We start from the raw sequence: 56498 nt of genomic DNA on the forward strand, positions 1-56498 counted from the left end.
CACCAGCGGGAAGAAACACTGGCCGCCTATGGGCAGAACTCAATGGCCCTTGACAGACGTGCAACCGGGACATGGCTCCCCGGATCTCAGCGGGTCCCTGGAGCCGTTCTCAGACACGCCCTAGGCCATCTCCAGCGCCGAGGCCCGCCTCACATCCGAGGAGGTCCTCCACGCTCAGGTGACGCGGCTCAGACACGATGCAACAGTCGATCGAGGGCCTCTCGCCCAGCGGCCCGCTCACGGACGTCGTCGGAGTCCATGAGGTCCAGCGCCACGACTGTTTCAGTGCGAAGCAGGGCGGAGGGATCCACGGGGGCAGGTACGTGGCGGATCACCACTTCCCCCGCCGCCGAGGCGTCGAGGCGGAGCCGCGACTGGAGAGCCTCCAGGTCGCCGAGCAGATAGCCCTCCTCCCGCTGGTTCCCTTCGACAGCGGCGAGCCCGAAGCGGCGGGCGAGATCCGACTGATCCAGGGCGGACACCCCCGAGGGCACGAGAACGTCGGCGAGCTTGGCTCGGGCTCGAGGCGAGGCGTGGAACCGGTGGGGCCGGGCCCTGTTCTCAGCCAGTCGGTGCATCTCGGCAGCGGTGAGCGTTCGCAGCCGGGAGCGCAGACGGGAGATCCGCGGCTGGTCGAGGAAGGCCCGTCCGTTTCCTCCGGCAAGGAGGTCGACGGCGGCCCAGGCGGTCCGCGGAGCCCAGGTGCGGCCGATACCCGGCGCCCTGCGGGCACGACGGGCCAGGGCACGCTCATCGATGAACCAGGATTCTCCGAGGCGGCGGGCCGGCACATCACCGTCCTCGACGAGGCGCCGCACATAGCGGTCGGAGACCTTGAGGCGCTCGGCGGCCTCCCCCACCGTCAGAAGAGTCATGCAAGAAGAGTACCGGAGCCGGACCTGTTCATGCATGCCCGGGGAGCCCTGACTTTGAGACCCTGTCATGCCATGCACCGAGAGCGCGTGGCCCTCTCACCAGAGCCGTACTCCACCAGAGCGGAGACGGAAGGGCCATCGACAGCAGCGCCTGGAAGGGGGCAACACACCCTGGGGCGATCCCTTCGGCCTGGCGCTCCTTGATCCTTCGACGCTCGAACTCAGCGAATGCGGCCTTGATGCCGAGCATGAGTCCGGCTACGGGGGAAGTGCCGGGCCTGGGCACCGTGATCTCACTCGGTCGAGACCCGCACGGTGCATCCCTTGTCGGTGAGGTCGTCCACGCTCGCGTACAGATTCCGGGTGACCCGGCCGAGCCGGGCCACGACGTCGTCGACCGCTGGGGAATCGACCGCCGACGCACTCTCGTCGTCTAGCGCCCGGCCAGAGACGTGGCCCAGGCCCTGCCCACGACGATCGAGCGCCTAGAGTGATCCACATCACTCTCGCCGTGGCCTCTCACCCTGAACAGGAGCCTCATGTCCGCCACGTCCACACGTCCGCCCACGCCCAGGCCCCCGGGCCGTACCGCCCGCGAGGGCACGTTCTTCAGCCGCGCCATGCGCCCGCTGAACACGACGATGGAGCGGTTCATCCCGTCCTCGCTCGTGTTCACCATCGTGCTCACGTTCGCGGTGGCGGCCCTGTGCCTGCTGCTCACTCCGGCCGGGCCGGCCGACGTCGTCGTGGGCTGGGGTGACGGCCTGTCCGGGCTGCTGGCGTTCATCACGCAGATGGCGCTCGTGCTCATGCTCGGCCACATCCTGGCGAACACCGGCCCGGTGCGCCGCCTGCTCGCCCGGCTGGCCAGCATTCCCCGCACGCCCCTGGCCGCCTACATCTTCGTGTTCGTGGTGGCGGCGGCGGCCTCCCTCATCACGTGGGGCCTGGGCCTGGTGGTCGGTGCGCTGCTGGCCAAGGAGGTCGCGGCGCAGGCTCGTGAGCGCGGGCTGGTCCTGCACTTCCCGATGCTGGTGGCCGCCGGGTTCTCCGGGTTCGTGGTGTGGCACATGGGGTACTCGGGCTCCGGCCCGCTGACGGCCGCCACCCCCGGTTCATTCCTCACGGAGAGCCTGGGCGGCCGGACGGTCCCGGTCTCGGAGACCACCTTCTCCTGGTGGAACATCACCGCCGCCGTGGTGACCGTGCTCGTCGTGGCCCTGGCCCTGTTCCTCGTCGCCCCGCGCGCCGGGGACCGGATCGTGGAGCTGGAGATCGACGCGCGGGACCAGGACGCGGTGTCCGCACCGGAGATCGAGACGCCGGCGGACCGTCTCGACGCCTCCCGTGTCCCCACGCTCCTCGTCGGCGCCATGCTCGTGATCTATCTGGTGATGCACTTCGTCGGCGGCGGCACCCTCACCCTGGACATCGTCAACTGGTCCTTCCTCGCGCTGATCCTGCTGCTGGTGCGCAGCCCGCACGAGCTGATCGGCCTCACCCAGTCGGCCGCGTCCAACGTGGGCGAGATCCTGCTGCAGTTCCCCCTCTACGCGGGCATCCTCGGCATGATGACGACCACCGGCCTGGTGGCGGTGCTCTCGGACGCCTTCGTGGCGATCTCGAACCCGGTGACGTTCGGCCTGCTGGCGTTCCTGGCCGCGGGCCTCGTGAACTTCTTCGTCCCCTCCGGCGGCGGACAGTTCGCCGTGCAGGGCCCGATCATGCTCCAGGCCGGCGACGCGCTCGGCGTGGACCCGGCCATCACCATCATGGCCGTCTCCTACGGCGACCAGTGGACCAACATGATCCAGCCGTTCTGGGCGATCCCCCTTCTGGCGATCGCCGGCCTGAAGATGCGCGACATCCTGGGGTACACCACGGTCGTGCTGCTCGCGTCGGGGCTCGTCTTCGGCGGCACACTCCTGCTCGTCTCGCTCTGAGCCGGCCGGCCGATGCGGGCCGGGTCCGGACAGACGAAGGACCCCGGGATCACCGGGGCCCTTCGCCTGTCATCACTCGCACCTTCATCACTCGCACCTCGATGAAGTGGTTCCACCGTACGAACCGAGCATGGGCGCAGCCGTCACGCAGCCTGGCAGTTGCCTGGCAATGGCCGCCTCAGCCCAGGGCACCGCCGGACTCGGCCAGGTAGCACGTGCCGCACAGAGACTCGTAAGTCACCTGAACACCGTCGATCGCCACCTGGTCCCCCTCGAACACGAAGTGCTCGGCGCCCGTGGTCGGGTCCACGACCTTGCGCGTGTTGAACACCGCCTTCCGGCCGCACCGGCAGATGGTCTTCAGCTCCTCGAGGGAGTGCGCCAGCTCCAGCAGCCGCGCGGAGCCAGGGAAGGAGCGGGTGCGGAAGTCGGTGCGCAGCCCGTAGGCGATCACGGGGACGCCGTCGAGCACGGCGATGCGCAGCAGGTCGTCCACCTGCGCCGGCTCGAGGAACTGTGCCTCGTCCACGAGCAGACACGCCACGGGCGGAGCCTCCACGTGCCCCACGAGGGCGTCCGGGTCGTCACCGGTGGCGTGCCGGCGGAACAGCTCCCGCACGTCCGCTCCCGCCGGGACGAGGAAGTCCACGGCGCGGGTCACACCGAGGCGGGACACGACGTCGCCCTCCCCCTTCACGTCCACCTCCGGCTTGGCCAGCAGCACCCGCTGGCCGCGCTCCTCGTAGTTGAAGGCGGCCTGCAGCAGGCCCGTGGACTTGCCGGAGTTCATGGCCCCGTAGCGGAAGTAGAGCTTGGCCACGGCTCCGCTCAGCCCTGGGCGCGGCCCTGGTCGGCCTCGATCTGCTCTGCGGCCGTGGGGTCCGAGTCCCGCAGGAAGGTGCGGATGCGCTCGACCTCCTCGGACTCCCCGATCCCGGCGGCCGCGCGGCCCAGCGCGTACAGGGCGCGCAGGAAGCCGCGGTTGGGCTCGTGGGCGTACGGCACCGGGCCGGCGCCGCGCCACCCCGCCCGGCGCAGCGCGTCCAGACCCCGGTGGTAGCCGACGCGGGCGTACGCATAGGAGTCCACGGTCCGGCCCTCGGCCCACGCGTCCTCCGCCATGAGCGCCCACACCAGGGAGGACTCGGGCGCCACCGGCACGATGTCCTCGGGCAGGTCACCTGCCTCGAGCCGGGCCAGCACCTCCGGCTCCTCCGGCAGGCGCGTGGCCGGCGGCTCCATCAGGTTCTTGCCGATCAGGGACTCGGACATGGGATGCCTCTTCTCCTCGCGGACGATGCGGTCGCGGCCGAGTCTATCGACGGCGCCGGACGCCGGACGGATCGCCGTCCCCGCGTCCAGGACGGTCCGGTACCGTAGGCGCAGCGTCCGTCCGCAGCCCCACGCTCCCGGGGCCGGGCCGCCGATGCCGTCGAAGGAGCCTCCATGACCCACCCCGCGCCCGCCCGCCGCCGTGCCCCGCTGGCCGTCGGCGTCGCCGCCCTCGCCCTCGCCCTGGCCGGCTGCGGCTCGGCCGGCCAGTCCGGTGAGCCCGCCTCGTCGACCGCCGCGGCGCCCAGCGGATCGGCGGCCTCGGCCGCGGCCGGCTCGGCCACGGAGAGCCCCACCGACCCCGCGTCCGCCGCGGCGTCCCGCGTCCGTGAGGCCCTCGCGTCGGAGTCCGCCGAGGGCACCCCGCGCGCCGAGCCGCGTCAGGCGTTCGAGACCGTCGGCCCGGGCATCAAGGACGGCGCCGCCACCGAGGCCTGGAAGAACACGGCGGCGGTCCGCAACGACACCGTCTCCGTGATGGACTGCACGCGCGACGTCCTGGACCAGCGCACCCTGGACGCCGTCGCCACGCACATCCCGGACAGCTCGAACATCGAGATCGTGCAGCTGTTCGCCTCGCAGGACGAGACCCACGAGTTCCTCACCTGTGTCTACAACGGCTACTTCGAGTACAGCCCCGGCATGCCCCTGGCGCAGGTCCACTACCAGCACAACCTCGACGGCTCCCGCCTGGAGTGGTGCCAGGAGGAGCCCGCCGCCGTGGCGGACGAGTACACGTTCGACCCGAAGACCGGCAAGGGGCTGCTCGCCCTGCTCCGTCCGGGCATGGTCGGCGGCCAGGACGGCGCCCCCCTGCTGCCCCAGCGCACCGCGTGGGCCTGCTCCGAGGACGGCAGCGAGATGGTCTCCGTGACCATGGGCTCCATGGAGGGCTTCGGGGACGCCAACGGCGGCCTCACCCAGGTGAAGAACTCGCCGGTCGCGCAGAGCACCACCCTCGTCACCGAGACCCGCGACCACCTCGCGGACACCGTGCTGAAGGACGCCGGTGAGTTCCAGGAGGTCATCAAGCTCAGCTCGCCGTTCTTCCTGAACGCGCAGATGGACGAGGAGACCCTGGCCCAGGCCCGGGAGATCCCCACCGGCCGCGTGCCCGACGAGCTGCTGAACAACCAGTCCACGATCGACCGCCCCGAGGGCGCCCCCGGCCCCGTGGCCCCGGGCCAGCCGCCGCGGCCGTTCCAGGGTGCCGCGCGGGAGGCCGCCGAATCCCAGCGGGCCGCGGAGGCGTCCGCCTCGGCGTCGGCCAGCCCGTCACCGACGAAGTCGGCCTCGGCCTCGGCCTCGCCGTCCCCCTCCACGTCCGGGGACTGACGTCCCGGCACGACGACGGCCGGTCACCTCGTGAGGTGACCGGCCGTCGTCGTGGGGCCCGGCGGATCAGGCCTTCGCCGCGGCGTCGTCCTGACTGGCGAAGTGCCGGCGGTACGCGCCCAGGGTGAGGAACGCCGGGTACTCCGGCGGCAGGGCCGACTCGCAGAACACGCGCACCGCGTCCTCGAACCTGTGGCCCTCGGGCAGCGGGCCGGCGAGGATCCGAGCGTGCTCCTCGCGGATCAGCTGCTCCATCCAGCCGCGGTTGGCGGTCCGCACGCCGCCCTCGGTCAGCTGCACACCGGTGCCGTTGTGGGCCCACTGCCAGATCTGGGACCGGGAGATCTCCGCCGTGGCGGCGTCCTCCATGAGTCCGTGGATCGCGGCGGCGCCGTTCCCCCGCAGCCAGGACTCGATGTAGCGGATCCCGACCTCGATGTTCATCCGCACGCCGGCCTCGGTCACCGAGCCCGTGGTCGCGGCGACGTCGAGCAGGGCGGCCTCGTCCGGCACCACGTCCTCGCGGCGGCGGGTGCGGATCTGGTTCGGGGCCTCGCCGAGCACGGCGTCGAACTCCTCCCGGGCGACCGGCACGAGGTCCGGGTGCGCCACCCACGAGCCGTCGAAGCCGTCGCCGGCCTCGCGGGCCTTGTCCGCGCGCACCTTCTCCAGCGCGGCGGCGTTGGCCTCCTCGTTCCGGCGGTCCGGGATCACGGCGGACATGCCGCCGATCGCCGAAGCGCCGCGCCGGTGGCAGGCCCGGACCAGCTGCTCCGTGTAGGCCCGCATCATCGGCTGCGTCATGGTCACCTCCGAGCGGTCCGGGAGGACGAACTCGGCCCCGCGGTCCCGGAAGTTCTTGATGATGGAGAAGATGTAGTCCCAGCGGCCGGCGTTCAGGCCAGCGGCGTGGTTGCGCAGCTGGTACAGGATCTCCTCCATCTGGAATGCCGCGGTGATCGTCTCGATCAGCACGGTGGCCCGGATGGTGCCCTGGGGGATGCCCAGCTCGTCCTGCGCCGCCACGAACACGCAGTTCCACAGCCGCGCCTCGAGATGGGACTCGAGCTTGGGCAGGTAGAAGTACGGGCCGTGGCCGCGGCGGATCAGCTCGTCGGCGTTGTGGAAGAAGTACAGGCCGAAGTCCACGAGGGCACCGGCCATCGGCTCGCCGTCCACGCGGATGTGGTCCTCGATGAGGTGCCAGCCGCGGGGGCGGACGATGATGGTCGGCCGGTCCGTGAGCTCGCGCTCGCGCAGCCGGTACTCCTTGCCCTCGGGGGAGGTGAAGTCGATCTGGTCGCGGATCGCGTCGAACAGGTTGACCTGCCCGTCCAGCATCCGGTCCCAGGACGGCGTCGAGGAGTCCTCGAAGTCGGCGAGCCAGCCCGAGGCGCCCGAGTTGAGGGCGTTGATCGTCATCTTCCGATCCACGGGGCCGGTGATCTCCACGCGGCGGTCCTGCAGGCCGGGGGCCAGCGGCGCCACCCGCCAGGAGTCGTCCTCGCGGACCCGGCGGGTGGACCGCAGGTAGTGCGGGTTCCAGCCGTCGGTGATGCGGCGCCGGGTGTACTCCCGCTCCTCGAGCAGCCGCCGGCGGCGGTCCTCGGCCAGCCGGTGCAGGCGGCCGAGGAACGCCAGCGCCTCGTCCGTGAGGATCTCGGCCTGCCGCCCGTCGACCGGCCCGTGGACGGTCACCACGGGGGCGGCGCCCTCGGGGATGACGACGGGGATGGCCTGGGTGCTCACGTCATGCGGCAGGGGCGTGTGCTCCCGAACGTCGTCGGCATGGATCTCGTGCAGGGTGGGGGTCGTGGTCTGCGGGCTCATGGGACTGCCTCCTCGCGGTCTCGGCTGAGCGGATCAGTGGAACTGGCCGGACTCCGTGGAGCCCGCCAGGGCCACCGTGGAGCTGTCCGGGTTGATGGCGGTGGACACGGCGTCGAAGTAGCCGGTGCCGACCTCGCGCTGGTGCTTGGTCGCGGTGTAGCCGCGGGCCTCGTCGGCGAACTCGCGCTCCTGCAGCTCGACGTACGCGGACATCTGGCGCTCGTTGTATCCCTTGGCCAGGTCGAACATCGAGTGGTTCAGGGCGTGGAAGCCGGCCAGCGTGATGAACTGGAAGGTGTAGCCCATGGCGCCCAGCTCGCGCTGGAACTTGGCGATGGTGTCGTCGTCGAGGTTCTTCTTCCAGTTGAAGGACGGCGAGCAGTTGTAGGCCAGCATCTGGTCCGGGAACTCGGCCTTGACGGCCTCGGCGAACTTCCGGGCCAGCTCGAGGTCCGGCGTGCCGGTCTCCATCCAGATCAGGTCCGCGTGGGGGGCGTAGGCCTTGGCGCGGGCGATGCAGGGCTCGACGCCGTTGCGGACCTTGTAGAAGCCCTCCGCGGTGCGCTCACCGGTGATGAACTCGGCGTCGCGCTCGTCCACGTCCGAGGTGATCAGGGTGGCCGCCTCGGCATCGGTGCGGGCGATGATCACGCTGGGCACGTCGGCGACGTCGGCGGCCAGGCGGGCGGCGTTGAGCGTGCGGATGTGCTGGCCGGTGGGGATGAGCACCTTGCCGCCGAGGTGGCCGCACTTCTTCTCGGAGGCCAGCTGGTCCTCCCAGTGCACACCGGAGGCGCCGGCGGTGATCATCGACTTCATGAGCTCGTAGGCGTTGAGCGGGCCGCCGAAGCCGGCCTCGGCGTCGGCCACGATCGGCACGAGCCAGTCCTCGACGCTGCTGACGCCCTCGGCGTGCTCGATCTGGTCCGCGCGCAGCAGGGCGTTGTTGATGCGGCGCACCACCTGCGGCACGGAGTTGGCCGGGTACAGGGACTGGTCCGGGTACGTGTGGCCAGAGAGGTTGGCGTCCGCGGCGACCTGCCAGCCGGAGAGGTAGATGGCGCGCAGCCCGGCCTTGACCTGCTGGACGGCCTGGTTGCCGGTGAGGGCGCCGAGGGCGTTGGTGAACTCACCGCGGGCGTTCTCGTCCTTCAGCTGGGTCCACAGCTTCTCGGCGCCGCGGCGGGCCAGCGTGTGCTCCTCCTGGATGCGGCCGCGGAGACGGACGACGTCCTCGGCGGTGAAGCTGCGCTCGACGCCGGCCCAGCGGGGGTTGTTGTCCCAGTCGTGCTGGAGCTGTTCGGCGGAGGCGGGAGTGGAGTGGTGGGGCTGGGTGGTCATGACGTCCTCCTGAGGATCGGTCCGGTTCGTGAAGGGTTCGGTGCGACGTGTCCGTCGCTGCCGTTGACATCCACCTTGGCCCCAGGCAAGGCCCTCTGGAGCACAAAATCGGTGGAAACTCCGGCCGTTCCTGCCACTGGGTCAGAACGTGACAGTCCTTGCGCCCCCATGTGGCCTGGATCACGGCAACGGCCCCCCGCTTGTCAAGAATGTGACTTTCTTTCCGAAACACGTGATCTCCTCCCCGGTTCCGTCTACAGTTCCGCGCATGATGACCCGCCCGCTTCCCGAGGACAGCGCGACCGTGGACGCCGTCGCGCTGGGCCGCCGCGTTCGGCACCTGCGCAAGCAGGCCGGCCTCACCCTGGACCAGCTCGCGGAGCGCACGGGAGTGAGCGGCTCGCACCTGTCCCTCGTGGAGAACGCCCGCCGCGAGCCGCGGCTCTCGCTGGTCCAGCGGATCGCCGAGGTCCTGGGCGTGCCGGTCGAGGACCTGCTCACCGGCCGGGCCCCCACCCGGCGGGCCGAACTGGAGATCGAGGTCGAACGGTTCGCGCGCTCGGAGCACTACGCCTCCCTCGGCCTGCCGCCGCTGCGCATCGGGCCCCGCACCCCCACCGAGGTCCTCGAGGTGATCGCGGGGCTGGAGGCCGAGCTGCGCCGTCGCCTGGAGGAGCAGGCCGCCACCCCCGAGGAGGCGCGCCGCGCCAACGCCCAGCTGCGCGCCCGGATGCGCGCGGTGGACAACCACTACCCCGACCTCGAGGCCGAGGCGCATCGGCTGCTCGACGCGATCGGCCACACGGGCGGGCCGCTGGGCCTGCACGCGGTCTCGGAGCTGGCCGAGCACCTCGGCTTCACCCTGCGCTTCGTCCCGGACCTGCCGCACTCCACGCGCTCCGTCACGGACCTCAAGCACGGGCGCATCCACATCAGCGGCTCCCGCTCCTCAGACCATGACCGCCGCACCGTGGTGCTCCAGGCCCTCGCCGCCGCCGTCCTGGGCCACGGCGAGCCGCGGGACTACGAGGACTTCCTCGCCCAGCGTGTGGCGGTGAACTACCTGGCGGGCGCGCTGCTCATGCCGCAGCGGGCGGCGTCGTCGCTGCTGCGGGCCGCCCAGAAGCGCCGGGACCTGTCCGTGGACGACCTGAAGGACGCGTTCGGCGTCTCCTACGAGGCCGCCGCGCACCGGTTCACCAACCTGGCCACCGTGGACCTGGGCATCCGCTGCCACTTCCAGAAGGTCCACGAGACCGGGGTGATCCACAAGGCCTACGAGAACGACGGGATCGTGTTCCCCGCCGACCACACCGGTGCGATCGAGGGCCAGCAGGCGTGCCGGAAGTGGGGCGCACGGCAGGCCTTCTCCCGCAACGACCGGTTCCGCGCCCACACGCAGTACACGGACTCGCCCAACGGGACGTTCTGGTGCACCTCGATGATCGAGAACGGCCCCGACGGGCTGTTCGCCCTCTCCGTGGGCACCCCGTTCGAGCATGCCCGGTACTTCCGCGGCGCGGACACCCGCCACCGGGTCACCTCCACGTGCCCCGATCCGCGCTGCTGCCGCCGCCCCGACCCCGAGCTCGAGGCCGCGTGGGGCGGGCACGTGTGGCCCGCGGCCCGCATGCACGCGCATCTGCTGGCGGCCATGCCCACGCAGACCTTCCCCGGTGTGGACGAGCGTGAGGTCTTCGAGTTCCTCCAGGCCCAGGAGGAGCGGGAGGGCTGAAACGACGCCGGCCCGCACCCTCACGCGAGGGTGCGGGCCGGCGCGGCGGACGGGGGGGTCAGCCGATGCTCTTGCCGGCCGAGTTCAGCTCGGTGCAGGCCTGGACCACGCGGGCGGCCATGGCCTCCTCGGCCTTGGCGCCCCACACGCGGGGGTCGTACTGCTTCTTGTCGCCGACCTCGCCGTCGACCTTCAGGACGCCGTCGTAGTTCTCGAACATGTGCCCGGCCACCGGGCGGGTGAACGCGTACTGGGTGTCCGTGTCCACGTTCATCTTCACGACGCCGTACTCCACCGAGTCGGCGATCTCCTGGGCGGCGGAGCCGGAGCCGCCGTGGAACACGAGGTCGAACGGGCGCTCCCTGCCGAACTTCTCGCCCACGGCCTGCTGGATCTCCTGCAGGATCTCCGGGCGCAGCTTCACGTTGCCCGGCTTGTAGACGCCGTGCACGTTGCCGAAGGTCAGCGCGGTGAGGTAGCGGCCGTGCTCGCCGAGCCCGAGGGCCTCCACGGTGGCGATGCCGTCCTGGACGGTGGTGTAGAGCTTCTCGTTGATCTCGTGGGCCACGCCGTCCTCCTCGCCGCCCACGACGCCGATCTCCACCTCGAGGATCTGCTTGTTGGCGTGGGTGCGCGCGAGCAGCTCGCGGCCGATCCGCAGGTTCTCCTCGAGGGTCTCGGCGGAGCCGTCCCACATGTGGGAGTTGAAGATCGGGTCGCGCCCGGCCTTCACCTCCGCCTCGGAGGCGTCCAGCAGGGGCAGGACGAAGCCCTCGAGCTTGTCCTGGGGGCAGTGGTCCGTGTGCAGGGCGATGTTCACGGAGTACTTCTTGGCGACCTCGCGCGCGAACGCGGCGAAGGCCAGCGAGCCGGCGACCATGTCCTTCACGGAGGAGCCGGAGAAGTAGGCGGCGCCGCCGGTGGAGACCTGGACGATGCCGTCCGAGCCGGCCTCGGCGAAGCCGCGGATGGCGGCGTTCAGGGTCTGGGAGCTGGTGACGTTGATCGCCGGGTAGGCGAAGGCGCCGTTCTTGGCGGCGTCGATCATCTCGGCGTACTTCTCCGGGGATGCGATGGGCATGCTGCAGCTCCTAGGCGTCGTCGACTCGGGCAGGCGGGGGGAGCGCGGCGAGCGCGACACCCTCGGGCTCATCCTATCCGCGCGGCCGGACCCGCCCCAGGGTCCCGGACCCGACGGCGACGCCGGCCTGGGCACGACCCCGCCGTTGGCCTAGGGTGAGCGGCGTCACATTCGCATCCGAGAGACCGGAGACCGCCATGGCCCCCGCACGCCGCCCCTCCCGCCCCCTCGCCCTGGCCGCCGCCCTGGCTGTCGTCGCCGGGTTCGGCGCGCCGCACGCTGCCCTGGCCCAGGAGTCCGCCCCTGCCCCGGACGCGCCGGAGGTGAGCTCCGCCGTCGAGGACCTCTCGCAGCCGGCCACGGCGGCCGAGGACGCCCGCTGGAACGCGGCCCGGGACGCCCTGGCGGCCGCCTCGGCCGACGACCCCTTCTACCTGCCGCCCACCGTCGTGCCCGCGACCCCCGGCGCCCTGATCCGCACCGAGCCCACCGCCTTCTACCTGGACCCGGTGCGGCTGGTGCAGGTGCCGGCGCACGCCACGCGCATCATGTACGCCTCGCAGGACGCCCAGGGCCGACCCATCGCCGTGACCGGCACCGTGCTGACCCCCACCGCCCCGTGGACGGGCGGCGGCGAGCGCCCCGTGATCAGCTACGCAGTGGGGACCCAGGGGGCGGCGGACCGCTGCGCCCCGTCCCGCACCCTCTCCACCGGCGTGCAGTACGAGGGCGTCGGGATCACGTCCCTGCTGAGCCGCGGCCACGCCGTGGTGGTCACCGACTACGAGGGCCTGGGCACCCCGGGCGCGCACACCTACATGGTCCGGGAGGCCCAGGCGCACGCCGTCCTCGACGCGGTGCGCGCGGCCGCCCAGGTGTCGGGGTCGGGCGTCACCGCGACCGCGCCGGTCGCGCTCGCGGGCTACTCACAGGGCGGCGGGGCGGCCGCGGCCGCCGCCGAGCTCGCGCCCGACTACGCCCCGGAGCTGGACCTCAAGGGCGCCTACGCGGGCGCCCCGCCGGCCGACCTCGTGCAGGTCGCGGGCCGGATCGACGGCGGTCTCTACGCGGCCTTCCTGCTCTACGCGATGGCCGGGCAGCTCGCCGCGTACGACGTGGACCCGGCCACGCATCTCAACGAGACCGGCCTGACGGCCCTCGCCGGCGCGGCCGAGACCTGCATGGTGGGCAGCCTCGCCTACGCGCACCTCGACTCCGCCACACTGACCCACACGGGGCAGGACTTCCCTGAGCTCGTCCGCTCCGATGCCGAGCTGGCCGGGATCCTCGCCGAGCAGCGGATCGGCGCACCGGGCCGCCGTCCGGATGTGCCGGTGATGATCGCGCACTCCGTCACGGACGACGTCATCCCGTACCGCACCGGCCGCGACCTGGGCCGCCGCTGGTGCGCGGAGGGCGCGCGGGTGCGTTTCGACCCGCTCCTCACCCCGACCCACGTGGGCGGCCACGTGGCCTCGCTGCCGCGGATGGGGGCGTTCCTGGACGCGACCCTCGCCGACCGCTGGACCGCCGACTCGTGCGGGTGGTTCTGAGCCTCGGCTAGCGTCGGGGCCAGGACCGTCCCGCCCACCGAAGGAGCAGTCATGCGCGCCGAGCAGGTCACCGATCCCATCGCCTACCACGGCGAGGGCCCCGTCTGGGCCGCCTCGTGGGGCACCGCCGCCGAGGGCGTGACCGCCGGCGGCGGTCTGCGCTGGGTGGACATGCTCGCCGGGGACGTCCTGTCCCTGCGCGCCGACGGCACGGTGGACCGCACGCACGTCGGCGACGTGGCCGCCGCGCTGCGCCCGCGTGCGGGGGGTGGCGCCGTCGTCGCGGTGGAGCGGGGCTTCGCCCTGATCTCGCCCGAGGGCGAGCTGACGACGCTGCCCGAGCTGTGGGGCGCGGACGCCGGGATCCGGATGAACGAGGGCGGCTGTGACCCAGACGGCCGGTTCCACTGCGGCACCATGGCGTACGCCAAGACCCCCGGCGCCGCGAACCTCTACCGGCTCGCCCCCGGACCCGACGGCGGCGCCGGCGAGGTGGACGTCGTGCTGACCGGCGCGACGACGTCCAACGGCCTGGAGTGGAGCCCCGACGGCACGCGGGCCTACTACAACGACACCCCCACACGGCAGGTGGCCGTGTTCGACTACTCCCGCGAGGAGGGCCTGACGAACCGCCGCGTGCTCGTGGACGTGCTCGACGGGGAGGGCAAGCCGGACGGACTCACCGTGGACGCCGAGGGCGGGATCTGGGTGGCCGTGATCAGCCACGGGCAGATCCACCGGTACACGCCCGAGGGGACGCTCGACGAGGTGGTCGAGGTGCCCGTGCAGAAGACGACGGCGTGCACCTTCGGCGGCGACGACCTCGGCACCCTCTACATCACCACCTCCTGGGAGAACCTGGAGCGCGGCGAGGACCCGCTGGCCGGGGCCCTGTTCGCCGTCCGCCCGGGGGTGACGGGCCTGCCGGCCCGGCCCTTCGCGGGCTGAGGCCGTCACGCCGCACGTCGTCGGCGCGGTCCTGCGTCTTGCTGCGTCGTCGTGCGCCATCCTGCGCCGTCCTGCGCCGCGAGCCAGACGAATCTGCGGTCCAGAGGCTCCTTTCAGCGCGGAATCGTCTGGCTCGCGCCGGACTCAGGGGACGGCCGCGTGCTGCCGGATCCACGCGTGCATCGCGATGCCGGCGGCCACGCCCGCGTTGATCGAACGGGTGGAGCCGTACTGCGCGATGGACAACACCGCGCTCGACGCCGCCCGCACCTCCGCCGAGAGCCCCGGCCCCTCCTGCCCGAAGACGAGCACGCAGGCACGCGGGAAGTCGAAGGTCTCCACCGGCACCGACTCGGGGAACAGGTCCACGCCGAGCACGGGCAGCCCCTCCCCCGCCGCCCACTCCGTGAACGCCGCCACCGTCTCGTGGTGGCGCACGTGCAGGTACCGGTCGGTGACCATGGCGCCGCGCCGGTTCCAGCGGCGCCGCCCGATGATGTGCACCCCGGCGGCGTTGAACGCGTTGGCGGTGCGCACGACGGTGCCGATGTTCAGGTCGTGCTGCCAGTTCTCGATGGCCACGTGGAACGGGTGGCGCCGCGCGTCGAGGTCCGCGACGATCGCCTCGAGGCTCCAGTAGCGGTAGCGGTCGAGCACGTTGCGGCGGTCGCCGTGCGCGAGCAGCTCCGGGTCGTAGCGGGGGTCCTCCGGCCACGGGCCGGTCCACGGCCCGACGCCGACCTCGCGGGGCACGGCGCCGTCCTCGGCCGGCGCGGGCTCTCTCAGCGGCCGGCCTCGGACCGGTCGACGGCGGCCCAGGCGGCCCCGGCGGACACCGCGGCCACGGAGAGCACGGCCGGCCACGCGCCGATCTTCTTGGCCAGCGGGTGGGAGGCGCCGAAGCCGCCGAGGTACAGGGCGGCCAGGCCCCCGGTGACGGCCGGCCCCCGCGTGGCCAACCACGTCCGGCCGGCGTACAGGCCGGCGGCGGCCAGCACGACGCCGCCGAGCGGGCGGATGCCGGTCTCACGGGCCGTCAGGTAGCCGCCGATCAGACCGAACGCGGCGACCGGGGCCGTGGAGACGGCGTGGGCGGGGAGCAGGGTCTTGCCGTCACGGACGACGGGCGGGGCATGGCGCGGAGTCTTCATGGCGCCACCGTAGCGCGCGCATCCTGGAATCCGCCGGGGGCCACCGTCGGGGAGAATGTCCTGGTGAGCATGATCGACAACGCCGTGTACGTGGACGGGCGGCGCGTCCACGCCCCCTCCACCCTCGAGGACACCTGGGAGGAGTGTGAGCGCACCGGCGGCATGGCCTGGCTGGGCCTGTACCGCCCGGACGTGGCCGAGCTCCAAGCGGTCGCGGAGGAGCTGCGCCTGCACCCGCTCGCCGTCGAGGACGCCCTCGCCGGAGGCGAGCGCGCCAAGCTGGACCGCTACGGCGAGGACTCGTTCATGGTCCTGCACCCGGCCCGCTACATCGACCGCACCGAGACCGTGGAGTTCGGCGAGCTGAGCGTCTTCACCGGCGAGCACTACGTGGTGACGGTGCGTCACGCGGAGGAGCCGGACCTGGCCGCCGTGCGTCGGTCCCTGGAGACGGAGGGCCGCGAGCGCCTCGCGATGGGGCCGTGGCAGGTCACCCTGGAGATCCTGGACCGGGTCGTGGACGACTACTTCCCGGTGGCCGACGGCCTCGAACAGGACATCGCGGAGATCGAGGACCAGGTCTTCGCCGGCGACGGGCACGTCTCCCGGCGCATCTACGAGCTCTCCCGCGAGGTGCTGAACTTCCAGCACGCCATCCGCGCGCTGCCGTCCATCGTGGAGCAGCTCCAGGAGGAGGTGCGCACCCGTCTGCACGAGGACACCCGCCGCCTCGACGCCGACGGCCTGCCCCGGCGCGACGACGCCCACGCCTGGGAGGACGAGGAGCTCAGCGATCAGGCGCGCCTCGAGGTGGAGAACCTGCGCCGCCTGCGCGACGTCCACGACCACGCCGTCCAGATCAACGAGCGCGTGACGACCATGCGCCAGATGCTCAACAGCGCCCTCGAGCTGGACTCGACGCTGGCGTCGAAGCGGCTGGCCGAGCAGTCGATCGCCCAGAACGAGCAGGTCAAGCAGATCTCGTCCTGGGCGGCGATCATCTTCGCGCCGCAGCTGGTGGGCTCGGTCTACGGCATGAACTTCGACGGCATGCCCGAGCTGCACTGGGCGTTCGGCTACCCGTTCGCCCTGGGACTCATGCTGGCGGTGGCCCTCACGCTGTTCGTGCTGTTCAAGCGCGCGGACTGGCTCTAGGCGGGCGGCGCGGGGCCGGCCGAGGCTCAGTCGAGGCCGAGCTCGTCCTTGCCGAACGCGTACAGGTACGGCACCCCCGCCTCCTCGGCCACGCGCTCGGCGGCCCCGGTCGCGCGGTCCACGATCACGGCCACGGCCTGGACGTCGCCGCCCGCGTTGCGCACGCCCTCGACGGCGGTCAGCGCGGAGCCGCCCGTCGTCGAGGTGTCCTCCAGCACGACGACGCGGCGACCGTCCACGCCCGGGCCCTCCACCTGCCGGCCCATGCCGTACGACTTCTGCGCCTTGCGCACCACGAAGGCGTCGAGCGCGCGGCCTGCGGCGCCAGCCTGGTGCATCATCGCGGTGGCCACGGGGTCCGCACCCATGGTCAGCCCGCCCACCGCGTCGCACCCGATCCCGTTCTCCTCGAGCAGGCGCAGCATCACGCGGCCGATCAGCGGGGCGGCCTCGTGGTGCAGGGTGACCCGACGCAGGTCCACGTAGTAGTCCGCCTCCTTGCCGGAGGACAGGGTCACCCGGCCGTGCACCACAGCCAGATCCTGGATGAGCTGCTTGAGCCGCTCGCGGTCCTGCTCGGGCGTGGGGACGGTGGGGGTCTGCGCGTCGGTCATGCCGCCCATGCTAGTGCGGGCCCGACCGCCCCTGCCGCTTCCGTCCCGGACTGGCTAGGCTCAGGCCATGAGCGAGATCCAGCACGACGACGCCGTCCAGCATCCCTCCGGCCTGCCCCTGGCGCACTGGCTCACCCTCACCGAGGGCCTGATCGCGGCGCGCGTGGCCGAGAGCCTCGAGGAGCACGGCCTCACCCGCGCCCAGTGGCAGTTTCTGAACACCCTCACGGTGGCCCCGCAGTCCCGCGCCGAGCTCGAGGCCGGCTTCGAGGAGGAGCAGCGCGGCGCGGTGTCCGGTCAGATCGAGGAGCTGGTCGAGTCCCGCTGGGTGACGGTCGAGGGCGACCTCTACACCCTCACCGCCACGGGCCGCACCGCGGGCGCCCGCGTCGGTGAGGCGGTCGAGGCCCTGCGTGCCGAGGCGACGGCGGACGTCCCGCGGGACCAGATCGACGACGCCGTCCGCGTCCTGCGCCGCATCGCCCGCAACCTGGGGCACCCGGACGCGTGAGCCGTCGTCGCCGACCGACCCTGTCCCCGTGCGCGGGGCCGGTCCTACGCTGACCGGCATGCGTGAACTCCAGCAGCGGATCATCGCCCAGCAGGGCGTCCTCCCCGAGATCGACCCGGCGGCCGAAGTCGAACGGCGCGTGGCCTTCCTCGCCGACTACCTCGCGGCCACGGGCGCGTCCGGCTTCGTCCTGGGCATCTCCGGCGGCGTGGACTCCACGGTGGGTGGCCGGCTGGCCCAGCTCGCCGCCGAGCGTCGCCGCGCCCAGCTCGGCGTCACGGACGCCGTCGCCCTGGGCGGCCCCGGCACCGCCCCGCCGGGTGAGGCGGGGGTGGGCGCCGACGTCGTGCCCTCCCGCGAGAACCCCCGGTTCACCGCCGTGCGCCTGCCCTACAAGGTGCAGCACGACGAGGCGGATGCCCGGGCCGCCATGGACTTCGTGGGCGCGGATCAGGACGTCACCCTGAACATCGCGGAGGCCGTGCAGGGTCTGGCCGCCGCCTTCGCCGAGGCCGTGGGGGAGCCGATCTCGGACTACAACCAGGGCAACGTCAAGGCCCGCATCCGCATGACGGCCCAGTACGCGGTGGCCGGCGCCCACGGGCAGCTGGTGATCGGCACGGACCACGCGGCCGAGGCCATCACCGGCTTCTACACGAAGTTCGGCGACGGCGGCGCGGACGTCCTGCCGCTGGCCGGCCTGAACAAGCGGCAGGTGCGGGCGCTGGGCCGCGAACTCGGCGCCCCCGAGCCCCTGTGGAACAAGGTGCCCACCGCGGACCTGCTGGACGGCACGCCGGGCCAGACGGACGAGGCCGAACTCGGGATGACGTACGAGGACATCGACGACTACCTCGAGGGCAAGGACGTCCCCACCGAGGTCGCGGAGAAGCTCGAGGGCATCTGGCTCCGCAGCCGCCACAAGCGCACCACGCCGGTGACGATCCACGACGACTGGTGGCGCTGAGGCGCCGATCCCACGGTGTCCGCGCCCTTCGATAGCCTGGCCGGGTGAAGATCGCCACCTGGAACGTCAACTCCCTCCGTGCCCGCGCCGACCGCGTCGAGGCCTTCCTCGAGCGCCATGACATCGACGTCCTGGCCATCCAGGAGACCAAGTGCCGGGACGAGAACTTCCCCTGGGAGCTCTTCGAGCGCGCCGGCTACGAGGTGGCGCACAACGGCACCTCGCAGTGGAACGGCGTGGCCATCGCCTCCCGCGTCGGCCTGAGCGACGTGCAGCGCGGCTTCCCCGGCCAGCCGCACTTCGGCAAGGGCGGCGTGGACCCGCAGGAGGAGTCCCGCGCCATCGGGGCGACCGTGGGTGCCGAGGCGGCCGACGGCGTCGCCCCGGTGCGCCTGTGGAGCCTGTACGTGCCCAACGGGCGCGGCCTGGAGAACGAGCACATGGGCTACAAGCTCGAGTGGCTGCGCGTGCTCCAGGAGCACGCGGCCGCTCGCCTCGCCGAGGACCCGGACACCCGGCTCGCCCTGGCCGGCGACTGGAACATCGCTCCGCAGGACGAGGACGTGTGGGACATCGAGCTGTTCCAGCGCGAGGGCTACACGCACGTCTCCCCGGCCGAGCGCGCGGCGTTCCACGCGTTCGAGGACGCCGGGCTGGTGGACGTGGTGCGCCCGCGCCACCCCGGCCCCGGCGTGTACACGTACTGGGACTACACGGGCCTGGCCTTCCCCAAGAAGAAGGGCATGCGCATCGACTTCCAGCTGTGCTCCCCCGCCCTCGCACGGACGGTCACGGACGCCTGGATCGACCGCGAGGAGCGCAAGGGCAAGGGCGCCTCGGACCACGCGCCCGTGGTCGTCGAGCTGGGCTGAACCACGGACGAGCCCGCGATGACCCACGACGACGGCGGCCCGCCCCCGGGTGTCGCGCGCGGCACCGCGCACCTGCGCGTCTTCCAGCCGCTGGCCGCGTTCCCGGACGCGGTCCAGGCGCGGCTGATCGCCGGCGGCCACCGCACCCGTGCCGAGGTCGAGGCCGAGGCGGCCGAACGGGCCCGGCGTCGCCTGGCCCGGCCCGTGGCCGACCCGTTCCCGGAACCCGGTGAGGACGACCTGGTGCGGGTCCTCCAGGACGAGCACCGCTCCGCCTTCTACTGCCCGGACGAGCGGGGCCTGCGCGCCGAGATGGCCGCGGCCATGCTCGAGGAGACGATGCTGCCGCGGCTGCACGAGGCCGCCATCCCGCCGGCGGCGCGCGCCATGAACCGCGGCCGCGCGCTCGTGGCGCTCGAGGACGAGTGGGGCCTCTCCCCCGACCCGGACGCGGCGGGCCAGGACCCGCAGGACGAGGGCGGCGCGCCGGAGCACCACCGCGTGCAGACGCGCACGGCCACGTGGGGTGTGCCGCACGGCTGGCTCACGGTGTTCGACCCCGAGGAGCCGGTGAAGCGCCTCGTGGACGGCGAGCGCACGGCGTACCGGCGCGCCCCGATCGTGGCCGCCCGGGAGCGGGCCGGGCACGCGGCGGCGGTGCTCGCGCGGCACGCCCCGGATGCGGAGCTGATCGGCGAGCTCACGGTGATGGTGGAGTGGCTCGGCGCGTTCCACCCCGACTCGTGGATCGAGCTGGACTACGGCGGCCTCACGCGGCACGTGTGGCCGGACGACTCCGTCTTCGACCTGTGGACGCTCATCGACGCCCTCGAGGAGGGCGACGAGGCGACCGCCGGCGTCGCGCAGGAACGGCTGAACCGTCGCTGGGCCGCCGTCGGGATGCTGGCCCGGCTGACCTGAGCCGGCCGCCGGCGCACCGGGGTGGGGCCGACCCGGGTGCTCGAGACGCACACCACGCCGCCGACGCCGCTCACGCGGGGCGCGCGCTCCCGCGTCGGGCCTAGGGTGGATCCCATGACCACGCAGCGCCTGAGCACCCCGCCCTCGGAAGCCCGGAACCGGCCCGTCACCCCGTGGTGGGTGGACGCCGTGATCTACCAGGTGTACCCGCGCTCCTTCGCGGACGCGGACGGGGACGGCATGGGCGACCTGCGCGGCGTCACCTCGCGCCTCGACTACCTGGCCCAGCTCGGCGTGGACGCGATCTGGCTCTCACCCTTCTACCTCTCCCCGCAGCACGACGCCGGCTACGACGTCGCGGACTACCGCGCCGTGGACCCGCGGTTCGGCACGCTCGCGGACGCGGACGAGATGATCGCCGCCGCGCACGAGGCCGGCATCCGCGTGGTCGTGGACCTCGTGCCGAACCACACCTCGTCCGAGCACGCGTGGTTCCAGGCCGCCCTGGCCGCCGGCCCCGGCTCCCCCGAGCGCGCCCGCTACCACTTCGCCGAGGGCCGCGGCGAGCACGGCGAGCTGCCCCCCAACAACTGGGAGTCCACGTTCGGCGGCGGGGCCTGGACCCGCGTGACCGAGGCGGACGGCACCCCGGGCCAGTGGTACCTGCACCTGTTCGACACCACGCAGCCGGACCTGAACTGGGAGAACGAGGAGGTGCGCGAGGAGTTCCGCTCCATCCTGCGGTTCTGGCTGGACCGCGGCGTGGACGGCTTCCGGGTGGACGTGGCCCACGGGCTCATCAAGCAGCCCGGCTACCCGGACGCCGAGCACTCCCGCATGGGCATGGTCACGGACGCGGGCGAGGACGCCGACCCCACGTTCGACCCGGACACCTTCGAGCCGCTCACCCCGTTCATGGACCAGGACCGCGTCCACGAGGTCTACCGGCACTGGCGGCGGGTCCTGGACTCCTACGACCACGAGCCGATGATGGTGGCCGAGGCGTGGGTGGCCCCGCTCTCGCGGATGTTCCGGTACGTCCGCCCCGGCGAGATGCACCAGACCTTCAACTTCACCTACCTCATGGCCGGCTGGGACGCGGAGTCGCTCACCAGCGCCATCGACCGCTCGTTCGAGCACGCCGAGCGCGTGGGCGCCCCCAACACGTGGGTGCTCTCCAACCACGACACGGTGCGCCACGCCTCCCGCTACGGCCTGGCGGACCCGAGCTCCTACCCGGCCGGCATCACCGCCGAGGACGAGCAGCCGGACGAGGAGCTGGGCCGCCGCCGGGCCCGCGCCGCGGCCCTGGTCGAGCTGGCCCTGCCCGGCTCGGCGTACATCTACCAGGGGGACGAGCTCGGCCTGCCCGAGCACACCACCCTGGCCGCCGAGCAGCGCACGGACCCCTACTTCTTCCGCACGGACGGCAAGGAGCCCGGCCGCGACGGCTGCCGCATCCCTCTGCCGTGGGCCGCGGACGAGACGTCCTACGGCTTCTCGACCCCCGCGGACGACGACGGCCCCGCGTCCGCCGCCGAGGGCGTCGCCGCGCCGTGGCTGCCCCAGCCCGCGTCCTTCCGGGCGCTGGCGGCGGACCGGCAGGTCGGCGTCGAGGGCTCCGTGTTCGAGCTGTACCGGCGTCTGCTGCAGATCCGCGGCGAGCTCGACCTGGGCACGGGCACGTTCGCGTGGTCCGAGCACCACGACCCCGCACGCGGGGTGCTGGCGTTCACGGTCACCTCGGGCGGTGGCCGGCACCTGGGCTCGGGCGAGCCGATCCCGGCGCGCACCGTGCTCGTGATGGCGAACCTGTCGACCGATCCCGTCGACCTGCCCGCGGGCCATTCCCGGGCCCTGTTCTCCCTCGAGGAGGCAGAGGCCGTGCAGGACGGGCAGCTCGCGCACGACGCCGCCGCGTGGCTGCTCATGGACTGAGCCGGGCACGCCCCGGGACCCGCCGGGGCGCCACAGATCTTCCGCGAGGAATCAGCGGTGGCCGAGGCCACATCATCCGGCACGGTCGGATGAACTCGACGTAACGTCCACGATGACTCGCATCACACCGGACAAAGTGGCATGAACGCTGTGTCACGAGTCACCATGGCGTGTCCTGATCCACCCCCTTCGAGCGGAGACTTCACGTGAGCACCTCCCCCTCCGGCTCCCGCGTCGCCGAGCCCGACGCGGCCACCACGGACCGCGGGCAGCTGCACCGCGGCCTGAGCCAGCGGCACATCATGTTCATCGCCCTGGGCACGGCGGTGGGCACCGGCCTCTTCTACGGCTCGGCCGGCGGCATCCAGGCCGCCGGGCCGGGCGTGATCCTGTCCTTCCTCGTCGCCGGCGCCGCCGTGTTCCTCGTGATGCGCGCCCTCGGCGAGATGACGCTCCGTGAGCCCGTCTCCGGCTCCTTCGCCGCCTATGCCTCCCGTTATCTCGGCCCCTTCGCCGGCTACGTGACCGGCTGGACCTTCGTCTTCGAGCTGGCCGTCGTGATCATCGCGGACACCGCCGCCATCACCACGTACATGGCGTTCTGGTTCCCGGGGGTCCCGGCCTGGGCCTGGGTCGCCGCCACGATCCTCGTGGTCGGCCTGATCAACTTCACGCACGTCGGGAACTTCGGCGAGGCCGAGTTCTGGCTGACGCTCGTGAAGGTCGGGGCCATCGTGGCGATGATCTTCGGCGGTGTGATCCTGCTCTTCACCGGCGCCTCCACCGCGGACGGCACCCAAGCCAGCCTGGCGAACCTCGTGGACCACGGCGGATTCCTGCCGCACGGCATCCTGGGCGTGCTGACCGCGCTCACCATCGTGACGTTCTCCTTCGGCGGCATCGAGACCCTCGGCGTGGCCGCGGGCGAGGCCAAGAACCCGGAGAAGGTGCTGCCCAAGGCCATCAACACGGTGCCGATCCGCATCCTGTTGTTCTACGTGCTGACGATGGCGGTCATCATGGCCCTCGTCCCCTGGAACCAGGTGGACGGCAAGGCCAGCCCGTTCGTGCAGATCTTCGAGGGCCTCGGCGTCCCCTTCGCCCCGCACCTGCTGAACTTCGTGGTGCTCACGGCCGCCGTCTCCGCGATCAACGCCTGCATCTACGCGTCCGGTCGCCTGCTCTACGCGATGGCCCATGACGGCCAGGCGCCCCGGGCCTTCACCCACACCAACCGCGGCGGCGTGCCGTGGCTGTCCGTGGCCGTGACGCTGGGCGTGATGGTGCTCGGCGCGGTGCTGATCACCGTGGACCCGAACGCCTTCAGCCTGGTGGCCGGCGTCGCCTCGTTCGCCGTGGTGCTGACCTGGGCCATGATCTTCCTGTCCCACCGCGCCATGCGCAGGCGCGTCGCGGAGCAGGGCGCGGAGCCGTCCCCCTTCCCCATGCCGCTGGGCAACGTCGGCACCTACCTGGGCCTGGCGTTTGTGGCCACCGTGGTGATCACCATGGCTACCATCCCGGATTCGCGCCGCGCGCTCATCATCGGTCTCGTGTGGGTCGCGGTCCTGACCCTCGCCTGGTTCGTCACGGGCACCCGCACGTCGGCCGCGGCCCACAGCCGCACCGGCACCCTGCCGGTGGTCCGCACCCGCCAGTCCCACGAGGACTGACCCCCACGACGACGACGGCCCCTGTCCCGCGCGGGACAGGGGCCGTTCTCGTCGGGGCCGGGAGGGCGCCCGGGGGCGGACGTCAGTGCTCGTGGCGGCGCAGCCGGGTGCGGCGAGGCCCCTCCGAGGCCGGGACGCCGGCGGCCGCATCGGCGATCCGCTGCTGGTGGTCCCGACTGAGCGAGGCCCACCACTGCGAGGCCGCCACGGGGCCGGAGTCGACCACCTCGTCGTCGTCGGACTCGAGGCCCAGGCGGTCCTTGATGGAGGCCAGCATGGCCTGGCGGCGCACCGCCTCCACCCGCGCTACGGAGTAGCCGAGCGAGCGGAACGTGGCCAGGCAGATCAGCAGCATCATCACGGAGAACGGCAGGCCGATGGTGATGGCCAGGACCTGGATCGCGGACAGGCCGCCGGCGGCCAGCAGGGCCGCGGCCATGAGCGAGGTGGCGATGGCGAAGAAGATCTTCACCGTGGCCTTCGGGTTCACGTCGCCGCCCGTGGCGAGCATGCCCATCACGAGCGAGCCCGAGTCGGCGGAGGTGATGAAGAAGATGCCCGAGAGGATGATGGCGCCGACCACGAGCATCGTGCCCGCGGGCAGCTGCTCGAGCACCTGGAAGAGCGCGGTGTTCGAGTCGATGGCGCCGTCCGCGCCCACCACGGAGGTGTACCCGGCCGGGCGGGTGGTCTCGAGGAAGATCGCGGTGCCGCCCAGGATGCCGAACCAGACCACGCCCACCATGGTGGGCACCAGCAGCACGCCCGCGATGAACTCGCGCACGGTGCGACCGCGCGAGATGCGGGCGATGAAGATGCCGACGAACGGCGTCCAGGACATCCACCAGCCCCAGTAGTACGCGCTCCAGCCGGCCTGCCACGCGTCGCCCTCGGCGCCGTAGAACGCGGAGACGTTGAGCGAGTTCGCGAAGAAGTACTGCATGTAGGAGCCGAGGGACTGCACCATCTCCTTGAACAGGAACGCGGTGGGTCCCACGATCGCGATGAACAGCAGCAGGCCGGCGGCCAGGATCAGGTTGGTGTTGGACAGCCACTTCATGCCGCGCTCCACGCCGGAGACCACGGTGTAGAGCACCACGCAGGTGACCGCGCCGATCATGGCGTACTCGAGCCAGGGGCTGTCCTCGGGCACGATGCCCAGCGCGCGCAGGCCCGCGGACATCTGGGTGACCCCGAGGCCCAGCGAGGTGGCCACGCCGAAGACGGTGCCGATGAGGGCGATGTTGTCGATCAGGTGGCCCCAGCCGCCGCGCACGCGGCGCTCGCCGATCAGCGGCTCGAAGGCCCAGCGCAGCGCGAGGGGACGGCCGCGCCGGTGGATGGCCAGCGCGACCGCCACGCCCACCACCGCGTAGATCGCCCAGGGCTGCAGGCCCCAGTGCAGGAACGTGGTGGCCAGCGCCGACTGGGCGGCCTCCGCCTGGGTGGGGTTGGCGGCCGCCACGTCGGGCCGCGGATCGGTGAAGTGCATGAGCGGCTCGGTCATGCCGAAGAACACGAGGCCGATGCCCATGCCCGCCGCGAAGAGCAGGGAGAACCAGGACAGCGTGGAGAACTCGGGCTTCTCATCGGGCTTGCCGAGCGTGATCTGCCCCTTCCGGGAGAACGCGAGGTAGCCGCAGAACAGCACGAAGAACAGGGCGACGAGCGCGTACCACCACGAGAAGTTCGTGATGATGGCCTGCTGGACCAGGCCGATGCCCACGGTCATCTGGTCGGGGGCGAGCAGCGTGGCCCCCACGAAGGAGAGCACGATGACCGCGGAGGGCCAGAACACCCACGGCAGCAGGACGCGGTCGCGGGCGGCCGCGGCGGAGGTGGCAGGGGCGACGCCGGCGTCGGGGGCGGTCGCCGAGGACGGATGGTTCCCGGGTTGCTCGGGGATCATGGGCTCGGTCGAGGGCGGTGTCGGATCGCTCATCCTCCCGACCTTACGTGGTCCCGCACGCCGGCTCCCTGCCTGAGACGCGGCCGAGTGGACGGTCTCACCCGGCGGGGTGACCGCGCCCACGGCCCCGGCGCGGGCGTCCCCTGGTGAGGCGTGGGCGGCCTCACTAGGGTGTGGGACACCACGACGACGGCGGCGCCGGACGGGCCCGCCCGCGAGAGGAAGGACCGCACCATGACCGACGTCCCCTTCGAGGACCGCGAGGACGAACGAGAGCTCGAGACGGACCTGCTCGCCGATCCCAACGCCGCCGGCGACCCCGCGCCGCAGGACGGCCGCGACGGCCAGCCCGTGCGCGGCGGCTCGGACGACCCGCAGCACTGGGCCGGGGAGGGACGTGCCCCGGACTCCCTGCGCAATGCGGAGTCCGCCGCCATGCACATCGAGGAGGACGCCCAGGACCGCACGCGTGCGGACGAGGGCGACGTCGAGATCCTGTGACCGCCCCTCAGCCCCGGTCGGGGACGAGGCCGGTGCGCAGGAGGGTGAGTGCCTCGTCCTGCCCGAGGAGCGGCTGACGCATCTCGTCGCGGAGGAAGTCGAGCATCGCCGAGGCCAGCGCCGGCTCTTCGGAGGCGATCGCGTCCGTCGCGATCGCGGCGTGGAAGTCGAGGGCGAACGCGGCCGTGGCGGTCGCGGCGATGCAGCTGTGGGTGGAGACGCCGCACAGCAGGAGCCGATCCACCCCGCGGCCCCGCAGCTCGGCCGCCAGTCCCGTGCCGTGGAAGGCGGAGTCCCGGGTCTTCACGACCTCGACGGCGTCCGGGGCGGCCGCCGCGACCCCGTCGAGCAGAGCCGCCTGCCGGGTGCCCGGGAAGGCGAAGCCCTCGCCGTCGGCCAGCATGTTCAACGTCCACGTGGAGCGGTCCCGCGCGTGCTCGGTCCGCACCAGGAAGACGGGACGGCCGGCCTCGCGGGCGGTCCGGAGCAGTTCCACGACCGCCGCCGTCAGCTCGGCCTGATGGGCGGCCAGCGCGGGATGCTCGAAGTAGCTGTGCTGGACGTCGATCACCACAAGCGCGGTCTCGCCGCCGGTCGCGCGGGCGGAGGGGGAATCGGGCATCGACCCAGTGTGCCCACCGCGTCGCCGCCTGTCAGTGGCTCGTCGCCCCGGACGACGAAGGCCCCCCGCGTCTGCGGGGGGCCTTCTCGAAGTGGTGGCTCCGACCGGCGTCGATCCGGTGACCTTACGATTTTCAGTCGTACGCTCTACCAACTGAGCTACAGAGCCCGGCGACCTTCGTCACCAGGACCATGCGTCACCGGACTCCATTTCCGAATGCCGGTGATCGGATGATCCGAGCGACCCTGACGGGACTTGAACCCGCGACCTCCGCCGTGACAGGGCGGCGCGCTAACCAACTGCGCTACAGGGCCATGTTCTGTTGTTCTCGCCGCTTTCGCAACGAGTGGAAACTCTAGCAGAGCCTCCGCGCGTCGTGCAAACCCAGTCGGCGAGTGCCGTTCCGGCCGCCGAGGGCGGCCGGCCTGCGTACCCCCAACGGGATTCGAACCCGTGTCGCCGCCGTGAAAGGGCGGTGTCCTAGGCCTCTAGACGATAGGGGCAGGTCCGGTTCGAGATTCCCGAGGTGGACCCTGGGAGTCTATGGTGGCCGCACGCCCCCCGGCAAGTTCCCGCCGGAGCCGGTCCGCCGTCGTCGTGCCCCGCCGTCAGGAGCCCTCCGTGAGCCATCGCCCCGACCGCCCCGCCGCCACGTGGATGAGCGAGCAGGAGTTCGACGACGCCGTCTCCGCGGCCCTCACCCGCATCCCGGACGAGCTGGCACGGCTGCTGACGAACGTCGTCGTGGTGGTGGAGGACGAGTACGAGCCGCAGCGCTGGGAGGACCCGGCCACCGAGCTGTTCGGCCTCTACGAGGGCGTGCCGCTGACCGAGCGCGCCGAGTTCGCGTGGCAGATGCCGGACCGGATCGTGGTGTTCCGCGGCCCGCTCACCCGCCACTGCACCTCCCGCGCCGAGCTCGAGGACGAGATCACCGTCACCGTCATGCACGAGGTGGGGCATTTCTTCGGCATCTCCGAGGAGCGCCTCCACGAGCTCGGCTGGGGCTGAGCGCCGGTCAGGACTCCGGCTGGTCCTGGACCGGGCCGAACGAGGCGCGGCGGCCGAGGCGGACGTCCTTGCGGAACGGGACGACGAGCACCGGGCCCTTCGCGTGGTCCGCGACGCCGCGGCTCGTGGAGCCGACGATCGCACCGGCGAAGCCGCCCAGACCGCGCGTGCCCACCACGGTGAGGCGGGCGGTGGCGGTCTGGTCCACCATCACGTCCACGGGGGTGCCGTCCACGAGCTCGGTGAGGACCTCGAGGCCGGGGAACTCGGAGCGGATCCACGCGGCGCCGGCGTCGAGACGCTCGCGCAGCTCCCGCTCTCGGGCCTCCTCGTCCAGGCTGACGGCCAGCCACGCGGCGTTCGCGCCCAGGGGCGGGACGGCGCACACGAGCTTCAGCGGGGCCTGGCGGAGGCGGGCCTCCTCAGCGGCCTCGAGAGCGGCGGCACGGCCCTGCTCGGAACCGTCGACGCCCACCACGACGGCGGTCCTGTCCCCCGCGCGGCTGGCCTCGACCCCGGCGGGGATGATGGCGACCGGGCAGTGCGCGTGGCCGGGCAGCGCGGCGGCCACCGAGCCGAGCAGGCGGCCCATGAAGCCGCCGCGGCCGCGCGCGCCCGAGACGAGCAGGGAGGCCTCGGCGGAGAGCTCCACGAGGACGCCGGCCGCGTCCCCGATCTCCACACGCAGCTCCGGACGCACCCCGTCGGCGTCGAGCTTGCCGGCGACCTCCTCCAGGAGGGCCTGCACGCCCTCGCGGAGACGGGAGTCGTCCAGGACGGCGCCGCCGGCGTCCGCGCCGTAACCCCAGTACGCGGGGATCGAGTAGGCGGTGACGAGGGTCAGCGGCTCGCCGCGCAGGCCGGCCTCGCGCTGGGCCCAGCGGGCGGCGGAGACGGACTGGTCGGAGCCGTCCACACCCACCAGGACGCCGAGCGGTGCGTCCTCACGGCGGGTGGCGGCGGGCTGGGTCTGGGCGGACATGGCGACCTCCTCGAGTCGGACTCGACGGGCCCCGGGCGGACCCGGCCGAGTGCCTCCAGTCTACGCCTCGGGGCCCGGGATGAGTCCCGTGATCCCGGGCGAGACGCCCGCGGGGAAGCCGCGTGGATCCTCCGCGAGCCGGGCCGGGAAGGCGTCCATGCGCAGGGCGCGGGCCAGGCGGTCGCGGGGGTCGGCGCCGGGCGGGGCGTCCGCGGCGGGGCGGGCCACGGGGGCGTCCGAGGCCGCCACGATGACGTTGCCGCGGCGCCGCCCCTTGAGCATGGGCGGATCCGCGATCACCTCGACGTGCTCGAACGCGGCGACGACGGCAGCCACGTCCGCCCGCACCGACGTCAGGTCCGGCCCGCCGCCCACGTTGAGCACGTACAGCCCGCCCGGGGCGAGGACCCGCGCGGCGGCGCGGGCCGCGTCCAGGCCGGTGAGGCCCGGCGGGGTGATGTGGCGGGCACCGGTCAGGTCCGTGGGGTCCGGGGCGAAGACGTCGCGGATGATCAGGTCGCGGCTGGCCGGGTGGGCCGTGGCCAGGACCTCGGCGGCGTCTGCCACGCGGATGCGCAGGGCCGGGGCGCGGGGCAGGCCGAAGCGCTCGCGGGCGAGGGCGGCCAGGCCGGCGTCGATCTCCACCGCGGTCTGGTGGGAGCCCGGGTACGCGTGGTCCACCCAGCGGGCGAGCGCGCAGCCCGCGCCGCCCAGGTGCAGGGCCCGCAGGGGCGTGGGCTCCGGCCAGTGCGCCCGGACGGCCGCGGCGGCCCAGCGCATGTACTCGAAGGCCATGCGCTCGGGGCGCTCGGGGTCCAGCGGCGAGGACTCGACGCCGTTGACGTAGAGGATGAACGCGCCCGGCTCGAAGGCGTCCTCGCGGATCTCGGCGGTGCCGTGGGTGATCGCGTGGACGCCCGGCTCGATCCCGGCGGGGCCGGCGGATCCGCCCGCGGCCCGGCCCCGGCGCGCCGACGACCGGCGGCTCACGCCGCACCGCCGTCGTGCGGGAGACGGCGCACCATCAGCTGCTCGTGCAGGCCGGCCCACGGGCCGTTCATCGGCTCCGGCGCCCCCACGGCCGCGAACCCGTGCTTGGCGTAGAACGCCACGGCCCGCGGATTCTCGGCGAGGACGCGCAGCAGCGCGGGGCGGCCCCCGACGACGGCGTCCAGCAGGCGCGCTCCCAGGCCGGTGCCGTACGCCTCGGCCAGGACGTAGAGCACCATGAGCTCGACATCGGGCAGGTCGGCGGGCGATGCGGCCGCGTCGTCCGCACCCGTCCGGGCCGTCTCCGCCGCCGAGCGACGCGGGCCCGCGAGCGCCACGCCGAGCAGCCGGCCGCCGTCGTCGGCGACCCAGAGGTCACGGTCCGGTCCGATCAGCGCGGTCCACGCGGGTACGTCCTCCGGGATCCGGGCCTCGATCGCGTCCAGGTACGCGGACGGCAGGAGCGCGCCGTAGGCCTCCCGCCACGACCGCGCCTTGACGCGCAGCAGCGCCTCGACGTCCCCGGGTGCGGCGGGGCGCACGGCCACGGGCTCAGGCACGGACTGCTCCTCCGGGCCGCCGGCGCGGCGGCCATGTCTCGAACGAAAGCGCCTCGACACGCCGCCGTTTCTCGAACGAAAGCGTCCGGGGGCAGCGGGGAGGGGGGTCACCCGGCGTCGCCGTCGCGCGGGGCCGGGGCGGCGCGCCGCCCCTCGTCCTCGGCGAGGGCCGACTCGAGGCGCTCGAGCTTGCCGTCCAGCTCGCCGGTGCGGCCGGGGCGGATGTCCGCCTTCAGCACGAGCGAGACGCGTGTGCCGTACGGGGACACGGCGTCCACGGCGGCGCGCACGACCTCCATCACCTCGTCCCACTCCCCCTCGATCTCGGTGAACATCGAGGAGGTGCGGTGCGGCAGGCCGGAGGCGCGCACCACGGCGACGGCGGCCGCGACCGCCCGGTGCACGGACGCGGTGTCCGCGTCGCCGGGCAGGTGGTTGGCGTCGGCGGGTTGGCCGGAGGGGGCGACGGAGAAGGCGACGATCATGGCACCAGTGTGCCCCGCTCCCGCCGCCGGCTCACCCCCCGAGCACCGGCTGCAGGGCCTTGAGCAGCTCGTTCACGCCGATCGCCACGAACACGGCCGCGGTCAGGCCCAACAGGGTGTTGCGGACCCAGCCGTTGCGGAACTGCCGCGGCACGTCCTTCGTGTTGTTGAGGAACAGCAGGGTCACGGCCAGGAACGGCATGAACAGGGCGCCGAGCGTGCCGTAGAGCAGGATCAGGAAGATCGGCCGGTCCAGGAACAGCAGTGCCATGGGCGGCAGGGTCAGCCACAGCAGGAAGAAGCGGCCGGGCTTCGAGGACAGCGACGGCGCGTCGTCCTGGTCCAGCTCCGCGGCGGGCCGGCGGAAGTTCGTCCAGAAGTCCGCGAACATCAGCGAGACGCCGTGCCACACACCCAGCAGGGAGGAGAAGGACGCGGCGAAGAATCCGATGAGGAACACCGTGGACCACGCCGAGCCGTAGCGCTCGGCCAGCACGTCGCCGACGTCGAGCAGGCCCTTGTCACCCGAGGAGATCGCCAGCCCCGCCGAGTGCAGCAGCTCCACGCCCATGACCATGGTGGCGATCACGAAGATGCCCGTGAGGATGTATGAGGTCGCGTTGTCGAACCGCATGACCTTCAGGTACTTCGGGACGTTCCAGCCCTTCTCGCGCAGCCAGTACCCGTAGGCCGCGAGCGTGATGGTGCCGCCGACGCCGCCGGCGAGGCCGAGCACGTAGAACATGGCCTGGGGATCGCCGGAGGGCAGGCGCGGCACGAGACCGGCCAGGATCGCGCCCAGGTTCGGAACGGTCAGTGCCGCCGAGAGCAGCACGGTCACGAACATGACGCCGATCAGCACCGTCATGAGCCACTCGATGAGCCGGTACCTGTCCAGCCAGACCAGCCCCAGGCCGATCAGGCCCGAGGCGATCGCGAACACCTTGCTGTCCACCCCGGGGAACAGCGCCGCGAGCGGCAGGGCGGTGGAGGACATCGCCGTCGCCCCGTACACGATGCCCCAGATGAGGATGTACGGGCCGAAGTACCAGGACGTCCAGGCCCCGAGGGTGCGCCAGCCCTGGAAGATCGTCTTGCCGGTGGAGAGGTAGTAGCGGCCCACGCCCTCCACGAGCACGATCTTGAAGATCACGCCCAGCACCACGGCCCACAGCAGCATGTAGCCGTAGCGGGAGCCGGCGGTCAGGGTGGCCACCAGGTCCGCCGCGCCCACGCCCGTGGCCGCGGCGACGATGCCCGGGCCGAGGGAGTTCCAGCGCGGGCGGATCGGCGTCTCGTTCAGTTCGGCGTCGGTGAACCCGACGATGTCCGGGTTATGCACGGGGCGCCCGGGGTCGGCGGCGTGGGCCATGGGATGCTCCTGCGATCGGGGATGCGAGTGATCCAGCAAGTATCACGCATGGGAGCGACCCGGATCACATCATTCCGCGGTGCTTCACACGTGCGTCCCGTCCGCCTCCACCGCGATGCCCAGCTCGTTGCCCGGGATCGAGGCGAGCAGGCGGCGGGTGTACGGGTGCCGGGGGTTGGTGAAGACCTCCTCCGAGCTGGCCGCCTCCACCACCTCGCCGTCCTTCATGACGCACACGTAGTCGGAGATGAGCCGCACCACCGCCAGGTCGTGCGAGATGAACAGGTAGCTCAGCCCCAGCTCGTCCTGCAGGCGGCGCAGCAGCGTGAGGATCTGGTCCTGCACGAGCACGTCCAGCGCGGAGACCGGCTCGTCGCACACGATCAGCTCGGGGTTCAGCGCGAGCGCCCGGGCGATCGCCACGCGCTGGCGCTGTCCACCCGAGAGCTCGGCCGGGTACCGGCGGTGGAAGTGGGAGGGCAGGGCCACCTGGTCCATGAGCTCGAGCACGCGCGCCCGCCGCTGCGTGGCGTTGCCCCGCCGGTACGTCTGCAGCGGCTCCTCGATGATCCGGCCCACCGTGAACGAGGGGTTGAGCGAGGAGAAGGGGTCCTGGAACACGGCCTGCACGCGCTGCCGGAAGTCCTTGAGCCCCTCCCCCTTCAGCGCCAGCACATCCCTGCCCTCGAAGGTGATCTCGCCCGAGGTCGGCTCGATCAGCTTGAGCAGCATGCGCGCCGTCGTCGTCTTGCCGGAGCCGGACTCGCCGACGATCGAGACGGTCTTGCCGCGCGGGATCTTCAGGGAGACGTCCTTCACGGCGATGAAGTCCTCGTGCCCGCGCACGGGATAGACCTTCGTGAGGTCGCGAATCTCCACCAGCGGGGTGAGGTCCTGCTTCGCCAGGGCCACCGTGGTCAGGGCCGCGGTGTCGTCCTCGGCCAGGGCGACGGGCGCGGGATCGAAGGCCTCGGGCAGCAGGCGGGCCGCCGCCACCGACGGCGCGGCCGCCACGAGCGAGCGGGTGTAGGCGTGCTGCGGGTCCTCGAGGATGGCCCGCGCGTCGCCGGACTCCACCACGCGTCCGCGGTGCATCACCACGAGCTGCTGCGCCCGCTCGGCCGCGAGGCCGAGGTCATGGGTGATCAGCAGCACGGAGCTGCCGAGCTCGCGGGTCATCTCGCCGATCTGGTCCAGGATCACCTGCTGCACCGTCACGTCCAGGGCGGAGGTCGGCTCGTCCGCGATCAGCAGCTGCGGCCGGCACGCCAGGCCGATGGCGATCAGCACGCGCTGGCGCAGACCGCCCGAGAGCTCGTGCGGATACTGCTTGGCCCGTCGCGCGGGCTCGGGGATGCCGGCGCGCTCCATCACCTCGACGACGGCGGCCCCCACGTCCTTCTTCGTCGCCATGCCGTGGGTCAGCAGGGTCTCCCCGATCTGCTGACCCACCCGGGTCACGGGGTTGAGGTTGGACATCGGGTCCTGCGGCACCAGCCCGATCCGGCGGCCGCGGATGCGGCGCATCCGCGACTCGGGCAGGCCCACGAGCTCCTCGCCCGCGAAGCGGACGGAGCCTGCCGTGACCCGGCCGTTGCCGGGCAGCAGGCCGATCGCGGCCATCGCGGTGGTGGACTTGCCCGAGCCGGACTCGCCCACGATCGCCAGCGTGCCGCCGGCCGGGAGCGTGAGGGACGCGCCCTCCACGGCCTGCACGGTGCCCTGCTGGGTGGTGAACTCCACGTCCAGGTCGCGGATCTCCAGCAGGGGGGCGCCCGCCGCAGGGACCGCGGGCGCCGCGCCGGGGCCGGGTGCGCCGTCGTCGTGCTTGGGGTCCATGGTCAGCGCCTCCGGGAGGTCGGGTCGAGGGCCTCGCGCAGGGACTCGCCCAGCAGGGTGAAGCCGAGCGCGGTGATGGCGATGCACAGGCCGGGCAGGAACGCGAGCCACGGGTTGATGCCCAGCTCGGCCTGCGCGTAGGTGAGCATGCGGCCCCACTCGGCGGTCTCGGGGCGGCCGCCGCCGAGGCCGAGGAAGGACAGGGCGGCCGCGTCGATCACGGCCGTGGCCAGGGTGAGCGTGGCCTGCACGATCACGGGGCCCAGCGAGTTCGGCAGCACGTGGGACATCGTGATCCGTCCGCGCGAGAGGCCGAGGGTCTGCGCCGCGAGCACGTAGTCCGACCCCTTCTGCGTGAGCATCGAGGACCGCAGCAGCCGCGCGAACACGGGCACCTGCGCCACCCCGATCGCGATCATCACCGCGAACGGGGTCTGTCCGAGGATCGCCGCGATGGACACCGCCAGCAGCAGGTTGGGCACCGAGAGCAGGATGTCCACGACGCGCATCACGACGGAGTCCACCCAGCCGCCGAACGTGCCGGCCAGCAGGCCGAGCAGCATGCCGCCGGCCAGGCCGAACGCCGTCGAGACGACGCCGATGAGCAGCGAGGCCTGCGCGCCCCAGATCAGCTTGGAGAGCACGTCCCCGCCGAAGCGGTCCAGGCCCAGCGGGTAGCCGGCCACCTCGCCGGGGCCGGGCACGTGGGTGGGGCGGATCTCGCGCATGCCGGGTGTGGCCGTGCCCGCGTACGGGGCCAGCACCGGGGCGAGGACGGCCACGAGCACGAAGAGCAGCACGATCACGGCGCCGGCGATCGCCGCCGGGTTGCGGCGCAGCCGCTGGAACGCGGCGCCCCACACGGAGGTGCCGCGGGTGTCCGCGGCGGCCTCGGTGGTCGCCTGGGTCGCCCCGGCCTCGACGGGCGCCAGCGCGTGCTCGACGGCGTGCTCGGTGGGTCCGCCGCCGGGGCTGGGGGGCAGGTTCACGCTCATGAGACACGCACCCTCGGGTCGATGAGGCCGTAGGAGACGTCCACGACCAGGTTGATCAGCGAGTAGAGCAGGGCGATGAAGATGATGAAGCCCTGCAGCACCGGGAAGTCGAGCTGGAAGATCGCCTGCGCGAGGAACCGGCCGATCCCGTTGAACGCGAACACCGTCTCGGTGAGCACCGCCCCGGAGATCAGCAGGCCCAGCTGCAGGCCGAGCGTGGTGCTCACCGGCAGCAGGGCGTTGCGCATGATGAACCGGTCCCGGATCAGGCGCGGGGCCAGGCCCTTGGCGCGGGCTGTGCGCACGAAGTCCGCGTCCTGCACGTCCAGCACGGAGGCGCGGGTGATGCGCGCGATGATCGCCAGCGGGATGGTGCCCAGCGCGATGCCGGGCAGCACCAGGTGGGTCAGCGCGTTCAGGGCCGCGTCCCACTCGGCGGTGATGATGCCGTCCCACACGTAGAAGTTCGTGTAGTGGGTGGCGTCGATCCGCGGGTCCTGTCGGCCGTCGGTGGGCAGCCAGCCCAGCTTCACCGCGAACACCCACTTGAGGATGAACGCCAGGAAGAACACGGGCACCACCACGCCGATCAGGGACAGCACGACGGCGACGTCGTCCTGCCACCGGCCCACATGGCGGGCGGCCCAGTAGCCGAGCGGGATGCCGATGACCACCGCGAACACGATCGCGAAGATCGAGAGCTCCAGCGTGGCCGGGAAACGGTCCGCGAACTCCTCGACCACGGGCCGATTCGTCATGATCGAGGTGCCGAAGTCGCCGCGCAGCAGCCGCCCCATGTAGGTGACGTACTGCTCGAGCAGCGGCTTGTCGAAGCCGTACGCCGCGTTCACCCGGGCCACGGCCTCGGGGGTGGCGCGGTCGCCGAGCAGGGCGGTGGCGGGGCCGCCGGGCAGGCTGCGGACCCACACGAACAGCAGGACGGACAGTCCGAACAGGGTGGGGATCAGCAGCAGCAGGCGCTTGCCGATGAGTCTGAGCACGAGGGGCCTCCATGCCGGCGCGGGGGCCGGGCCGGTCGGTGCGAGGGACGGGCGGTGGCGGGCGGGCCGGCGACGACGGCGCCGGGGCGCGGCGCCGTCGTCGCCGGTGGGGCGGGTCGTCCCCGGCCCGCCGGGCTCACTCGGTCAGGTCGATCTCGTTGAAGACCTCGTCGTTGACCGGGCTCGCCGGGTAGGAGGCCACGCGCTTGTCGAAGGCCAGCGACGGGGCCGGGTGGGCGAGCGGGACCGCCGGGACGATCTCGGAGATCTGCTCGTTGATCTCCTGGTACTTCGGCGTCTGCTCCTCGAGCGTCGGGATCTGGCGGGCCTCCTCGAGGGCGGAGAACAGCTCCTCGTCGGTGAAGCCGAACTCGGGCTTCTCCTGGCCGAAGAACACGCCCACGAAGTTGTCCGTGTCGTTGTAGTCGCCGGTCCAGCCCAGCAGGTGGATGCCGTGGTCCGAGGTGCCCTGCACCTGGTCGAGGTAGTCCGGGCTCCACTTGGCCGGCTTCGCGTTCACCGTGATGCCCACCTCGGCCAGCTGGCTCGAGAGGTTGGAGAACGCCTGCTCGGGGGTCGGCATGTACGGGCGCGAGACGCCGGTGGGGTAGTTGAAGTCGATCGTGAAGCCGTCCGGGTAGCCGGCCTCGGCGAGCAGCGCCTTGGCCTTGGCGGGGTCGTGCTCGTACGTGGTGACGTCCTCGCTGTACCCGTTCACGGACTTCGGGATGAACTGGGTGGCGGGCTCCGTGCCCTCGGGGAGGGTCTGCGCGATGAGGGCGTCCTTGTCGATCGCGTGGGCGATCGCCTGGCGCACCCTGACGTCCTGGAGCTCCTCCTTCTCCTGGTTCAGGCCCAGGTAGAGGATGGTGAACGGGTCGCGGGCCACCACGTTGAAGCCGGCCTCGGACAGGGCCGCGGTGTCCGCGGGGGCCACGAGGTCGTAGCCGTCGATGTCCCCGGCCTCGAGCGCCTGACGGCGGGCCACCGGGTCGTCGATCACGCGGAAGGTGATGTCCGTGACCTCGCCGCCCTCGCCCCAGTAGTCCTCGTTGGCGGTGAGCTTGACGTCCTCGCCCACGCTCCAGGACTCGAACTTGTAGGGGCCGGTGCCGGTGGGGTGTGCCCGGGCGTACTCGGACATCTGGGGCGACTCGGCGGTGCCGCCGACCTCGTCCGCCTTGTACTCCTCGAGCGCCTTCGGCGACTGCATGGCGAAGGCCGGCAGGGACAGGGAGGAGATGAAGCCCGCGAACGGCTGTGCCAGCGTGATCTTCACCTCGTGCTCGCCGGTGGCCTCGCACTCCTTGTAGACGGCGTCCTCGGGCTTGTCCGCGAAGCCGCGGAACAGCTTGCCGTAGTAGTACGAGAGGGTCTCCGACTGCTGGATGCCCGTGAAGTTGTACCAGCGGTCGAAGTTGGCGCACACGGCCTCCCCGTTGAACGGCTCGCCGTCGTGGAAGGTCACGCCCTCCTTCAGCTGGAACGTGTGGGTCAGGCCGTCCTCCGAGGACTCCCAGGACTCGGCCAGCAGCGGCGCGGGGTCCGCGGTGCCCGGCTTCGTGCCCACGAGGCCCTCGAAGATCTGACGGGAGACCCGGAAGGTCTCGCCGTCGGAGGCGAAGGCCGGGTCCAGGGTCTTCGGGTCGGAGGAGGCGGCGAAGATGAACGAGCCGTCCACTTGGGCGGCGTCGCCCCCGCCCGAGCCGCCGGAGCCGCCGCCGTCGCGCTGGCTCTGGGCGCAGCCGGTGACGAGCAGGGCGCCGGCCGCGGTGAGCGCGGCGGCGGACAGGAGTCGGTGACGCAGACGGGTGGCCATGGGGGCTCCTCCGGGAGAGGTCTCAGCCGAGACGCGGGTGCGAGGGGACCGCGCCGTCGGGTGTGACCTCGGGCACGCTCCTGGACGTGACTATAGCCACAAGCGCGGGCGGGGACGCAACGCAGGCCGCGTCTGCGCGTGCGGCACGGCGCCCTCAGGCCCCGGTGGGCACCCGCTCCCGACGCGCGGCGGCCCGCTCGCGGACCCAGCGCAGCACGTCCTCCGGACGGTTGGTGGTGAGCTCCTGCACTCCCTGGGCGAGGAGGAACTCGGCGTCCTCGCGCTCGTCGACGGTCCACACCCGCAGGCGTCGCCCCGCCGCCAGCCACGCCTTCACGTCCGCCAGGTGCTCCCGCACGTAGGCCACGGAGGGCCCCGCCAGCCCGGCTCGGCCGCGCCAGACGAGCGCCTCGGACCCCGCCAGCGACTGACGCGCCGCCGCACGCACCGCCGCCCGGCTCAGCGGCCCCCGCGCGAGCCGGGTCGGCAGCTCCGTCGGCATGAGGTCCATCAGGGGGCAGAGGGGGTCCGTGCCGGCCAGCGGAGCCACGTGGCGCAGCGCGTCCGGATGGAAGCTCATGAGGGACACCTGCACCTGACCCACCCGGCCGGTCTCCGGGTCCCAGCCGGCCCGCAGCAGCTCCCGCAGCACCCGCTCCTCGAGCTCATGCCCGAACGGGGAGGGATGCTTGAGCTCCACGGCCAGACGCAGCGGCCGGTCCGCGGCCGTCGCGATCGCCAGGAGGTCGGCCAGGGTGAGCACCTGCTCCCCCGCGCCGCCGTACGCGGCGGGCGGCGCCGTCGTCGTGGCGGGCTCGGCCCCCGGACGCCGGGCGTGCCACGAGACGACGTCGAGACCGCGCAGACGATCCAGCGTGTGGTCCGCGACGGCGCCGCGCCCGTCCGAGGTGCGGTCCACGGTGGGGTCGTGCCAGCAGACGACCTCGCGGTCCCGCGTGAGCTGGACATCGCATTCGAGACCGTCCGCGCCCACGGCGAGGGCGTGGAGCATGGCGGCGCGGGTGTGCTCGGGGAAGGCGGCGGAGGCGCCGCGGTGGGCGATCACGAGGGCGGGCACGCCGCCAGGCTAGGGAGCGCGTGTGCCGGCCACGTCACCGCAGGGTGCCCGGCTGGTTAACTGGTGGGGACCATTCGGTGCGCGCGATCAGGAGCCTTCCGTGTCCCTCTCCCCCGACCCCGCCCAGCAGCTGCTCAGCGCCGGCGCCCTCGAACGCGCGGCGGGCCTGCGGCGCATGAAGGCCGTCGCCCTGGGGCTGCTCATCCTGCTGGCCGTGGTGTTCGTGGTCGCGTTCCCGTTGCAGGACACCCACCCGGTGTGGGGCTACGTGCGCGCCGCCGCGGAGGGCGGCATGGTCGGCGCGCTGGCGGACTGGTTCGCGGTCACGGCGCTGTTCCGCCACCCGATGGGGGTGCCCGTGCCGCATACCGCCCTGATCCCGCGGAAGAAGGACCAGCTCGGCGCCGCGCTGACCGAGTTCGTGCAGGAGAACTTCCTGGACTCGGAGGTCGCCCACGAGAAGGTCGACGGATTGAAGGTGGCCGAGGCCGCCGGCGGCTGGCTGCGCCGTGAGGAGAACGCGGCCCGCACCGCCCGGGAGATCGCGACGGCGGCCCGGGGCGCCATGGCCGCGGCTGACGACGACGCCGTCCAGGAGCTGCTGCGCCAGCTGATGGAACGCCACATGGTGGCCCCGGACTGGTCCCCCACGCTCGCGGGCGTGCTGGAGGACGTGGTGGCCGGCCGGCACCACGAGCGCGTGGTGGACCTCGTGGTCGCCCACACCGGGGACTGGGTGGCCGCCCACCCCGAGCTGTTCGTCGAGACGGTGCGCCGCCGCTCCCCCGAGTGGAGCCCGGACCTCGTGGACCGCCTCCTCGCCGAGCGACTGCACGCCGAGACCCTCAAATACCTCGCCGGCATCCGCCGCGACCGGCAGCACGAGGCCCGCCGCGCCGTCGACGACTGGCTCGACCGCCTCGCCGACGAGATGCGGAACGAGCCGGCCACCCGCGCCTCGGTGGAACGGTTCAAGCGGAACCTGTTCGCGGACGAACGGCTGCGCGCGTGGGCCGGGCGGGCCTGGGTCTCCCTGCGGGACTCGCTCCTGGATGCGCTCGAGGACCCGTCCTCCGACCTGCATCGCGCGCTCGTGGCCGCCCTGCGCGACCTCGGCGCCCGCCTGCAGGAGGACCCCGAGCTGCGCGACCGCGTGGACGGCCACGCCCGCCGCGCCGCGGCGTATGCGCTGAGCTCCTACGGCCCGGCGCTCACCGGGGTGATCGAGGAGACGGTCGCCCGCTGGGACGGCGAGCAGACCGCGCGCACCCTCGAGCTGTTCGTGGGCAAGGACCTGCAGTTCATCCGCATCAACGGCTCGATCGTCGGCGCGCTCGCGGGCCTGGCGATCCACGGGGTGGCCACGCTGTTCCTCTGAGCCGCCGCCCCTACCCCGCACTTTCGAACGTGAAATGGGGCGAATGGGCGCTTTCGAGCGTGAGATAGGCCCTCTCTCACGTTCGAAAGCGCGGGGGCGGGGGCGACGGACGCGCGGGGGCGGGGCCGTCAGGCGGCGGGCTTGCCCTTCTTCTGCCTGTCGTCCTTCTCGTCCTTGCCGCCGGGCAGGGCGCGACGGATCGCACCGAAGACGCCGCCGTCGTCCTTGGTGCCATCGGCGCGCCCCTGTGCGGCGCCCTCGCGGATCTCGCCGGGGATCACCATCGGCAGGGGGCCGAAGAGCTCCGCGGCGTTCTCCATCACGGCCTTGCCCATGGCGCGGTTGCCCACGCCGCCGATCACGGCGCCCACGCCGAACGGCACGGCGCGGCCCACGAAGCCGGCACCCTGCCGCAGGCGCATCTTGCGCATGAACGTCCTCTTGAGGCGATCCACCACGAACGCGCTGATGCCGGTGCCCGATGCGGTGCCCGCGAGCGCGTTGAGGCTGGACTGCGGGTCGTAGGGACGGCCGGCCTTGGCGGCGGCCTCGCGGAGCAGCTCCTTGGCGTCGTCGCCGAGCATGAGGCCCATGACGAGGGCCTGGGCGCGCTGCGGGTCCTGCGTGGTGATGCCGTGCAGCTCGGCGAGGGACTGCGCGTAGAGGGCGGTGGCCTCCATGAAGCCGGCGACCGCGGCACCGGACAGGCCGAGCGCGGCCACGGTGCCGATGCCCGGGACGATCGCGGTGCCGCCCACGGCGGCACCGGCCCCCGTGACGGTGGTCAGGTACTGCTGCCCGAGCCGCTCGGCGAGACGCTCCGGGCTCTCCCCCGGGTGCTTCGCCGCCATGCGCTGGATGTTCTTCAGGACCAGGGGGCGCTGGACCGCCAACACCGTGGAGAGGGCCTTCTCGAAGCCCTCCGTGGGCTCGCCGTTCTCATCGAGTGCCGACTTCAGCCCGAAGTCCTTCACCTTCCCGGACGCGTACCGGCCGATCGTCGAGTTCTTTGCCATGCGCGCCACAGTATCGGCGCGCGACCCCCGCGGTCAGGACCCGGGCGTCGCCGCGCGCAGGGAATGCTCGAGGAAGATGCGCACGTCACGGACCTCGTCGGGGCCGGTCCCGTGCAGGATCCCGGGGTAGGTGCGCACGGTCAGGCGGGTGTGCTCCTCGGCCCACGCGCGGGTGTGGGCGACGGCGTCCGGATGGATCACGGGGTCCTCGGCGTCCCGGCCCCAGAAGAACGGGCGCGGGCCCGGTCCCTCGGCCGGGGAGTCGAGCATGGCCAGCAGCTCGTTGTCGACGGCGAAGCCGCTCAGGCCCACACCGCAGGTGAACGCCTCGGGACGCAGACGCAGGACCGTCGTCGCCATGGCCATGCCCTGGGAGAAGCCGAGCACCGAGACCGTGCGGAAGCCGGCCGCCACGACCTCCTCGGCGGAGAGCACGTCGAACACGCGGTGGGCGGCGGCGAGCACCTGGGCGAAGTCGGACTGCAGCAGCAGGTCGAGCAGGAACCAGCCGTGCGCGCCGGGGTCGCCCGGGCCCTCGGAGGCCGTCTCGTCGATCTCGAAGCCGCCGCGCACCGCCAGGCCGGTGCACCGCTCCGGGAGCATCGGGAAGTGGCGGCGCGCCGCGCGGACCTCGTTGGAGCCGTAGCCGTGGAACACGAGCACCAGGTCCGTGCCCGCGCGCTCCGCCGGCGGGCGCGACCACACCACGCTGTGGCCGGAACTGATCGTCTCGGTGACTGGTGTGGGCGTGGGGCTCATGGCTCCATCCTAGGGAGAGGCCCCTGACCGGGCGTCATGCCTGGTCAGGGGCCGCTTTCCGGTGGGCCCTGCGGGGATCGAACCCGCGACCGGCGGATTAAAAGTCCGATGCTCTGCCAGCTGAGCTAAAGGCCCTCACCCGCGGCCGACGACGACGGCGTGCGGCCGACGACGGCGACCCTCGCGGGTGCCCTCCGATGGTAGCCCAGGCGTCCGGGGCACTACCGTGGACGGGGCCGCCGCCTCCGGCGACCACATCCCCACCCCGATGCGCCCTCGAAGGGAGCCCGCCCATGGCACGTCACCGCCTGCCCGCCGGCCGCGGCGCCAGCTCGAGCGCCTCGGGCGTGCTGCGCCCGCACCGGCCCCGCCTCTCGGAGCCGCAGGAGCTCACGCACTTCGCCGGCGGCGAAGACCCGCAGGAAGTGGCCGCGGCGGCCTCGCGCCTGGCCCACGCCCTCGTGGCCGGCGGCCGCGCGGAGGAGGACCCGGCCGTCGTCGAGCGGCTGGTCGGGCTGGTCCGCGAGCTCGGCGTCGAGACGCTCGCCGAGCTGTGGGCGGACGCCCCGCCCGTCTCGCTCGCCGGCGCCCTGTGGCGCCTGTACGCACTCCAGGAGGCGACGACCCGCGACGGCGAGCGCTGGGCCGCCTGGTACCGCGCCGGGCACGCCGCCTACGCCTCGCGCGTCGTGGCGGGGGCCGTCGAGCCGCCGGGGCCGGCCGAGCTGCGCCGCCTCACGGACACGATCCTCACGGGCGCCTACCGCTCCGAGATCGACGTCGCGTTCGAGCGCGCCGCGGCCTACGCCCGCGTCGTGGCCCTGGGCCAGGTCGAGCACGCCGAGGGCTCCGAGGCCGCCGCCCCGGACCGCGCCGCCGCCCTCACCCGCCGGGCCGCGCGCCTGGTCAGCACCGCCGACGCCCTGGAGGCGGCGGGTCGAGCGTTTCGGGACGGATCGCTAGACTGAAGGGGACGGCGCCGGGCCGCTGGTAACCCCGGGCTCCAACACATAGCCGCTGCGAGCGGCCTTCCGCCGAGAGGCGTTCCCGGTCCGGCGTCGTCGTCGACCCCTTCGCCACCCGTCGACGAGAGAGCGACCGCTGCCCATGTCCCCCCGCATGCCCTGGCTCGTCACGCGCGACACCCCGGCGCTGCGCCACATGGCGGACCTCGCCGAGGCCCTGCACCGGTCCGTGCATCTGGTGGCCCAGGTCGCGGGGACCCGCGGACCCGAGGCGGACCGTGCCGCCCGTGAGCTCGAGGAGCTCGACTCGTCCTCGAGCGCCACCCTCATGGCCTTCCTCACCGCGCTGCGCAGCGCCTACGTGACGCCGCTGCCCCGTCAGGACCTCTACCGGCTGGCCAGCGGCGTGCACGCGACCACCCGGCGCGTCGTGTCGGCGGGCGTGCTGATCCAGCGGGCCGACCTCGAGGAGCTGCCGACGCACGCCCTCGACGTCCTCGAGACCGTGGGTCGTCAGGCCGAGCTGCTCGCCCGCGGCGCCGCCGAGATGCGCGACCTCGACGCACTGGAGGCCACGTGGATGCAGCTGCTGCGCGCCTCCCGCCGCACGGAGCGGATCATGGTCGAGTGGCTCGCCGACCTCGGCATGGACCTGCTGCAGCGCGACTACAACCGCCAGCGCGAGGTCGCCTGGGCGCTGCACGCGGCGCTCGAGGCCCTCTCCCGCGTGAACATGGACCTGGGCATGGTGCTCGTCCGTGAGTCCTGAGCCGGTGGAGGCGCCGTGACCGCGGGGCTCGCCGTCGTCCTCGTGCTGCTGTGCGCCGTCGGCGCGCTGATGGGGTTCCGCGACGCCCCCAACGCCGCGGCGCTGCCTGTCCGGTACCGGGCGCTGACCCCGCGCGGGGCCCTCCTCCTGACCGGAGCGGTCAACACCGTGGGCGCGCTGCTGGGCATCGGGCTCATCACGCTGAGCGTGCACTACTTCACCTCGCCCGCGGTGCGCAGCGAGATCGGCCCCCTGGCCGTGGGCGTGTCCTGCGTGGTGACCCTCGTGTGGGGTCTGCTGCTGTGGTGGCGGCGCCTGCCCGGCTCCAGCACGCACGCGCTGATCTCCGCGCTGGCGGGCAGCCACCTCGCCGTGCGCCTGAGCCTGCACATCGACGTCGCCCACACCATCTTCGACCTCGTCCGCGCCGAGGTGCTGCTCAGCCTGCTGCTCTCGCCCCTGATCGCGTGGGCGCTCGCCCGCCTGCTCACCGCGCCCGCCACGCGGCTCGCCACCCGCGGCACCACGGTCAACGTCCAGCACCGGGCCCGCGTCGCGTTGGGCATCTCCGCCAGCGCCATGGCCATGGGCCACGGCCTGCAGGCCGGTCAGCGCATGGGGGTGCTGTGGGCCGCCGTGCTGGTGGGGTCCGGGTCCGTCCTGGCGCCGGACGCCCTGACGGCCGAGTTCGTGGGGGGCGCGTTCCTGTTCGCCCTCGCGGTCGGGCTCGGCACGCTGGGCGGCGCCTGGCGGATCGCCTGGACCCTCACCGAGCGTCTCGTGCGCCTCGACCCCCTGCGGGCGTCCGTGGCCGCCGTCATCCCCGCGGGCCTGCTGTTCGTCGGATCCCTGGTGTTCCACCTGCCCCTGTCCTCCACCCACACGGCGACGGCGGCCATCGTGGGCGCCGGCCAGACGCAGACCTACGCGTCCGTGCGCTGGCCCACCGTGCTGCGCGTGGTCGGCTGGTGGCTGCTCACGCCGGTGGCCTGCGCCCTCCTCGGCCTCCTCGGCACGCTGGCCCTCCTCCCGCTGGCCTGAGGCCGCGCCCGACGACGACGCCCGGCCCCGCAGACGCCGCGACCCCGCCCGGCGTGCGGCCGGACGGGGTCGGGGACGGAGCGCGGGGCGGCTCAGCCGAAACGGCCGGAGACGTAGTCCTCGGTCTGCTGGCTCGAGGGGTTGTTGAAGATGACGTTGGTGTCGTCGTACTCGATCAGCTTGCCGGGCTTGCCGACGCCCTGGATGTTGAAGAACGCGGTCTTGTCCGCCACGCGCGCGGCCTGCTGCATGTTGTGCGTGACGATGATGACCGTGTACTCCTCCTTGAGCTCGTTGATCAGGTCCTCGACGGCGAGGGTGGAGATCGGGTCGAGCGCGGAGCAGGGCTCGTCCATGAGGATCACGTCGGGCTGCACCGCGATGGAGCGGGCGATGCACAGACGCTGCTGCTGACCGCCGGAGAGGCCGGAGCCGGGCTTGTCGAGGCGGTCCTTGACCTCGTTCCACAGGTTGGCGCCGCGCAGGGACTTCTCCACGAGCTCGTCCGCACGGGACTTGTTCAGGCGGGTGCCGTTGAGCTTGTAGCCGGCCAGCACGTTGTCCCGGATGGACATCGTGGGGAACGGGTTCGGGCGCTGGAAGACCATGCCGATCTGGGAACGGACGCGGACCGGGTCCACACCGGGCCCGTAGATGTCCTCGCCGTCGAGCAGGAGCTGGCCGTCCACGGTGGCGCCGGGGAGCACCTCGTGCATGCGGTTGATGCTGCGCAGGAAAGTGGTCTTGCCGCAGCCGGAGGGGCCGATGAAGGCGGTGACGGAGCGGGGGGCGATGTCGATGTTGACGCCCTCGACGGCCTTGAACTTGCCGTAGAAGACATCGACGTCGATGGCCTGGATGCGCTTGGACATGAGTGGTTCTGTTCCTTCGTGGAAGTCTCTGGGGGGGTGCGACGGGGTCGGGGCCGGCCGCCCGGGGGATTCCGGGCGGCCGGACCTCATCGGCCCTTCTTGGGGGCGAACGCCTTGGCGATGAACCGTGCCGCCAGGTTGAGCAGCATGACGATGGTCACGAGCAGCAGGGCGGCTGCCCAGGCGCGGGCGGTCGAGGGGTCCGCCGCCGTGGGCGAGGTCGGGGCGACCAGCTGGCGGTAGATGTACACCGGCAGCGCGGTCATCCAGTTGTCGAACGGGTTCCAGTTGATGCTGGTGGCGAAGCCGGCCGTCACGAGGATCGGCGCGGTCTCGCCGGCCACGCGGGCGATGGCCAGGGTGACGCCGGAGGCGATGCCGGAGATCGCGGTGGGCAGGACCACCTTGGCGATGGTCTGCCACTTGCGCACGCCGAGGGCGTAGGCGCCCTCGCGCAGCTCGTTGGGCACCACACGGAGCATCTCCTCCGTGGATCGGACGACCACGGGGATCATGAGCACCGAGAGCGCGATCGCGGCCGTGAGACCCATCTGCACGGACTGCAGTGCGGTGGACTTGCTGCCGGTGACCAGGGTCAGGACCCACGTGATCGCGGCGTAGGCGAAGAGGCCGGCCACGATCGAGGGGATGCCGGTCATGACGTCCACGAAGAACACGATGGCGCGGGAGAACCAGCCGCCGCGGCTGTACTCCACCAGGTAGATGGAGGTGAGCATGCCGATCGGCACGGAGATCAGGGTCGCGATGATCGTGATCACGACGGTGCCGATCAGGGCGTGGCCGAAACCGCCCGCGAGCCCGCCGGCGGGCTTGCCGTCCTCCACCCACGCCGAGTCGTCGATGCCGGTGATGCCCTTCATGTCGTACGCCATGATCTGCGGGTTGGCGATCAGGGTCGGCAGACCGGCGGAGAGGACCGACCACAGCACGGAGACCAGCGGCACCAGGGCCACGAGGAACGCCAGCCACACGAGGTTGCGGCACAGGCCGTCTGCGGCGCGGCGCCGGTTCTCCATCACGCGGGTGGCCACGTAGAGCCCCGCGATGTAGAGGATGGCGGCGATGATCACGAAACCGACGACGTTGAAGGCGCCGCTGAGCAGCACGGTCAGGCCGGCGGCGACGACGGCCGCGGCAGCTGCGACGGCCATCCAGGTCCAGCCGGGCTTCTGACCCTCGGTCAGGGAGTGACGCCGCGGCGTCACGCTGTCCTCGGTGGCCCGGGGAGAAGTCGAGACAGTGCTCATGTCAGTTGGCTCCCGAGAATTCCTTGTGCTTGTTCACGATCGCGCGGGCGATCATGTTCACCGCCAGGGTGATGATGAAGAGCATGAGACCGGCAGCGATCAGCTCGTGCAGGCGCATGTTGAACGCCTCGGGGAAGTTGAGCGCGATCTCCGACGGGATCGTCTGGTTCCTGCCGGACTCCACGAGCGACCAGGAGAAGACGCCGCCGGAGAGCACCATGGTGACCGCCATGGTCTCGCCGAGCGCGCGGCCGAGGCCGAGCATGATCGAGGAGACGATGCCGGCCCGGGCGAACGGGAACACGGTCATCTTGATCATCTCCCAGCGCGTGGCGCCGAGGCCGAGCGCGGCCTCCTCGTGGAGCTTCGGGGTCTGGGTGAAGATCTCACGGCAGAGCGCGGTGATGATCGGCAGGACCATCACGGCCAGCACGACGCCCGAGGTCAGCAGGGTACGGCCCGTGGTGGTGGCCGAGCCGCCGAAGAACGGGATGAAGCCCAGGTTCTCGTTGAGCCAGCCGTAGATCGGCACCATCAGCGGAGCGAGCGTCAGCCAGCCCCACACGCCGTAGACCACGGAGGGGATCGCGGCCAGCAGATCGATCACGAAGCCCACCGACTGCGCGATGCGCGGGGGCGCATAGTGCGAGATGAACAGGGCGACACCGATCGCGACCGGGGTGGCGATGAGCAGAGCGATGATCGACACCATCACGGTGCCGGCCATGAGCGGCCACACGTACTGGAAGAAGGAGTCCGCGGACACGAGCTCCGCACCCGGCTGCAGGGCAGGCCATGCCTCCGTCAGGAGGAAGACCGCCACGAAGGCGAGCACGAGCAGGATCAGGACGGCGGCCGCAAGGGCCCCGCCGGAGAGGAGCTTGTCTCCGGCGGCTCCGCGGCGGGGGCCGCGCAGGCTGGACGGCTTCGGTGCCGCCTCGTTGGTGGTTGAGGACACAGTGCCTTCCCTCAGATCGACGTGCGTGGTGATGGACGGGCCGCGACGAACGAGAGCCCTGACGCGGCTTCAGCCGCCGGGCCCGTGGGGCCCGGCGGCCGAAGCGGCGGTGGGTCAGCCGACAAGAAGCGACATCAGCCCTTGACCGAGATGGCCTCGATGCGCTCCATGGCCTTCTTGCGGGTGTCCTCGGAGATCGGGGCGTTGCCCGCGGACTCCTCGGCGGTCTTCTGACCGTCCTCGGACACGACGTACTCGGCGAAGGCCTTGACCTGGTCCACGGTCTCCTGCGACTCGTACTGGTTGCAGTAGATGTGGTAGGAGACCAACACGACGGGGTACACGCCGGACTCGTCGGTGGCGCGGTCGAGCTCGATCGAGCCGTCCTCCTTGGCCTCGGACTTCTCGACGGTCGCGGCCGCGGCCTCGGCGGAGTACTTCACGTACTCCTCGCCGACCTTCACGGACACGGTGCCCAGCTCGCCCACGGCGGAGGCGTCGGCGTAGGTGATGGCGCCCTCGGTCTGGGAGGCCAGGCCCACGACACCCTTGGTGCCCTGGGCGGACTCGGCGGTGATGTCGGACGGCCAGGTCTCGACCTCGTCGTAGGACCAGGCATCGCCGGCGGCCTCGGTGAGGTAGGCGGTGAAGTTCTCGGTGGTGCCCGAGTCGTCGGAACGGTGCACGACGGTGATCGGGGTGTCGGGCAGCTCGACGCCCTCGTTCTGCGCGGCGATGGCCTCGTCGTTCCAGTTCTTGATCTCGCCGGAGAACACCTTGGCGATGGTCTCGGCGTCCATCTTGACCTCATCGACGCCCGGCAGGTTGTAGGCCACGGCGATCGGGGAGATGTAGGCCGGCACGTGGAACGCACCCTCGTCGCCGCAGTTCTCCTTGGCGGACTCAGCCTCCTCCTCCTTGAGGGCGGCGTCGGAGCCGGCGAAGGAGGTGGCGCCGGCGAGGAACTTCTCACGACCGGCACCGGAGCCGTCCGGGGAGTACTGCACGGTCAGGTTCGGAGCGGTCTCGGTGACACCCTGGGTCCAGGCGGTCATGGCCGCCTCCTGCGAGGAGGCGCCGGCGCCGACCAGGTTGCCCTGGACCTCGGAGGTGGTGCCCTGCTCGCCGCCGGCGGAGCCGGAGGCATCGGAGCCGCCGGCGGAGCCGGAGGCATCGGAGCCGCCGTTGCCGCTGTCCGCGGAGGAGCAGGCGGTCAGGGCGATGGCGGCCACGGACAGGAGGGCGGCGGAGCGGCCGAAGCGGTGAGCCTTCACGAAGAGCCTCTTTCAATCGGATGACGACGGTGAGGGCAGAGCGTCCGGCTGGCCCGGTTCTGCACCGCACCCGACCGTACGGTCCAGAGGTGAATCGAGTGCTCGGCCGGGGTGAACAGATGGTGAACGGGAGCGGCATTCGCAGGAATGATCTGTGCCGTGGACCACAATGCTTGGTTGAGCCTCGCACGGCGAGGGCTCCCCGGCGTCGGACTAGGCTGGCCGCATGACGGACCGCTTCGCCACCGCCACGGGCACGGTGCCGATGGTCGACCCCCAGACCCGCGGGGAGCGCCTCGGCCGCTTCCTGCGTCGGCGCGCCCGTGCGGGTTGGTCCCGCGTCCGCTCCTCCGTGGGCCAGGCCGCCCTCGTCGCGGTCTGCGCGGTGGGCGCCTATTGGTTCGCGGAGACCATCCTGGGCCACCAGCAGCCCCTGTTCGCCTCCACCGCCCTGCTGATCGCCCTCGGCTTCCAACGGGAGCCGAAGCTGCGCAAGGTGGCCGAGGTCGCCGTCGGCTGCACCGTCGGCATCCTGATCGGGGACCTGCTCATGGTCGGGCTCGGCCGCGGCCTGTGGCAGGCCTCGGTGGTCCTGTTCGTGTCCGTGATGGTGGCCCGGTTCCTGGACTCCGGCGCCACGTTCACGATGCAGATGTCCCTGCAGTCCGTCCTCGTGGTCCTCCTGCCCATCGGCGCGGGAGGGCCGTTCGTCCGCAGCCAGGACGCGATCGTGGGCGGCGTCCTGGCCCTGCTCGTCACGTTCCTCTCGCCCCAGGACGTGCGCCGCCCCGCGGTGCGTCAGCTGGGTGGGCTCTACGACTCGATCGCCACGGTGCTGCGCGACCTCTCCCGGGCCCTGCGGGAGGACGACTCCCGCACCGCCTGGATGGCGCTCGTGGCCAGCCGCGGCACGCACACCACGCTGGAGGCGCTGCGCAAGGAGCTGCGCGTCACGCATGAGCAGACCCTCTTCAACCCGCTGCACCGCTCCTCGCGCTCCTTCGTGGACGACGCGGTGAACGCGGCGGACCGCTCGGACCTGGCGGTGCGCTCCCTGCGGATCGTGGCCCGGCGGGTGGTCTCGGTCCTGGACGAGGGTGTGTTCGACGACGACGTCCGCGAGCGCCTGGCCGCCTGGTTCGACGACGCCGCGGACGCCGTCGAGATCCTGCACCGCTCCCTCGTGGAGCCGCAGGCCGAGGGCCGCCATCGCTCGCTGTCCGTGGCGCGGGACGCCCTGGGGGCGTCCGCGTCCGCGCTGGACCCGCACCAGCTGGGCGGCGGGTCCGTGCACGGCGAGGCGCTCGTGATGCTGCTGCGGCCCATGATGGTGGACCTCATCGAGGCCACGGGCGCCGAGCACGACGAGGCGCGCGGCTACCTGCCCCGCGTCTGAGCCCGACGGCGGCGCACGGCCCCGGCGGCCGACGTCGGACCGCGCGCGGTGCCGGTTAACGCGTCCGCCTCGGCTCCTAGAGTGGGCGCATGGCCACCAAGACCGCCCCGAAGCGCGCCCCCGGATACCGCTGCACCGAGTGCGGCTGGACCACCGTGAAGTGGGTCGGCCGCTGCGGGGAGTGCCAGTCGTGGGGCACGGTCGAGGAGATCGGGCTGACGTCGACCACCGGTCGCACGCGCGCGGCCACGGTCGCGGAGGTCGCGCCGCGCATCGCGGACGTGGACGCCACGCTGGCCTCGTTCCGCTCCACGGGGGTGCGTGAGCTGGACCGCGTGCTCGGCGGCGGCCTCGTGCCGGGCGCGGTGATCCTGCTGGCCGGCGAGCCGGGCATCGGCAAGTCCACGCTGCTGTTGGACGTGGCCGCCCAGACGGCGCGCGGCGCGGGCGGCGGCGGTCCGCGCTCGGTGCTGTACCTGACGGGCGAGGAGTCGGCGGCGCAGGTGCGCTCCCGCGCAGACCGGATCGGGGCGATCGCGGAGACCCTGCGTCTGACGGCGGAGACGGACCTGGGTCGGGCGCTGGGGCAGATCGAGCGGACGGACCCGGAGCTGGTGATCGTGGACTCCGTGCAGACCCTGCAGTCCACCGAGGTGGACGGGATCGCCGGGGGCGTCAGCCAGGTGCGCGAGGTGGCGGCCAGCCTCATCCGCACGGCCAAGGAGAAGGGGATCACCACGGTCCTGGTGGGCCACGTGACGAAGGACGGGACCATCGCCGGCCCGCGGCTGCTCGAGCACCTCGTGGACGTGGTCTGCCAGTTCGAGGGGGACCGCCACTCACGGCTGCGCCTGGTGCGTGCGGTGAAGAACCGCTTCGGGCCCACGGACGAGGTCGGCTGCTTCGACCTGCGGGAGGACGGCATCGAGTCCCTGGACGACCCCTCCGGTCTGTTCCTCTCGGGCGTCTCGGAGCCGGTCGAGGGCACGTGCGTGACGGTGACGCTCGAGGGCCGGCGCCCGCTCGTGGCCGAGGTGCAGTCCCTGCTCACCCCGTCCGCCGGCGGCAGCCCGCGCCGCACCGTCTCCGGCGTGGACGCGGCGCGCGTGAACATGCTCCTGGCCGTGCTCCAGCGCCGGGCCCGTTTCGCCGTCGCCCAGGACGACTGCTACGTGGCCACCGTGGGCGGCGTGCGACTCTCGGAGCCCGCCTCGGACCTGGCCGTGGCCGTCGCCGTGGCCTCGGCGAAGCTCTCGGCCCCCGTCCCGCAGGGGATGATCGCGGTCGGCGAGCTCGGGCTTGCCGGGGAGGTGCGCCCCGTGCCCGGCATCGGGCGACGGGTGCGTGAGGCTGCGCGGCTGGGCTTCACCCGCGCGCTGGTCCCCCGCTCCCCCGAGCCGCTCGGGGAGGTCCCGGCGGGCTTCACGGTGGCGGAGGTCGGCTCGATCGGCGAGGCCCTCGCCACGATCCCCACGTGGACCGGCGGCGGCCCGGCCGCGCGTCCGGAGGTCGGCCCCGGCCGCTGACGACGCGCCCGGCTCAGCGGGACGGCGACGGCGACGGGTCGGTGGTCGTGGCCGGTGCCGCGGACGGCGAAGCCGACGCCGATGCTGAGGCGGACGCCGAGGCTGAGGCCGACGCCGGAGCTGAGGCGGACGCCGACGGGGAGGCGCTGCCGCTCGAGGAGGGGGTGGCCGAGGAGGGGGTGGCCGAGGAGCCGCCGTCCTGGGCCCCCGGGGCGAGCTCCTCGAGGATCTTCAGCGCGACGGGGCGGGAGGTGACGTCGCCGAGGCTGACCGTCAGCAGATGGGGTCCGGGCTCCGCGAGAGCGCCGAGTCGGCCGCAGTCCTGGCTCGAGGCACGGCCGGACCAGCGGTACACGGCGGTGAGCTCCTCGTGCGGGTACAGCACCCGCTGGGCCTCCGCGGGGTCCGCCTGGCAGATGCGGGTGGAGAAGACGTCGTCGCCCTCGGCCGTGCGGATCCTGAACTCCTGTCGGGCCGTGCCCACATCCGTGCGGCACGGGGTCGAGGAGAGGTTCGTGATGCCCAGGCGCAGCTCGGCCTCCTCGCCCCGCTGGTACTCGGACCGGTCCGCGGAGGCGGTGATCCGCAGGTCCGAGGGCTGGCACTCGGCCGCGTCCTCGAGGGCCACGGTGGGCGAGGCGGAGCCGGACTCGGCGTCCGTCGCCGGGGCGGGCGACGGGGAGTGCACCGGCGTCGGGGCGGCGGAGGGGTCGGCGTCCTCGGAGGAGAAGGCGCCGATCCCGGCGCGGACGAGCGCCACGACGGCCCACCCCACCAGGAGCAGGAGCACGAGGGCGAGCAGGGCGGCCACGAGCCGCCGGCGGCGGTAGACGGCGGGGGACGGCTTCGACCCGGGGGAAGTCGGACGAGACGGCATGCGATCCAGGGTAGGCGGCGGCGCACCCTACAGTGGACGCCATGCCCGCGCCCGCCCCCCTCGTCCCGCCCACGGTGGACGTGCCGCGCCTGCACGACGCGGTGCTGGGCTGGTTCGCCGTCCACGCCCGGGACCTTCCCTGGCGCAGCCCGGACTGCTCCCCGTGGGGCGTGCTCGTCTCGGAGATCATGCTCCAGCAGACACCGGTCGTGAGGGTGCTGCCCCGCTGGCGGGAGTGGCTGGAGCGCTGGCCCACCCCCGCGGACCTGGCCGTCGCCCCCACCGCAGACGTGCTCACGGCCTGGGACCGGCTCGGCTACCCGCGCCGGGCCCTGCGCCTCCAGGAGGCCGCCCGGGCCGTCGTCGAGCGCCACGACGGCCGGGTGCCGGCCGACCCCGCCGCCCTGCGCGCCCTGCCCGGCATCGGCGAGTACACGGCCGCGGCGGTCGCGAGCTTCGCGTTCGGCATCCCCGAGACCGTCGTGGACACCAACGTGCGCCGGGTGATCGCGCGCGCGGTCGCGGGTGAGGCCCTGCCCGGCAGGTCGCTGACCCGCGCCGAGATGCGCCGCGCCCAGGACCTGATGCCCGAGGACCCTGCCCGCGCCAACGCGTGGAACGCGGCCGTCATGGAGCTCGGGGCCCTCGTCTGCACGGCCCGCTCCCCCGCCTGCGACCGCTGCCCCCTGGCGGAGACGTGCGCGTGGGTCGCGGCGGGCTCCCCGCCGCCGGCGGAGGTGTCGCGCGGCCAGGCCTGGGCCGGCACGGACCGTCAGGTGCGCGGGGCCGTGATGGCCGCCGTCCGCGAGCACGGGCGCGTGGCCGAGGCGGAGGTGCCCGCCGTCGTCGTGACCGGGGGGCGGCTCGGGTCGCACCGCCCCGACGACGCGCAGTGGGCGCGCTGCGTGGCTGGGCTCGTGTCGGACGGGCTGCTGGCCCGGGACGACGACGGCGGCCTCACCTTCCCGGCCTGACCTCGCCGGGGTACGGGGCGGCCCGCGGTGCGGCGGCTCAGAGGCGGCGGATCATCCGCGTGTTGCCGAGCGTGTTCGGCTTGACCCGGGCGAGGTCCAGGAACTCGGCGACGCCCTCGTCCGTGGAGCGCAGCAGTTCCGCATAGACCTCCGGGTCCACGGCGGACTGGTCCGCCATCACCTCGAAACCGTGCCGGCGGAAGAACTCGACCTCGAAGGTCAGGCAGAAGACCCGCTCGACGCCCACGGCCCGCGCACGGTCCAGCAGCTCCTCGATGAGCAGGTGCCCGACGCCGGCCCCCCGGTGGGCCTCCGAGACGGCGAGGGTGCGGACCTCGGCGATGTCCTGCCACATCACGTGGAGGGCGCCGAAGCCGGCCAGGGTCCCGTCCGCCTCCTCGGCGACCACGAACTCCTGGATGGCCTCGTAGTAGGCCACAGCCTCCTTCTGGAGCAGCACGCGCTCCCGCGCCAGTGGCTCCACGAGCGCCTGGATGACCGGGACGTCCTGGGTCCGCGCCGAGCGGAGGGTGAGGGGGCGGTCGGCAGGCATGGGGTCCAGTCTAGGCACGGACATCCCGACCCCGGAGAGACGGGAGCCCCCGTCCCGGCGGACCGGGCGGGGGCTCCCGCGGCGTCGACGGCAGGCTCAGGCCTGCTGCTCGCCCTCGTCCCCGGACAGGAACTTCTCCTGCGCGCCGTCGACACCCTTGTTCACGGTGTCGGCGTGCTCGCCGAGCTTGTCACCGTGCTGCTCCTGAGCGTTGTCCACGGCCTCGTCGATCTTGTCCGAGTGCTGGTTTGCGAGGTTGTTCAGGTCACCGATACCCATGGGCGGCCTCCTTCTTCTCGGGGCTGCTCCGCGGCCGTCCCGGCGAGCGCCGGGTCGAAGCGGAGACAGGACCACCGTCGAGCGGTCACAGACCACGCTGGCACCGATCCCGCCGCGAGGGAACCCCTCTCGTGCCTCCGGGGAGGCGGTCCGGTTCAGCGGTCCTTCGAGAGGCCGTCCTTGATGCCTACGGCGGTGTCGCGGACCTCGGCCCCGGCGTCCCGCGGGGGCACGACGACGGCCCGCCGCCTCCTCCCCGAGGGGAGGAGGCGGCGGGCCGTGGGCACCGGACGCGCGGTCCGGCGTCTCGGATCAGGCCCCGCGGGTCACGCGGAGCGGGCGGCGTCCACCGGATCGCCGGCACCGGACTCGAGCTCGGCCAGGTCCGCGCCCTCCAGGGCCTCCCGGCCGCCGGAGAACGTGAACGTCAGCTCGGCGCCCTCCCCCTCGCCCGTGGTGTCCACGGTGATGAGGGAGCCGGCCGGGATCTCACCGAAGAGGATCTTCTCCGAGAGCTGGTCCTCCACCATCTGCTGGATGGTGCGGCGCAGCGGGCGGGCACCCATGGCCGGATCGTAGCCGCGGTCCGCGAGCAGTTCCTTGGCGGACTGGGTGAGCTCGATGGACAGGTCCTGCTCCGCCAGGCGCTTGCCGAGGCGGGAGATGAACAGGTCCACGATCTGCACGATCTCGTGCTTCTGCAGCTGCGGGAACACGATCACGTCGTCCACACGGTTGAGGAACTCGGGGCGGAAGTGCTGGCGCAGCTCCTCCTTGACCTTGCCCTTCATCCGCTCGTACCCGGTGGTGGTGTCCGTGGCCGACTGGAAGCCGGTCATGACGCCCTTGGAGATGTCCCGGGTGCCGAGGTTCGTGGTCATGATGATCACGGTGTTCTTGAAGTCCACCACACGGCCCTGCGAGTCGGTCAGGCGACCGTCCTCGAGGATCTGCAGCAGGGAGTTGAAGAGGTCCTGATGGGCCTTCTCCACCTCGTCGAACAGCACCACGGAGAACGGACGGCGGCGGACCTTCTCGGTGAGCTGGCCGCCCTCCTCGTAGCCCACGTAGCCGGGAGGGGCACCGAACAGACGCGAGACGGTGTGCTTCTCCTGGAACTCGGACATGTCCAGCGTGATGAGCGCGTCCTCGTCCCCGAAGAGGAACTCCGCGAGGGACTTGGCCAGCTCCGTCTTGCCGACGCCGGTGGGGCCGGCGAAGATGAACGACCCCGAGGGGCGGTTCGGGTCCTTCAGGCCCGCGCGGGTGCGGCGGATGGCGCGGGACAGGGACTTGATCGCCTCGTCCTGGCCGATCACGCGGCGGTGGAGCTCCTCCTCCATGTTGCGCAGGCGGTCCGTCTCCTCCTCGGTGAGCTTGAACACCGGGATGCCGGTGGACTTGGAGAGCACCTCGGCGATGAGGTCCTCGTCCACCGTGGCGACGTCGGCGTCCGCACCGGTGCGCCACGCCTGCTCCTTCTCGCGGCGCTCGTCCTCGAGCTGCTGCTCCTGGTCGCGCAGGCGGGCGGCGCCCTCGAAGTCCTGGCCGTCGATGGCGGCCTCCTTCTGGGTGCGCGCCTCCGCGATGCGGGACTCGTAGGCCTTGATCTCCGGCGGCACGGTCATGCGACGGATGCGCAGACGCGCGCCGG

General features: G+C 72.6%; 52 protein-coding genes, 4 tRNA genes and 1 pseudogene (1 of these 57 running past the window's edge). 21 read left to right on the forward strand and 36 right to left on the reverse strand.

Annotation, left to right across the window (positions count from 1 at the left end):
- Positions 1-188: 188 nt before the first annotated feature.
- A complete protein-coding gene (locus tag NR073_RS06175; protein WP_254629341.1) occupies positions 189-875 on the reverse strand; it encodes a helix-turn-helix domain-containing protein in 687 nt (228 codons plus the stop codon).
- A 175-nt stretch (positions 876-1050) separates the two neighbouring features.
- Positions 1051-1143, reverse strand: a pseudogene (locus NR073_RS06180) (recombinase family protein); the annotation flags it as partial.
- A 352-nt stretch (positions 1144-1495) separates the two neighbouring features.
- On the opposite strand from NR073_RS06180, the gene NR073_RS06185 reads away from it, so the two are divergent.
- The gene (locus tag NR073_RS06185; protein WP_165381387.1) at positions 1496-2818 is read left to right on the forward strand and encodes a short-chain fatty acid transporter; all 1323 of its coding nucleotides are present in this window, start codon (positions 1496-1498) and stop codon (positions 2816-2818) included.
- Positions 2819-2996: 178 nt separating this feature from the next.
- Here the strand turns inward: NR073_RS06185 and NR073_RS06190 are convergent, their stop codons facing one another.
- On the reverse strand, positions 2997-3638 hold the full coding sequence (locus NR073_RS06190) for a thymidine kinase (RefSeq protein ID WP_087115174.1): 642 nt from the start codon (positions 3636-3638) through the stop codon (positions 2997-2999).
- 8 nt (positions 3639-3646) lie between these two features.
- The gene (locus NR073_RS06195; RefSeq protein WP_095695231.1) at positions 3647-4090 is read right to left on the reverse strand and encodes a DUF3151 domain-containing protein; all 444 of its coding nucleotides are present in this window, start codon (positions 4088-4090) and stop codon (positions 3647-3649) included.
- Positions 4091-4264: 174 nt separating this feature from the next.
- Here NR073_RS06195 and NR073_RS06200 point away from each other — a divergent pair, with 174 nt between their 5' ends.
- Positions 4265-5485 (forward strand): hypothetical protein, encoded by a 1221-nt coding sequence (locus NR073_RS06200; RefSeq protein WP_141843450.1) that lies wholly within the window; start codon positions 4265-4267, stop codon positions 5483-5485.
- A gap of 66 nt (positions 5486-5551) precedes the next feature.
- Here NR073_RS06200 and aceB read toward each other — a convergent pair whose 3' ends face one another.
- Together aceB and aceA are read right to left on the reverse strand one after the other, a co-directional pair.
- A complete protein-coding gene (gene aceB, locus NR073_RS06205; protein WP_135040325.1) occupies positions 5552-7315 on the reverse strand; it encodes a malate synthase A in 1764 nt (587 codons plus the stop codon).
- A 33-nt stretch (positions 7316-7348) separates the two neighbouring features.
- Positions 7349-8656 carry an isocitrate lyase gene (gene aceA, locus NR073_RS06210; protein ID WP_012750705.1) on the reverse strand — a complete coding sequence of 436 codons (1308 nt, stop codon included), beginning with the start codon at positions 8654-8656 and terminating at the stop codon, positions 7349-7351.
- Between the two features lie 268 nt (positions 8657-8924).
- Between aceA and NR073_RS06215 the strand changes: the two genes are divergently transcribed.
- Positions 8925-10391 carry a helix-turn-helix domain-containing protein gene (locus NR073_RS06215; protein WP_020626749.1) on the forward strand — a complete coding sequence of 489 codons (1467 nt, stop codon included), beginning with the start codon at positions 8925-8927 and terminating at the stop codon, positions 10389-10391.
- 58 nt (positions 10392-10449) lie between these two features.
- Here the strand turns inward: NR073_RS06215 and fbaA are convergent, their stop codons facing one another.
- Positions 10450-11472 (reverse strand): class II fructose-bisphosphate aldolase, encoded by a 1023-nt coding sequence (gene fbaA / locus NR073_RS06220; RefSeq protein ID WP_141843448.1) that lies wholly within the window; start codon positions 11470-11472, stop codon positions 10450-10452.
- A 197-nt stretch (positions 11473-11669) separates the two neighbouring features.
- Here fbaA and NR073_RS06225 point away from each other — a divergent pair, with 197 nt between their 5' ends.
- Positions 11670-13025: a lipase family protein gene (locus NR073_RS06225; RefSeq protein WP_119217600.1), complete on the forward strand. Its 1356-nt coding sequence runs from the start codon at positions 11670-11672 to the stop codon at positions 13023-13025.
- A gap of 51 nt (positions 13026-13076) precedes the next feature.
- Complete coding sequence (locus NR073_RS06230; RefSeq protein WP_049147821.1) at positions 13077-13973, forward strand: SMP-30/gluconolactonase/LRE family protein; 897 nt, start codon at positions 13077-13079, stop codon at positions 13971-13973.
- Positions 13974-14117: 144 nt separating this feature from the next.
- On the opposite strand, the gene NR073_RS06235 is transcribed toward NR073_RS06230, so the two are convergent.
- Together NR073_RS06235 and NR073_RS06240 are read right to left on the reverse strand one after the other, a co-directional pair.
- Positions 14118-14726 (reverse strand): RNA methyltransferase, encoded by a 609-nt coding sequence (locus NR073_RS06235; protein WP_317676951.1) that lies wholly within the window; start codon positions 14724-14726, stop codon positions 14118-14120.
- Between the two features lie 29 nt (positions 14727-14755).
- Positions 14756-15124, reverse strand: a complete 369-nt coding sequence (locus NR073_RS06240; protein ID WP_141843960.1) for a hypothetical protein — start codon at positions 15122-15124, stop codon at positions 14756-14758.
- Between the two features lie 63 nt (positions 15125-15187).
- Here NR073_RS06240 and NR073_RS06245 point away from each other — a divergent pair, with 63 nt between their 5' ends.
- Entirely contained in the window at positions 15188-16279 is a 1092-nt protein-coding gene (locus NR073_RS06245; RefSeq protein ID WP_306452708.1) for a magnesium and cobalt transport protein CorA, read from the forward strand.
- Positions 16280-16305: 26 nt separating this feature from the next.
- On the opposite strand, the gene pyrE is transcribed toward NR073_RS06245, so the two are convergent.
- Positions 16306-16902, reverse strand: a complete 597-nt coding sequence (pyrE, locus tag NR073_RS06250) for an orotate phosphoribosyltransferase (protein ID WP_041103612.1) — start codon at positions 16900-16902, stop codon at positions 16306-16308.
- A 58-nt stretch (positions 16903-16960) separates the two neighbouring features.
- Here pyrE and NR073_RS06255 point away from each other — a divergent pair, with 58 nt between their 5' ends.
- The 6 genes from NR073_RS06255 to NR073_RS06280 all read left to right on the forward strand — a co-directional run bounded on the left by NR073_RS06255 (position 16961) and on the right by NR073_RS06280 (position 23775).
- On the forward strand, positions 16961-17404 hold the full coding sequence (locus NR073_RS06255) for a MarR family winged helix-turn-helix transcriptional regulator (protein WP_036340247.1): 444 nt from the start codon (positions 16961-16963) through the stop codon (positions 17402-17404).
- 58 nt (positions 17405-17462) lie between these two features.
- Complete coding sequence (gene nadE / locus NR073_RS06260) at positions 17463-18371, forward strand: ammonia-dependent NAD(+) synthetase (RefSeq protein ID WP_141843958.1); 909 nt, start codon at positions 17463-17465, stop codon at positions 18369-18371.
- 44 nt (positions 18372-18415) lie between these two features.
- A complete protein-coding gene (locus tag NR073_RS06265; RefSeq protein ID WP_095347077.1) occupies positions 18416-19243 on the forward strand; it encodes an exodeoxyribonuclease III in 828 nt (275 codons plus the stop codon).
- An 18-nt stretch (positions 19244-19261) separates the two neighbouring features.
- On the forward strand, positions 19262-20164 hold the full coding sequence (locus NR073_RS06270; protein WP_060973769.1) for a hypothetical protein: 903 nt from the start codon (positions 19262-19264) through the stop codon (positions 20162-20164).
- 114 nt (positions 20165-20278) lie between these two features.
- On the forward strand, positions 20279-22102 hold the full coding sequence (locus tag NR073_RS06275) for an alpha-amylase family glycosyl hydrolase (protein ID WP_158184156.1): 1824 nt from the start codon (positions 20279-20281) through the stop codon (positions 22100-22102).
- Positions 22103-22308: 206 nt separating this feature from the next.
- Positions 22309-23775 (forward strand): amino acid permease, encoded by a 1467-nt coding sequence (locus NR073_RS06280; protein WP_134416819.1) that lies wholly within the window; start codon positions 22309-22311, stop codon positions 23773-23775.
- Between the two features lie 82 nt (positions 23776-23857).
- Here NR073_RS06280 and NR073_RS06285 read toward each other — a convergent pair whose 3' ends face one another.
- The gene (locus NR073_RS06285; RefSeq protein WP_256748681.1) at positions 23858-25717 is read right to left on the reverse strand and encodes a BCCT family transporter; all 1860 of its coding nucleotides are present in this window, start codon (positions 25715-25717) and stop codon (positions 23858-23860) included.
- A 201-nt stretch (positions 25718-25918) separates the two neighbouring features.
- Here NR073_RS06285 and NR073_RS06290 point away from each other — a divergent pair, with 201 nt between their 5' ends.
- Positions 25919-26185 carry a hypothetical protein gene (locus NR073_RS06290; protein ID WP_049147831.1) on the forward strand — a complete coding sequence of 89 codons (267 nt, stop codon included), beginning with the start codon at positions 25919-25921 and terminating at the stop codon, positions 26183-26185.
- Between the two features lie 7 nt (positions 26186-26192).
- On the opposite strand, the gene NR073_RS06295 is transcribed toward NR073_RS06290, so the two are convergent.
- The 4 genes from NR073_RS06295 to NR073_RS06310 all read right to left on the reverse strand — a co-directional run bounded on the left by NR073_RS06295 (position 26193) and on the right by NR073_RS06310 (position 27310).
- Entirely contained in the window at positions 26193-26807 is a 615-nt protein-coding gene (locus NR073_RS06295) for a cysteine hydrolase family protein (RefSeq protein WP_217565075.1), read from the reverse strand.
- Between the two features lie 92 nt (positions 26808-26899).
- Positions 26900-26975, reverse strand: a tRNA-Phe gene (locus NR073_RS06300).
- 72 nt (positions 26976-27047) lie between these two features.
- A tRNA-Asp gene (locus NR073_RS06305) sits at positions 27048-27121 on the reverse strand.
- A gap of 116 nt (positions 27122-27237) precedes the next feature.
- Positions 27238-27310, reverse strand: a tRNA-Glu gene (locus NR073_RS06310).
- A gap of 118 nt (positions 27311-27428) precedes the next feature.
- Here NR073_RS06310 and NR073_RS06315 point away from each other — a divergent pair.
- On the forward strand, positions 27429-27818 hold the full coding sequence (locus NR073_RS06315) for a metallopeptidase family protein (protein WP_217565073.1): 390 nt from the start codon (positions 27429-27431) through the stop codon (positions 27816-27818).
- Positions 27819-27825: 7 nt separating this feature from the next.
- Here NR073_RS06315 and NR073_RS06320 read toward each other — a convergent pair whose 3' ends face one another.
- The 10 genes from NR073_RS06320 to NR073_RS06365 all read right to left on the reverse strand — a co-directional run bounded on the left by NR073_RS06320 (position 27826) and on the right by NR073_RS06365 (position 38939).
- A complete protein-coding gene (locus NR073_RS06320; protein WP_036383528.1) occupies positions 27826-28800 on the reverse strand; it encodes a universal stress protein in 975 nt (324 codons plus the stop codon).
- 60 nt (positions 28801-28860) lie between these two features.
- On the reverse strand, positions 28861-29790 hold the full coding sequence (locus tag NR073_RS06325; RefSeq protein ID WP_036383529.1) for a spermidine synthase: 930 nt from the start codon (positions 29788-29790) through the stop codon (positions 28861-28863).
- The gene (locus tag NR073_RS06330) at positions 29787-30350 is read right to left on the reverse strand and encodes a GNAT family N-acetyltransferase (protein WP_036383531.1); all 564 of its coding nucleotides are present in this window, start codon (positions 30348-30350) and stop codon (positions 29787-29789) included. Before NR073_RS06330 ends, NR073_RS06325 begins: the two co-directional genes overlap by 4 nt.
- Before the next feature lie 107 nt (positions 30351-30457).
- Positions 30458-30835, reverse strand: a complete 378-nt coding sequence (locus tag NR073_RS06335; RefSeq protein ID WP_063189969.1) for a thiamine-binding protein — start codon at positions 30833-30835, stop codon at positions 30458-30460.
- 31 nt (positions 30836-30866) lie between these two features.
- The gene (locus tag NR073_RS06340; protein WP_256748682.1) at positions 30867-32207 is read right to left on the reverse strand and encodes an Nramp family divalent metal transporter; all 1341 of its coding nucleotides are present in this window, start codon (positions 32205-32207) and stop codon (positions 30867-30869) included.
- 84 nt (positions 32208-32291) lie between these two features.
- Positions 32292-34046 (reverse strand): ABC transporter ATP-binding protein, encoded by a 1755-nt coding sequence (locus NR073_RS06345; protein WP_044658639.1) that lies wholly within the window; start codon positions 34044-34046, stop codon positions 32292-32294.
- Positions 34047-34048: 2 nt separating this feature from the next.
- The gene (locus tag NR073_RS06350) at positions 34049-35041 is read right to left on the reverse strand and encodes an ABC transporter permease (protein ID WP_036341535.1); all 993 of its coding nucleotides are present in this window, start codon (positions 35039-35041) and stop codon (positions 34049-34051) included.
- A complete protein-coding gene (locus tag NR073_RS06355) occupies positions 35038-36042 on the reverse strand; it encodes an ABC transporter permease (RefSeq protein WP_036341532.1) in 1005 nt (334 codons plus the stop codon). Before NR073_RS06355 ends, NR073_RS06350 begins: the two co-directional genes overlap by 4 nt.
- A 136-nt stretch (positions 36043-36178) precedes the next feature.
- A complete protein-coding gene (locus NR073_RS06360; protein WP_041103597.1) occupies positions 36179-37861 on the reverse strand; it encodes an ABC transporter substrate-binding protein in 1683 nt (560 codons plus the stop codon).
- A gap of 154 nt (positions 37862-38015) precedes the next feature.
- The gene (locus tag NR073_RS06365; RefSeq protein WP_041103596.1) at positions 38016-38939 is read right to left on the reverse strand and encodes a glycerophosphodiester phosphodiesterase; all 924 of its coding nucleotides are present in this window, start codon (positions 38937-38939) and stop codon (positions 38016-38018) included.
- 100 nt (positions 38940-39039) lie between these two features.
- Here NR073_RS06365 and NR073_RS06370 point away from each other — a divergent pair, with 100 nt between their 5' ends.
- The gene (locus tag NR073_RS06370) at positions 39040-40317 is read left to right on the forward strand and encodes a DUF445 domain-containing protein (RefSeq protein ID WP_041103595.1); all 1278 of its coding nucleotides are present in this window, start codon (positions 39040-39042) and stop codon (positions 40315-40317) included.
- Between the two features lie 128 nt (positions 40318-40445).
- Here the strand turns inward: NR073_RS06370 and NR073_RS06375 are convergent, their stop codons facing one another.
- The 3 genes from NR073_RS06375 to NR073_RS06385 form a co-directional block, all read right to left on the reverse strand.
- Complete coding sequence (locus NR073_RS06375; RefSeq protein WP_041103594.1) at positions 40446-41333, reverse strand: hypothetical protein; 888 nt, start codon at positions 41331-41333, stop codon at positions 40446-40448.
- 33 nt (positions 41334-41366) lie between these two features.
- A complete protein-coding gene (locus tag NR073_RS06380; RefSeq protein WP_010079631.1) occupies positions 41367-42092 on the reverse strand; it encodes an alpha/beta hydrolase in 726 nt (241 codons plus the stop codon).
- 62 nt (positions 42093-42154) lie between these two features.
- Positions 42155-42227 (reverse strand) — tRNA-Lys (locus NR073_RS06385).
- 158 nt (positions 42228-42385) lie between these two features.
- On the opposite strand from NR073_RS06385, the gene NR073_RS06390 reads away from it, so the two are divergent.
- From NR073_RS06390 to NR073_RS06400, 3 genes are all read left to right on the forward strand, one after another.
- Positions 42386-43060, forward strand: a complete 675-nt coding sequence (locus NR073_RS06390; protein ID WP_002856103.1) for a hypothetical protein — start codon at positions 42386-42388, stop codon at positions 43058-43060.
- Between the two features lie 139 nt (positions 43061-43199).
- Positions 43200-43826 carry a hypothetical protein gene (locus NR073_RS06395; RefSeq protein WP_036314859.1) on the forward strand — a complete coding sequence of 209 codons (627 nt, stop codon included), beginning with the start codon at positions 43200-43202 and terminating at the stop codon, positions 43824-43826.
- A gap of 15 nt (positions 43827-43841) precedes the next feature.
- Complete coding sequence (locus NR073_RS06400; RefSeq protein ID WP_036384207.1) at positions 43842-44867, forward strand: inorganic phosphate transporter; 1026 nt, start codon at positions 43842-43844, stop codon at positions 44865-44867.
- Between the two features lie 92 nt (positions 44868-44959).
- On the opposite strand, the gene pstB is transcribed toward NR073_RS06400, so the two are convergent.
- From pstB to pstS, 4 genes are all read right to left on the reverse strand, one after another.
- Positions 44960-45739, reverse strand: a complete 780-nt coding sequence (gene pstB / locus NR073_RS06405; protein ID WP_036384205.1) for a phosphate ABC transporter ATP-binding protein PstB — start codon at positions 45737-45739, stop codon at positions 44960-44962.
- An 86-nt stretch (positions 45740-45825) separates the two neighbouring features.
- Entirely contained in the window at positions 45826-47007 is a 1182-nt protein-coding gene (gene pstA, locus NR073_RS06410; RefSeq protein WP_036384203.1) for a phosphate ABC transporter permease PstA, read from the reverse strand.
- Between the two features lies 1 nt (position 47008).
- Positions 47009-47965, reverse strand: a complete 957-nt coding sequence (pstC, locus tag NR073_RS06415; RefSeq protein ID WP_044658633.1) for a phosphate ABC transporter permease subunit PstC — start codon at positions 47963-47965, stop codon at positions 47009-47011.
- Positions 47966-48099: 134 nt separating this feature from the next.
- Positions 48100-49239 (reverse strand): phosphate ABC transporter substrate-binding protein PstS, encoded by a 1140-nt coding sequence (pstS, locus tag NR073_RS06420; protein ID WP_063189973.1) that lies wholly within the window; start codon positions 49237-49239, stop codon positions 48100-48102.
- A 226-nt stretch (positions 49240-49465) separates the two neighbouring features.
- Here pstS and NR073_RS06425 point away from each other — a divergent pair, with 226 nt between their 5' ends.
- Positions 49466-50635, forward strand: a complete 1170-nt coding sequence (locus NR073_RS06425) for an aromatic acid exporter family protein (RefSeq protein ID WP_256748683.1) — start codon at positions 49466-49468, stop codon at positions 50633-50635.
- Positions 50636-50724: 89 nt separating this feature from the next.
- Positions 50725-52161: a DNA repair protein RadA gene (gene radA, locus NR073_RS06430; protein WP_230282497.1), complete on the forward strand. Its 1437-nt coding sequence runs from the start codon at positions 50725-50727 to the stop codon at positions 52159-52161.
- Between the two features lie 13 nt (positions 52162-52174).
- On the opposite strand, the gene NR073_RS06435 is transcribed toward radA, so the two are convergent.
- Entirely contained in the window at positions 52175-53038 is an 864-nt protein-coding gene (locus NR073_RS06435) for a hypothetical protein (RefSeq protein ID WP_036339123.1), read from the reverse strand.
- Positions 53039-53079: 41 nt separating this feature from the next.
- Here NR073_RS06435 and NR073_RS06440 point away from each other — a divergent pair, with 41 nt between their 5' ends.
- Positions 53080-54012, forward strand: coding sequence for an A/G-specific adenine glycosylase (locus NR073_RS06440; RefSeq protein WP_169577770.1), 933 nt, complete (start codon positions 53080-53082; stop codon positions 54010-54012).
- 37 nt (positions 54013-54049) lie between these two features.
- On the opposite strand, the gene NR073_RS06445 is transcribed toward NR073_RS06440, so the two are convergent.
- The 3 genes from NR073_RS06445 to NR073_RS06455 all read right to left on the reverse strand — a co-directional run.
- Positions 54050-54565 carry an amino-acid N-acetyltransferase gene (locus NR073_RS06445; protein ID WP_036314832.1) on the reverse strand — a complete coding sequence of 172 codons (516 nt, stop codon included), beginning with the start codon at positions 54563-54565 and terminating at the stop codon, positions 54050-54052.
- Between the two features lie 96 nt (positions 54566-54661).
- Positions 54662-54844 (reverse strand): Rv0909 family putative TA system antitoxin, encoded by a 183-nt coding sequence (locus NR073_RS06450; protein ID WP_036339128.1) that lies wholly within the window; start codon positions 54842-54844, stop codon positions 54662-54664.
- A gap of 326 nt (positions 54845-55170) precedes the next feature.
- On the reverse strand, positions 55171-56498 hold the 3' portion of the coding sequence (locus NR073_RS06455) for an ATP-dependent Clp protease ATP-binding subunit (protein WP_036336788.1). Its footprint extends 1228 nt past the window's final position; 1328 of the gene's 2556 nt are visible here — the last part of the coding sequence; the start codon falls outside the window, past its right edge; the stop codon is at positions 55171-55173.

The organism is Micrococcus sp. Mcc28 (assembly GCF_024519775.1).
In the GTDB taxonomy this organism is placed as follows: domain Bacteria; phylum Actinomycetota; class Actinomycetes; order Actinomycetales; family Micrococcaceae; genus Micrococcus; species Micrococcus luteus.

Bases quoted from the DNA above. Each gene is read 5' to 3' on its own strand.
- NR073_RS06335 (WP_063189969.1), bottom strand. From the start codon at position 30,835: ATGATCGTCGCCTTCTCCGTCGCCCCCTCCGGCCAACCCGCCGACGCC.
- NR073_RS06345 (WP_044658639.1), bottom strand. From the start codon at position 34,046: ATGGACCCCAAGCACGACGACGGCGCACCCGGCCCCGGCGCGGCGCCC.
- NR073_RS06230 (WP_049147821.1), top strand. From the start codon at position 13,077: ATGCGCGCCGAGCAGGTCACCGATCCCATCGCCTACCACGGCGAGGGC.
- NR073_RS06215 (WP_020626749.1), top strand. From the start codon at position 8,925: ATGATGACCCGCCCGCTTCCCGAGGACAGCGCGACCGTGGACGCCGTC.
- NR073_RS06195 (WP_095695231.1), bottom strand. From the start codon at position 4,090: ATGTCCGAGTCCCTGATCGGCAAGAACCTGATGGAGCCGCCGGCCACG.
- NR073_RS06240 (WP_141843960.1), bottom strand. From the start codon at position 15,124: ATGAAGACTCCGCGCCATGCCCCGCCCGTCGTCCGTGACGGCAAGACC.
- radA (WP_230282497.1), top strand. From the start codon at position 50,725: ATGGCCACCAAGACCGCCCCGAAGCGCGCCCCCGGATACCGCTGCACC.
- aceB (WP_135040325.1), bottom strand. From the start codon at position 7,315: ATGAGCCCGCAGACCACGACCCCCACCCTGCACGAGATCCATGCCGAC.
- NR073_RS06185 (WP_165381387.1), top strand. From the start codon at position 1,496: ATGCGCCCGCTGAACACGACGATGGAGCGGTTCATCCCGTCCTCGCTC.
- NR073_RS06380 (WP_010079631.1), bottom strand. From the start codon at position 42,092: ATGAGCCCCACGCCCACACCAGTCACCGAGACGATCAGTTCCGGCCAC.
- NR073_RS06445 (WP_036314832.1), bottom strand. From the start codon at position 54,565: ATGCCTGCCGACCGCCCCCTCACCCTCCGCTCGGCGCGGACCCAGGAC.
- NR073_RS06175 (WP_254629341.1), bottom strand. From the start codon at position 875: ATGACTCTTCTGACGGTGGGGGAGGCCGCCGAGCGCCTCAAGGTCTCC.
- nadE (WP_141843958.1), top strand. From the start codon at position 17,463: ATGCGTGAACTCCAGCAGCGGATCATCGCCCAGCAGGGCGTCCTCCCC.
- NR073_RS06425 (WP_256748683.1), top strand. From the start codon at position 49,466: ATGACGGACCGCTTCGCCACCGCCACGGGCACGGTGCCGATGGTCGAC.
- NR073_RS06450 (WP_036339128.1), bottom strand. From the start codon at position 54,844: ATGGGTATCGGTGACCTGAACAACCTCGCAAACCAGCACTCGGACAAG.
- NR073_RS06435 (WP_036339123.1), bottom strand. From the start codon at position 53,038: ATGCCGTCTCGTCCGACTTCCCCCGGGTCGAAGCCGTCCCCCGCCGTC.
- NR073_RS06225 (WP_119217600.1), top strand. From the start codon at position 11,670: ATGGCCCCCGCACGCCGCCCCTCCCGCCCCCTCGCCCTGGCCGCCGCC.
- NR073_RS06340 (WP_256748682.1), bottom strand. From the start codon at position 32,207: ATGGCCCACGCCGCCGACCCCGGGCGCCCCGTGCATAACCCGGACATC.
- NR073_RS06375 (WP_041103594.1), bottom strand. From the start codon at position 41,333: ATGGCAAAGAACTCGACGATCGGCCGGTACGCGTCCGGGAAGGTGAAG.
- NR073_RS06200 (WP_141843450.1), top strand. From the start codon at position 4,265: ATGACCCACCCCGCGCCCGCCCGCCGCCGTGCCCCGCTGGCCGTCGGC.
- NR073_RS06255 (WP_036340247.1), top strand. From the start codon at position 16,961: ATGAGCGAGATCCAGCACGACGACGCCGTCCAGCATCCCTCCGGCCTG.
- pstA (WP_036384203.1), bottom strand. From the start codon at position 47,007: ATGAGCACTGTCTCGACTTCTCCCCGGGCCACCGAGGACAGCGTGACG.
- fbaA (WP_141843448.1), bottom strand. From the start codon at position 11,472: ATGCCCATCGCATCCCCGGAGAAGTACGCCGAGATGATCGACGCCGCC.
- NR073_RS06270 (WP_060973769.1), top strand. From the start codon at position 19,262: ATGACCCACGACGACGGCGGCCCGCCCCCGGGTGTCGCGCGCGGCACC.
- NR073_RS06350 (WP_036341535.1), bottom strand. From the start codon at position 35,041: ATGAGCGTGAACCTGCCCCCCAGCCCCGGCGGCGGACCCACCGAGCAC.
- pstB (WP_036384205.1), bottom strand. From the start codon at position 45,739: ATGTCCAAGCGCATCCAGGCCATCGACGTCGATGTCTTCTACGGCAAG.
- NR073_RS06295 (WP_217565075.1), bottom strand. From the start codon at position 26,807: ATGCCCGATTCCCCCTCCGCCCGCGCGACCGGCGGCGAGACCGCGCTT.
- NR073_RS06320 (WP_036383528.1), bottom strand. From the start codon at position 28,800: ATGTCCGCCCAGACCCAGCCCGCCGCCACCCGCCGTGAGGACGCACCG.
- NR073_RS06285 (WP_256748681.1), bottom strand. From the start codon at position 25,717: ATGAGCGATCCGACACCGCCCTCGACCGAGCCCATGATCCCCGAGCAA.
- NR073_RS06275 (WP_158184156.1), top strand. From the start codon at position 20,279: ATGACCACGCAGCGCCTGAGCACCCCGCCCTCGGAAGCCCGGAACCGG.
- NR073_RS06360 (WP_041103597.1), bottom strand. From the start codon at position 37,861: ATGGCCACCCGTCTGCGTCACCGACTCCTGTCCGCCGCCGCGCTCACC.
- pyrE (WP_041103612.1), bottom strand. From the start codon at position 16,902: ATGGGCGGCATGACCGACGCGCAGACCCCCACCGTCCCCACGCCCGAG.
- NR073_RS06440 (WP_169577770.1), top strand. From the start codon at position 53,080: ATGCCCGCGCCCGCCCCCCTCGTCCCGCCCACGGTGGACGTGCCGCGC.
- aceA (WP_012750705.1), bottom strand. From the start codon at position 8,656: ATGACCACCCAGCCCCACCACTCCACTCCCGCCTCCGCCGAACAGCTC.
- NR073_RS06395 (WP_036314859.1), top strand. From the start codon at position 43,200: ATGTCCCCCCGCATGCCCTGGCTCGTCACGCGCGACACCCCGGCGCTG.
- NR073_RS06390 (WP_002856103.1), top strand. From the start codon at position 42,386: ATGGCACGTCACCGCCTGCCCGCCGGCCGCGGCGCCAGCTCGAGCGCC.
- NR073_RS06290 (WP_049147831.1), top strand. From the start codon at position 25,919: ATGACCGACGTCCCCTTCGAGGACCGCGAGGACGAACGAGAGCTCGAG.